48 protein-coding genes (2 of these 48 only partly in view) are annotated in these 57671 nt (G+C 32.3%); 18 read left to right on the plus strand and 30 right to left on the minus strand.

Annotation, left to right across the window (positions count from 1 at the left end; all coding sequences use genetic code 11):
• Nucleotides 1–1204, minus strand: a protein-coding gene (locus tag MUA60_RS11380) for an IS3 family transposase (protein WP_262648325.1) whose coding sequence is annotated in 2 segments (ribosomal slippage) — nt 1–527 and nt 530–1204 — 1551 coding nt in all (it extends 349 nt beyond the left edge of the window). Because the reading frame shifts where the segments join, the coding sequence is not laid out codon by codon here.
• A gap of 206 nt (nt 1205–1410) precedes the next feature.
• Between MUA60_RS11380 and MUA60_RS11385 the strand changes: the two genes are divergently transcribed.
• Nucleotides 1411–2577 carry an IS256 family transposase gene (locus MUA60_RS11385; protein ID WP_262648326.1) on the plus strand — a complete coding sequence of 389 codons (1167 nt, stop codon included), beginning with the start codon at nt 1411–1413 and terminating at the stop codon, nt 2575–2577.
• Nucleotides 2578–2878: 301 nt separating this feature from the next.
• Here MUA60_RS11385 and MUA60_RS11390 read toward each other — a convergent pair whose 3' ends face one another.
• The 7 genes from MUA60_RS11390 to opp3b form a co-directional block, all read right to left on the minus strand.
• Nucleotides 2879–4501 carry a peptide ABC transporter substrate-binding protein gene (locus MUA60_RS11390; RefSeq protein ID WP_262648327.1) on the minus strand — a complete coding sequence of 541 codons (1623 nt, stop codon included), beginning with the start codon at nt 4499–4501 and terminating at the stop codon, nt 2879–2881.
• Nucleotides 4502–4545: 44 nt separating this feature from the next.
• Nucleotides 4546–6186, minus strand: a complete 1641-nt coding sequence (locus MUA60_RS11395) for a peptide ABC transporter substrate-binding protein (RefSeq protein WP_262648328.1) — start codon at nt 6184–6186, stop codon at nt 4546–4548.
• A 402-nt stretch (nt 6187–6588) separates the two neighbouring features.
• Nucleotides 6589–8259: a peptide ABC transporter substrate-binding protein gene (locus tag MUA60_RS11400; protein WP_262648329.1), complete on the minus strand. Its 1671-nt coding sequence runs from the start codon at nt 8257–8259 to the stop codon at nt 6589–6591.
• A 186-nt stretch (nt 8260–8445) separates the two neighbouring features.
• Nucleotides 8446–9411 (minus strand): ABC transporter ATP-binding protein, encoded by a 966-nt coding sequence (locus MUA60_RS11405; RefSeq protein ID WP_243559125.1) that lies wholly within the window; start codon nt 9409–9411, stop codon nt 8446–8448.
• A complete protein-coding gene (locus tag MUA60_RS11410; RefSeq protein WP_049319851.1) occupies nt 9411–10484 on the minus strand; it encodes an ABC transporter ATP-binding protein in 1074 nt (357 codons plus the stop codon). The genes MUA60_RS11405 and MUA60_RS11410 overlap by 1 nt, the downstream gene beginning before the upstream one ends.
• A gap of 14 nt (nt 10485–10498) precedes the next feature.
• Entirely contained in the window at nt 10499–11569 is a 1071-nt protein-coding gene (opp3C, locus tag MUA60_RS11415; RefSeq protein ID WP_262648330.1) for an oligopeptide ABC transporter permease, read from the minus strand.
• Entirely contained in the window at nt 11569–12495 is a 927-nt protein-coding gene (gene opp3b / locus MUA60_RS11420) for an oligopeptide ABC transporter permease (RefSeq protein ID WP_262641554.1), read from the minus strand. The genes opp3C and opp3b overlap by 1 nt, the downstream gene beginning before the upstream one ends.
• Nucleotides 12496–12876: 381 nt before the next feature.
• On the opposite strand from opp3b, the gene MUA60_RS11425 reads away from it, so the two are divergent.
• Nucleotides 12877–13248: a DUF3899 domain-containing protein gene (locus tag MUA60_RS11425; protein WP_262648331.1), complete on the plus strand. Its 372-nt coding sequence runs from the start codon at nt 12877–12879 to the stop codon at nt 13246–13248.
• A gap of 63 nt (nt 13249–13311) precedes the next feature.
• Here the strand turns inward: MUA60_RS11425 and fabF are convergent, their stop codons facing one another.
• Both fabF and MUA60_RS11435 read right to left on the minus strand, forming a co-directional pair.
• Nucleotides 13312–14556: a beta-ketoacyl-ACP synthase II gene (gene fabF / locus MUA60_RS11430; protein ID WP_262648332.1), complete on the minus strand. Its 1245-nt coding sequence runs from the start codon at nt 14554–14556 to the stop codon at nt 13312–13314.
• A 14-nt stretch (nt 14557–14570) separates the two neighbouring features.
• The gene (locus MUA60_RS11435) at nt 14571–15512 is read right to left on the minus strand and encodes a beta-ketoacyl-ACP synthase III (protein ID WP_262648333.1); all 942 of its coding nucleotides are present in this window, start codon (nt 15510–15512) and stop codon (nt 14571–14573) included.
• 186 nt (nt 15513–15698) lie between these two features.
• Here MUA60_RS11435 and MUA60_RS11440 point away from each other — a divergent pair, with 186 nt between their 5' ends.
• On the plus strand, nt 15699–15902 hold the full coding sequence (locus MUA60_RS11440) for a YjzD family protein (protein WP_239739704.1): 204 nt from the start codon (nt 15699–15701) through the stop codon (nt 15900–15902).
• Between the two features lie 325 nt (nt 15903–16227).
• Here the strand turns inward: MUA60_RS11440 and MUA60_RS11445 are convergent, their stop codons facing one another.
• Both MUA60_RS11445 and clpB read right to left on the minus strand, forming a co-directional pair.
• Nucleotides 16228–17394: an IS256 family transposase gene (locus tag MUA60_RS11445; protein WP_262648326.1), complete on the minus strand. Its 1167-nt coding sequence runs from the start codon at nt 17392–17394 to the stop codon at nt 16228–16230.
• Between the two features lie 546 nt (nt 17395–17940).
• Nucleotides 17941–20538: an ATP-dependent chaperone ClpB gene (gene clpB, locus MUA60_RS11450; protein ID WP_262648334.1), complete on the minus strand. Its 2598-nt coding sequence runs from the start codon at nt 20536–20538 to the stop codon at nt 17941–17943.
• Nucleotides 20539–20708: 170 nt separating this feature from the next.
• Here clpB and MUA60_RS11455 point away from each other — a divergent pair, with 170 nt between their 5' ends.
• Nucleotides 20709–21401 carry a Crp/Fnr family transcriptional regulator gene (locus MUA60_RS11455; RefSeq protein WP_262648335.1) on the plus strand — a complete coding sequence of 231 codons (693 nt, stop codon included), beginning with the start codon at nt 20709–20711 and terminating at the stop codon, nt 21399–21401.
• Between the two features lie 72 nt (nt 21402–21473).
• Here MUA60_RS11455 and MUA60_RS11460 read toward each other — a convergent pair whose 3' ends face one another.
• The gene (locus tag MUA60_RS11460) at nt 21474–21782 is read right to left on the minus strand and encodes a metal-sulfur cluster assembly factor (RefSeq protein WP_037588867.1); all 309 of its coding nucleotides are present in this window, start codon (nt 21780–21782) and stop codon (nt 21474–21476) included.
• A gap of 119 nt (nt 21783–21901) precedes the next feature.
• Here MUA60_RS11460 and MUA60_RS11465 point away from each other — a divergent pair, with 119 nt between their 5' ends.
• The 3 genes from MUA60_RS11465 to MUA60_RS11475 are packed head-to-tail and all read left to right on the plus strand — an operon-like array spanning nt 21902 to nt 24910.
• A complete protein-coding gene (locus MUA60_RS11465) occupies nt 21902–22714 on the plus strand; it encodes a Cof-type HAD-IIB family hydrolase (RefSeq protein ID WP_204977249.1) in 813 nt (270 codons plus the stop codon).
• Nucleotides 22715–22726: 12 nt separating this feature from the next.
• Entirely contained in the window at nt 22727–23572 is an 846-nt protein-coding gene (locus MUA60_RS11470; RefSeq protein ID WP_262648336.1) for a DegV family protein, read from the plus strand.
• A gap of 6 nt (nt 23573–23578) precedes the next feature.
• Complete coding sequence (locus MUA60_RS11475) at nt 23579–24910, plus strand: CoA-disulfide reductase (protein ID WP_262648337.1); 1332 nt, start codon at nt 23579–23581, stop codon at nt 24908–24910.
• 299 nt (nt 24911–25209) lie between these two features.
• Here MUA60_RS11475 and MUA60_RS11480 read toward each other — a convergent pair whose 3' ends face one another.
• The 9 genes from MUA60_RS11480 to MUA60_RS11520 all read right to left on the minus strand — a co-directional run bounded on the left by MUA60_RS11480 (nt 25210) and on the right by MUA60_RS11520 (nt 38377).
• On the minus strand, nt 25210–26631 hold the full coding sequence (locus tag MUA60_RS11480; protein ID WP_262648338.1) for an alpha-amylase family protein: 1422 nt from the start codon (nt 26629–26631) through the stop codon (nt 25210–25212).
• A gap of 153 nt (nt 26632–26784) precedes the next feature.
• The gene (locus MUA60_RS11485) at nt 26785–27129 is read right to left on the minus strand and encodes a YisL family protein (protein WP_037588863.1); all 345 of its coding nucleotides are present in this window, start codon (nt 27127–27129) and stop codon (nt 26785–26787) included.
• A gap of 206 nt (nt 27130–27335) precedes the next feature.
• A complete protein-coding gene (locus MUA60_RS11490) occupies nt 27336–28241 on the minus strand; it encodes a fumarylacetoacetate hydrolase family protein (protein ID WP_262648339.1) in 906 nt (301 codons plus the stop codon).
• A 76-nt stretch (nt 28242–28317) separates the two neighbouring features.
• The gene (locus tag MUA60_RS11495; RefSeq protein WP_262648340.1) at nt 28318–29445 is read right to left on the minus strand and encodes a DUF418 domain-containing protein; all 1128 of its coding nucleotides are present in this window, start codon (nt 29443–29445) and stop codon (nt 28318–28320) included.
• Nucleotides 29445–33083 carry a helicase-exonuclease AddAB subunit AddA gene (gene addA / locus MUA60_RS11500; RefSeq protein ID WP_262648342.1) on the minus strand — a complete coding sequence of 1213 codons (3639 nt, stop codon included), beginning with the start codon at nt 33081–33083 and terminating at the stop codon, nt 29445–29447. Before addA ends, MUA60_RS11495 begins: the two co-directional genes overlap by 1 nt.
• Complete coding sequence (gene addB / locus MUA60_RS11505) at nt 33080–36550, minus strand: helicase-exonuclease AddAB subunit AddB (protein WP_262648343.1); 3471 nt, start codon at nt 36548–36550, stop codon at nt 33080–33082. Before addB ends, addA begins: the two co-directional genes overlap by 4 nt.
• A 96-nt stretch (nt 36551–36646) precedes the next feature.
• Nucleotides 36647–37213, minus strand: coding sequence for a signal peptidase I (lepB, locus tag MUA60_RS11510; RefSeq protein WP_262648344.1), 567 nt, complete (start codon nt 37211–37213; stop codon nt 36647–36649).
• 22 nt (nt 37214–37235) lie between these two features.
• Nucleotides 37236–37766 carry a signal peptidase I gene (gene lepB, locus MUA60_RS11515; protein ID WP_262648345.1) on the minus strand — a complete coding sequence of 177 codons (531 nt, stop codon included), beginning with the start codon at nt 37764–37766 and terminating at the stop codon, nt 37236–37238.
• On the minus strand, nt 37763–38377 hold the full coding sequence (locus MUA60_RS11520) for a TVP38/TMEM64 family protein (protein ID WP_262648346.1): 615 nt from the start codon (nt 38375–38377) through the stop codon (nt 37763–37765). The genes lepB (MUA60_RS11515) and MUA60_RS11520 overlap by 4 nt, the downstream gene beginning before the upstream one ends.
• A gap of 401 nt (nt 38378–38778) precedes the next feature.
• Here MUA60_RS11520 and MUA60_RS11525 point away from each other — a divergent pair, with 401 nt between their 5' ends.
• The gene (locus MUA60_RS11525) at nt 38779–39945 is read left to right on the plus strand and encodes an IS256 family transposase (protein ID WP_262648348.1); all 1167 of its coding nucleotides are present in this window, start codon (nt 38779–38781) and stop codon (nt 39943–39945) included.
• 411 nt (nt 39946–40356) lie between these two features.
• Here the strand turns inward: MUA60_RS11525 and MUA60_RS11530 are convergent, their stop codons facing one another.
• Nucleotides 40357–40860, minus strand: a complete 504-nt coding sequence (locus tag MUA60_RS11530; RefSeq protein WP_262650621.1) for a nuclease-related domain-containing protein — start codon at nt 40858–40860, stop codon at nt 40357–40359.
• 229 nt (nt 40861–41089) lie between these two features.
• Nucleotides 41090–42427 (minus strand): glucose-6-phosphate isomerase, encoded by a 1338-nt coding sequence (locus tag MUA60_RS11535; RefSeq protein WP_262648349.1) that lies wholly within the window; start codon nt 42425–42427, stop codon nt 41090–41092.
• A gap of 210 nt (nt 42428–42637) precedes the next feature.
• Here MUA60_RS11535 and MUA60_RS11540 point away from each other — a divergent pair, with 210 nt between their 5' ends.
• Nucleotides 42638–43840, plus strand: a complete 1203-nt coding sequence (locus MUA60_RS11540; protein ID WP_262648350.1) for an argininosuccinate synthase — start codon at nt 42638–42640, stop codon at nt 43838–43840.
• Nucleotides 43837–45210: an argininosuccinate lyase gene (argH, locus tag MUA60_RS11545; protein WP_262648351.1), complete on the plus strand. Its 1374-nt coding sequence runs from the start codon at nt 43837–43839 to the stop codon at nt 45208–45210. Before MUA60_RS11540 ends, argH begins: the two co-directional genes overlap by 4 nt.
• A gap of 48 nt (nt 45211–45258) precedes the next feature.
• Here the strand turns inward: argH and MUA60_RS11550 are convergent, their stop codons facing one another.
• The 6 genes from MUA60_RS11550 to MUA60_RS11575 form a co-directional block, all read right to left on the minus strand.
• Nucleotides 45259–46503 (minus strand): Glu/Leu/Phe/Val family dehydrogenase, encoded by a 1245-nt coding sequence (locus MUA60_RS11550; RefSeq protein WP_025904703.1) that lies wholly within the window; start codon nt 46501–46503, stop codon nt 45259–45261.
• A 107-nt stretch (nt 46504–46610) separates the two neighbouring features.
• On the minus strand, nt 46611–47801 hold the full coding sequence (locus MUA60_RS11555; RefSeq protein WP_243559555.1) for an ornithine--oxo-acid transaminase: 1191 nt from the start codon (nt 47799–47801) through the stop codon (nt 46611–46613).
• 70 nt (nt 47802–47871) lie between these two features.
• The gene (gene pruA, locus MUA60_RS11560) at nt 47872–49416 is read right to left on the minus strand and encodes an L-glutamate gamma-semialdehyde dehydrogenase (RefSeq protein WP_262648352.1); all 1545 of its coding nucleotides are present in this window, start codon (nt 49414–49416) and stop codon (nt 47872–47874) included.
• A 243-nt stretch (nt 49417–49659) separates the two neighbouring features.
• The gene (ygs, locus tag MUA60_RS11565; protein WP_262648353.1) at nt 49660–50040 is read right to left on the minus strand and encodes a S1 domain-containing post-transcriptional regulator Ygs; all 381 of its coding nucleotides are present in this window, start codon (nt 50038–50040) and stop codon (nt 49660–49662) included.
• 506 nt (nt 50041–50546) lie between these two features.
• Entirely contained in the window at nt 50547–50750 is a 204-nt protein-coding gene (locus MUA60_RS11570) for a hypothetical protein (RefSeq protein ID WP_025904699.1), read from the minus strand.
• A gap of 83 nt (nt 50751–50833) precedes the next feature.
• Complete coding sequence (locus MUA60_RS11575; RefSeq protein ID WP_048540134.1) at nt 50834–51427, minus strand: peptidylprolyl isomerase; 594 nt, start codon at nt 51425–51427, stop codon at nt 50834–50836.
• Between the two features lie 76 nt (nt 51428–51503).
• On the opposite strand from MUA60_RS11575, the gene kapB reads away from it, so the two are divergent.
• The 8 genes from kapB to mnhG form a co-directional block, all read left to right on the plus strand.
• On the plus strand, nt 51504–51881 hold the full coding sequence (gene kapB / locus MUA60_RS11580; RefSeq protein ID WP_262648354.1) for a sporulation phosphorelay system protein KapB: 378 nt from the start codon (nt 51504–51506) through the stop codon (nt 51879–51881).
• Between the two features lie 151 nt (nt 51882–52032).
• Nucleotides 52033–54444 (plus strand): Na+/H+ antiporter subunit A, encoded by a 2412-nt coding sequence (locus MUA60_RS11585; RefSeq protein WP_262648355.1) that lies wholly within the window; start codon nt 52033–52035, stop codon nt 54442–54444.
• Nucleotides 54425–54853, plus strand: coding sequence for a Na(+)/H(+) antiporter subunit B (locus MUA60_RS11590; protein ID WP_262648356.1), 429 nt, complete (start codon nt 54425–54427; stop codon nt 54851–54853). Before MUA60_RS11585 ends, MUA60_RS11590 begins: the two co-directional genes overlap by 20 nt.
• Nucleotides 54853–55194, plus strand: a complete 342-nt coding sequence (locus MUA60_RS11595; RefSeq protein ID WP_078357666.1) for a Na(+)/H(+) antiporter subunit C — start codon at nt 54853–54855, stop codon at nt 55192–55194. The genes MUA60_RS11590 and MUA60_RS11595 overlap by 1 nt, the downstream gene beginning before the upstream one ends.
• Nucleotides 55187–56677 carry a Na+/H+ antiporter subunit D gene (locus MUA60_RS11600; RefSeq protein ID WP_262648357.1) on the plus strand — a complete coding sequence of 497 codons (1491 nt, stop codon included), beginning with the start codon at nt 55187–55189 and terminating at the stop codon, nt 56675–56677. The genes MUA60_RS11595 and MUA60_RS11600 overlap by 8 nt, the downstream gene beginning before the upstream one ends.
• Nucleotides 56677–57159: a Na+/H+ antiporter subunit E gene (locus MUA60_RS11605; RefSeq protein ID WP_262648358.1), complete on the plus strand. Its 483-nt coding sequence runs from the start codon at nt 56677–56679 to the stop codon at nt 57157–57159. The genes MUA60_RS11600 and MUA60_RS11605 overlap by 1 nt, the downstream gene beginning before the upstream one ends.
• Nucleotides 57156–57446 carry a Na(+)/H(+) antiporter subunit F1 gene (locus MUA60_RS11610; RefSeq protein ID WP_025904691.1) on the plus strand — a complete coding sequence of 97 codons (291 nt, stop codon included), beginning with the start codon at nt 57156–57158 and terminating at the stop codon, nt 57444–57446. The genes MUA60_RS11605 and MUA60_RS11610 overlap by 4 nt, the downstream gene beginning before the upstream one ends.
• On the plus strand, nt 57424–57671 hold the 5' portion of the coding sequence (mnhG, locus tag MUA60_RS11615) for a monovalent cation/H(+) antiporter subunit G (RefSeq protein ID WP_025904690.1). It continues 94 nt past the right edge of the window; only the first 248 of its 342 coding nucleotides appear in the window; it begins with the start codon at nt 57424–57426; its stop codon lies beyond the right edge, outside the window. The genes MUA60_RS11610 and mnhG overlap by 23 nt, the downstream gene beginning before the upstream one ends.

Consider the following 57671-nt stretch of genomic DNA (forward strand, 5'->3'; position numbering starts at 1 on the left):
TTGTTTTGAGATGAGACTACATGGCTGATGACTTTCTTAGCACCTAAATCATAAATAGCGCTTAAATACACTTTAGATCCATTTTTCAATTTAAATTCTGTCACATCTGTTAACCAGACCTTATTAACTTTACTTGTTGTAAATTTTCTGTTTAGGATATTTTGAGAAGTGATTTCTGGCTTACTAAGTTTATATTGCCTTCTCTTTTTTCTAATGACAGCTTTTAATACATACTTCTTCATAATTCTATATACGCGTTTATGATTAACCTGGAATTTAGTATATAATCTCAGATAAATATAAATTCTTCGATATCCATATATGCCATCATGTTCATGATAAATCCTGAAAATCTCATCTTTTAATTCGTTATTGAATCTTTCAGATTCTGAAACCTCTCTGTTTTTCCATTTATAATAACTTGCTCTCGATATTTCAAGTGCGGCGCATATCCATTTGATTGGATACTTATCTTTTAATGCTTCGATTGTCTTGTATGCTGCTATTTGCTTGATTTTCGATTCATCAACTGCCTCTCTATCTCTTCCTGCTTTTTTAATACCCCATTCTCCATTTGGAGAAATTTATTTCTTTGTTCAAGTGCTTTTATTTTTAATTCAAGTTCTTCTTCTCTAGTTAAAGCTTCAACTGGTTTTCCTTTCCCTCTACCATCTACTAAACCAATATCACCATGTTTTTCATACTTTTTTACCCAATTATAGACTTGTGAATAGTTAACTTGGTACTTTTCAGCTGTCTTATTAAAGTCTCTATTATTTTCAATACAATATTTAGCTATTTCAATTCTCTCTTCAAATGTTGTTTTTCTAGTATTCATAGTGTCTACCTCCAGATATGGAAAATAAGATTTATTTTCCTTTCCTTCAGTATACTTTACCACCCAATTTTTTAAAGTAGCATGATGTGAAATATTGTAATAGGCTGCTAGATCTGAATACGTCTTATTAGTCTCTAGATATTCTTTAACAACTTTTTCTTTAAATTCGCGTGTATAGATTTTATTTCGATTCTTATTTATAAGTGCTGTTATACCATGTTGCTTATACACTTTATATTTAAATCGAATCACACTATCACTAATATCTAAATTTAACTTATCAATTATATTTTGAAAGGAATAACCCTTTTCATGCAAATCGAAGATTTCCTGATACAGTTTAACAGGTAGTCTAGTTTTATACATAAAAATACCCCCTATAGAGTTTTAGTTTTTTTAATGTCTACTCTATAGGGAATAATACACAGTCTTCGTGCGTTTCACCCCTATTTTGTACCTTAGCGCACGATATCTGAATATGTCCATATAATTGTGTAATAAAAAAAGAGCCACATATAGCTCACTTTGGTACAATGTAATCGACTAAGAAAAAATTGTAGAGGTGACTATATATGACTCAATTAAATGTTAACTTAGATTATGAAGAATTGGCAAGTGCTATTTTTGGAAGTGATATGAATGCGTCTATGAAAACAATAGCTATGACTGTCATAAATGCATACATGGAAATGGAAAGAGACAAGTATGTTAATGCTGGATATAAACAAAAGAATTCAGGAAGAAACGCACAACTTAATGGCTATTATGAGCGTGATTTCCTGATGCCTATTGGCAATCTGACATTAAAAGTTCCAAGAACACGTGACGGTGAATTTACAACTGAAGTATTTAATCAATATTCGCGTTCTGACCAATCGCTTATTTTAGCGATGACAGAAGCATACATTAATGGTGTTTCAACTAGAAATGTTAATAAAATTGTGGAATCCCTAACGGGAAAATCTGTGTCTAAATCAACTGTTTCAGGCGTAATAAAAAACCTAGATCCTGAAATTAAAGAATGGGCTGGTAGACCTATTGTTAGTCATCAGTATAAGTATGTATTTGTTGATGCTATGCACATTAAGGTAAGAGAGAATAATAAAATTGTTTCTAAAGGTGTTTATATCACTATGGGTATCAACGAAAATAGAAAACGCGACATTATTGGCTTTAAAATTTCTAATCAAGAGTCAGAATTAGCTTGGTCAGAGTTTTTTGAAGACTTAAGAATGCGTGGTTTAACAACACCTGAACTTATTATCTCTGATGCGCATTCTGGACTTATTAAATCTATTAAGTCACAGTTTATTGATTCATCTTGGCAACGTTGTACATTCCATTTTCTTAAAAATATTGTAGAGAGATTTCCTAAAAAGAACTCTAAAGAAGCTAGAATGTTACTTAAATCAATATTCCAAGCACCAACATATCGTCACGCTGTTCAGCTCAAAGATGAATTCATTGCACAATATGAAAGTAATCCTAAGTATGTGGAAGCTATTAAAATATTGGATGAAGGCTTCGAAGATGCCTCACAATTCTATAGATTTCCTGCTCAACATCATAAAAATCTAAGAACTACTAATTCAGTTGAAAATATTAATATGCAACTCAGAAAACGAGAAAAAATAGTTAAAACATTCCCTAATCTAGATTCAGCTTTTAGATTAATTGGCGCAGTACTTATGGATATTCAAGAAAGATTTGATAAGTCTAACAGACCATTTATCGCTTAATTAAGCTACTTATTTTTTAAAAAATAAGTAGTGATCAAACAACTATATCTGTTTAAACTTCAAAACAAATATAGTTGTTCGATTCATTAAAAAACCAAAGGTTGATTACATTCTAAAGATATTACACAAACATATGGACTTGACTCGATATCTCTCAGTCTTCGTGCGTGCTCACCCCTATTTCACCCTATAACGCACGATATCTCTCAGTCTTCGTGCGTGCTCACCCACTAATTTTATCTCCAATATAAAAAGCAGTAGAAACTCATATTTAAGTGAATTTCTACTGCTTCTTTAATGTCTATTTTTCAATATAAGCTTCTTTTAATGTAGAAACGCCTCCGAATTGGTGGTTTACTATATTTTTAACGTTAGGTTTTTGAAGTTGTGCTACTCCGACTTGATAAAGTGGTACAATACCTGCTTCATTTAATAACATACCTTCAGCTCTTTGTAATTCTGAAAGTCGTTTATCAGGGTCACTTGCTAATGATGAGTCTGCTGCTTTAATAATACTGTCATATTCTTTATTAGACCAGCCAGTATTATTATGAGAACCGTCTGTTACATAAAGTTCTAAGAATGTCATTGGATCTGGATAATCTGGAATCCAGTTTTCTAGTGACATTTCATATTTACCTTTTGATACGAGATCAAGTTTTTGTTTAAATGGTTGTTGTTTAATTTTAATCGTAACACCATCTAAATTCTTCTCTAATTGTTCTTTAAAGTATTCAGCATCTCGTTTAGCTGTATCTTTATCATAAGTCATCAGCTCAATTGTAAATTTGTCTTTACCTAATGCTTTTTTAGCTTTTTCATAATGTTCTTTTGCTTCTTTAACATTATATTGGTTCGTATTTTTCACACCGTCTTGATACTCTTTACCTTTACTATCTTTAACAAAATCTTTTGGTACAAAGTTATCTGTTGGAATAGAACCGTTATTTAAGTTATTTTTCACGTATGCTTCTTTATCAATTGCTTTAGCAAATGCTAATCTAAAGTCTTCATTCTTGAATTCAGGTACTGTATCTTCATTTAATTTGAAGTAATACGTTACAGTATCTAATTCTGTATGAAATGCTTTGTCATCTTTATATTTCTTAACTTGTTCTGCTGGTAAATCTACAATATCTAATTTATTCGTTTCATATAAATTTACAGCTGTTGAAGCTTCTTTAACGACTTTATAATTTACTTTGTTTAATTTAACTTTATCTTTATCCCAGTAATCATCATTTTTTTCTAACGTAACTTTATCGTCTGTTTTCCATTCAGTCATTTTAAATGGTCCATTATATAAAGTTGTTTTAACAGTTGTACCATACTTGTCACCTTGTTTTTTAACGAATTTTTCATTTTGTGGCATAAATGTACCGAATGACAATAATTCTTTATAGTATGGTAATGATTTCGTTAGTTCAAATTCTAATGTGTGATCATCTACTGCTTTAACACCAAGTTCTTCAGGCTTTTTATCTCCTGAATTAATTTCTTCTGCATTTTTAATATCGTATAAGATATATGCATATTCAGATGCAGTATCTGGATCTACAACTTTTCTCCAAGCAAAGACAAAATCATGTGCCGTTACCGGATCGCCATTTGACCATTTTGCATTATCTCTTAATTTAATCGTCCACTTCTTACCATCGTTCGTAATTTTCGGATCACCTTTTGCTACTGCTGGTATTGCTTTATCATCTTTATCTAATGTGTAGAGACCTTCCATTGTTTGGAAGAACATATCAAATGATAAACCATCTGTTGCCATAGCTGAATCCATCGTGGGGATATCACCATTGATTTGTAAATCTAATGTTTCATCACTCTTACCTTTACTACCGCCACCCGATGAACATGCACTCAATACGAGTACAGCTGCTAACATCATTGTTAATACTTTAAATATTTTCGACATGTAACTCATCCCCTAAGTTTATATTTAGTTAAACTACCGATTTGTTACTTTTGAACATAAGCGTGTTTTAAATCTGTATCTCCACCAAACTTATGTCTTTCAATATCTTTCACATAACTTTGCGTTAATCTTGCATTACCTTGTTGATAAATAGGCACAATAACCGCTTCATCTAACAATAACGATTCAGCATCTTGCATAACTTCAACACGCTCTTGTTCTTTATCTAACAATTTATCTCCCACATCGTTAATTTTGCTATCATATTCTTTGTTTTTCCAACCTGTTTCATTCATTACATTATCGCTTGTAAATAATTCTAAGAATGTCATAGCATCTGGGTAATCAGGACCCCATCTACCGAATGAAATTTGATAATCCATGTTTGATTCTAGTTTTAATTTTTGCTTATAAGGCTGTTGTTTTACTTTAATTGTTACACCTGGTAAGTTTTGCTCAATTTGCTCTTTAAAGTATTCAGCATCTTTTTTAGCGTTATCTTGGTCATAAGTTAATAATTCAAAAGTAAATTCATCTTTACCAAGTTCTTTCTTAGCAGCTTCTAAATGTTTCTTAGCTTCTGCTTTATTGAATTTATTATCTGTTTTAACACCTTTAGTATAGTCTTCTCCTTTAGTATCCTTTACAAATTCTGTAGGTACTAATGAGTTTGCTGCTTTAGAACCATTGTTTAAATTACTCTTAACATATTGCTCTCTATCAATTGATTGTGCGATTGCCATTCTTAAATCTTTATTTTTGAATTCAGGTACATCTTTTTGATTCATTCTCATAAAGTAAACTCTTGATTCAAGTTCTGTGTTATAAGCTTTATCTTTTTCATATTTCTTAACATTTTCAGCTGGGATAAGCGCTTCATCTACATCCCCTGCGTTATACATATTTAGAGCTGTTTGAGGCTCTTTAACAACTTTAAAATTCACACTATCTAGTTTCACATTACCTTTATCCCAATATTCTTTGTTCTTAGTTAAAGTATAATTATCTTCTGTTTTCCAGTCAGATAACGTAAATGGTCCATTGTATAGTGTATCTTCAGCCGTTGTACCGTATTTATCGCCTTTTTCTTTTACGAATTTTTCATTTTGCGGTAAAAATGAACCGAATGACAATAATTCTTGGTAATAAGGTAATTCACGATTAAGTTTAATTTCTAATGTCTTATCATCAATCGCTTTAACACCTAATTCTTCAGGTTTCTTGTCACCTTTGTTAATATCTTCGGCATTTTCAATATCAAACATAATAAATGCATATTCAGAAGCAGTCTTTGGATCAACTAATTTACGCCAAGCATATACGAAGTCATGCGCAGTAACTTCATCTCCGTTCGACCACTTTGCATCTCTTAATTCAATCGTCCAAGTCAAACCGTCTTTAGACTTTTTAGGATCACCCTTTGCAATGCCCGGAATCGCTTTGTCATTTTTGTCTAACTTATACAACCCTTCCATCGTATTATTTAAAGCATCAAAAGACACAGCATCTGTTGCTAAAGATGAATCCATTGATGGAATATCCGAAATAGAAATTAATCGTAACTTTTTGCCATCCCCTGCAGAACCGTCACTTTTATCCTTTCCGTTTCCACCACTACATGCCGATAAAAGTAAAATTATCGACAGAAAAACTAAAAAACTCCACCTTGCATGTTTGTTTTTCATAAACATTTCCCCTTATTCAATTTTTGAAAATTCAGTCATTTCTGAACTTTCTTCAATTATAATGTTAATTTGTTTATGTCGCAACCTAAGTAATCAAGAAATACAATTTTTAGGATTTAGTATAGATTTCGTAAGAATAATTATTAAATATTATAAAATAAACCCTACAAATTTTGAATTTGTAAGGTTTATTCTCAGATTTAGATTTGGATTGTTTAATATTACTACCTTTTTCATCTTTATTATTACTACACGCTGACATAATAAGCATCAATGAGACAACTATCATAAATATGACTTTGTATTTTTTCATTTTTAATGCGCCTCCTCATTATTGTGTCAAACATCGCGAATATATAAAGAAAAGCAATCAATGTTTCCATTGATTGCTTTCATTCACTTTTATTTAGCTCCAGCGATTTCTACTTCTTTAAGTGAGTAGTCACCACCGAATTTATGTGGTTGCCAGTTTTTAACGTATGGTTGACGTAAACGTGCAACACCTTGTTGGTAAAGTGGCCCAATTGAAGCTGAGTCTAAGAATTTAGTTTCAGCATCTTGTAATAATTTAGTACGTTTAGCACTATTTTCCTCTTTTAACATTTCATCAGAATTAGCTTCTTCTAATGCTTTATCATACTCATCATTTGAATATCCAGTTTGGTTATGTGGACTATTTGACTTAAATAAATCTAAGAATGTAGTTGAGTCTGGATAGTCAGGACCCCAACCAGCAAATGAAATGTCATAATCGCCTTTAGATTCTAATGCTAATTTTTGTTTGAACGGTTGTTGTTTAATTTTTAAAGTTACACCTGGTAAGTTTTTCTCAACTTGTTCTTTAACGAACTCAGCTGCTTTTTTAGATTCATCAGCATCATAAGTTAATAACTCTATGTTGAATTTATCTTTACCAGTTGCTTTTTTAGCTTTTTCTAATAATTTCTTAGCTTCTTCTTTGTCATAGCCTAATGGAGATTTAACGCCATCGATGTAGTCTTTACCATCTTTGTCTTTAACGAAATCTTTAACCATTAATTTATCTGAAGGAACAGAACCATTGTTTAATAATGATTTAACATATTTGTCTTTATCAATAGATTTTGCGAATGCTTTTCTTAAATCTTCATTTGCTAAATCTTTATTCTTAGTTTTGTTAATTCTAAAGAAATAGTTAGAAGAGTTTAATTGAGTAGAGAAGTCTTCTCTATCTTTGTATTTTGTAACGTTTGAAGCATCTAATCCAACAGAATCTAATTTACCAGTTTGGTACATGTTAATAGCTGTTTGTACTTCTTTTACAACTTTATAGTTAACTTCTTTAAGTTTAACTTTGTCTTTATCCCAATATTCTTTGTTTGGTACAAGCTTCCAGTTATCTTCAGTTTTCCATTCTTTCATCATGAATGGACCGTTTGATAATGTAGCATCAGCAGTAGTCCCGAATTTCTTACCTTGCTTCTCAACGAATTTTTCGTTTTGAGGCATGAATGAACCGAAAGCAAATAGACTTTGCATCCAAGGAACGTCTTTAACTAATTTAACTTCTAAAGTATGATCATCAATTGCTTTAACGCCTAATTCTTCAGGTTTTTTCTTACCTGCAGTGATGTCTTTAGCATTCTCGATGTTTTCAAACATGTATGCATATTCAGCTGCTGTGTCTGGATCTACAGTTCTTTGCCAAGCATAAACGAAGTCATGCGCTGTAACTGGGTCACCATTTGACCATTTTGCATTGTCTCTTAATTTGATAGTCCAAGTTTTACCGTCTGCAGATTTTTCAGGATCTGCTTTTGCAACACCTGGTGCAGGATTATCATCTTTATCTAATACATATAATCCTTCTAAAGTTTGGTTAAACGTAAAGAATGATACTTGGTCTGTTGCTAAAGATGAATCCATAGTTGGAATATCTGATGATGAAGATAAGTTTAAGACGTTTTCAGATTTTTCGCTCTTAACGCCGCCTTTACCACCTTCGTCACTTTTAGAACCGCCACCACTACATGCTGCTAACGTTAAAACAGCTGCAACGAGTATTGACAATAATACCGAAATCTTCTTCCTCATATAGCTTTTCCCCCTTGTTTTCTTTCTCCTGAGTAATCAGAAGAGTTATTATAATTATATTTTAAAAATGTATGAAAAACAATAGTAATCCACACAATTTTCAAACAATTTAAAATAATACAAAATAAAACCTTCAAAAACTTTATAAATGCAAATAATGAATATAATATTATTTTTAATATAAAGTTAAGCTTCTGTTAAATCAAAGTCTTTATTATAGTTGGCCTTCTTCTCAGCAAATTCTTTTTCAGAACAATATACAAAGTGATCCGGACCTACTTCTCTTAATTCTAGTTTGTCGTCGTCTTTATAGTTATGTACATCTGGATTATATGAAGATCTTGTTCTTGTTCGTTCAGAATCAGGATCTGGTAATGGAATGGCTGATAACAATGATTTAGTATATTCATGTTGAGGATGCTTATAAATTTGGTCAGATGGTCCAAGTTCAACCAATTTACCAAAGTACATTACACCGATTCTATCTGAAATATATTTAACCATTGATAAATCATGCGCAATGAATAAGAACGTAATGCCTTTTTCATCTTGTAGCTTTTGCATTAAGTTAACAACTTGTGCTTGAATCGAAACATCAAGTGCAGAGATTGGTTCATCTGCAATAATGAATTCTGGTTCAACAGCTAACGCACGCGCAATTCCTAACCTTTGTCTTTGTCCACCAGAGAACTCATGTGGATATCTATTAGCATGCTCTTTATTTAAACCAACTGTTTCAAGTAATTCGTAAACACGTTTTTTTCTTTCTTCTTTACTTGAAACGAGTTTGTGAACATCTAAACCTTCAGCAATAATATCCATAACTTTAAGACGTGGATTTAACGATGCATATGGATCTTGGAAAATCATTTGCATACGACGATTAAATCGTAATAAGTCTTTACGCTTTTTGATATTTTGTATATCAACGTTATCAAAGATGACTTTCCCGTCAGTTGCATCATATAATTTAATAAGTGTGCGTCCCGTTGTCGATTTACCACAACCAGACTCACCAACTAAACCTAATGTTTCACCTTTAAATATTTGAAATGAGATATCATCTACCGCTCTTACCTCATTTTTCTTACCTACGTTGAAATATTGCTTTAAATTTTGAACATCAATCAGTACTTCTTTTTTATCAGCCATTAGAACGTCACCCTTTCTACACGTTTTGGCTTGTCAAATTGATCTGGTGTTGCTTTTTGTTTTAATTTAACAGCTTCTGGTAATTCTACTTTAGGTGCTCTTTCATCTAACAACCATGACTTCACAAAGTGTGTAGGTGAAATTTGGAACCAAGGTGGCTCTTCCTTAAAGTCAATATCTAAGGCATATTCACTTCGTCTAGCAAAAGCATCTCCAACAGGTGGCTTGATTAAATCTGGTGGTGTACCAGGGATGGCCAAAAGCTCTGTATCATGAGATGTTTCTAAACTTGGCATAGATGATAGTAAGCCCCATGTGTATGGATGTTTAGGATTATAGAAAATTTCATCAACAGAACCTGTTTCTACAATTTGTCCACCATACATAACTGCTACTCTATCTGCCACGTTCGCTACTACACCTAAGTCATGTGTAATAAAGATAATAGAAGTATCTATTTTGTGTTGTAATTCTTTCATCAATTCTAAGATTTGTGCTTGAATCGTTACGTCTAATGCTGTTGTAGGTTCATCCGCAATCAAGATTTTAGGGTCACAAGCTAATGCTGTCGCAATAACAATCCTTTGTCTTTGACCACCAGAAAATTGGTGAGGATAGTTATTAAATCTTTCTTTTGCTTTTGGTAAACCTACTAAATTTAAAATATCTAATGCGCGCTTTTTCGCATCTTGTTTAGATAATTTTTGATGCTTAATAAGCGGTTCCATGACTTGCTTCCCAATTTTCATTGTTGGATTGAGTGAAGTCATAGGATCTTGGAATATCATACCAATCTCTTTACCACGAATCTTCTGCATTTCTTTTTCGCTTAATTTTGCAATATCTTTCCCGTCAAACAAGATAGAACCGTCTTTAATTCGACCTACTTTTTTCGGCAATAAGCGTGTTAAAGCTTTAGTCGTAACAGATTTACCTGAACCTGATTCACCAACTATTGCAAGTGTTTCCCCTTTATCTAAATAAAAGTCTACACCTCTTACTGCTTGTACTTCCCCCGCGTCAATGTCGAAGGAAACATGTAAGTTATTTACTTCTAATATTCTCTTAGCCATAATTAATTTCCTCCTTATTTACGCATTTTAGGGTCAAACGCATCTCTTAAACCATCACTGAATAAGTAGAAGAATAAGATTAATAAACTTAATACTGTTGCTGGTACGAATAACTCATGTGGGTAAATCAGCAACATTTTTCTACCTGTATCAACTAATGAACCTAGTGATGCTTGTGGTGCAGGAATACCTAATCCAATGAAGCTTAAGAATGCTTCGAAGAAAATTGCACTTGGAACTGTAAACATTGACGTTACAATAATTGGGCCAAGTGTATTCGGTAAAATATGTTTAAAGATTAATTTAAAGTTAGAAACCCCTAATGTTCTTGATGCCATTACGAATTCTTGTTCTTTAATTTTCAAGAATTGTCCACGTACAATACGACTCATACCGAGCCAACCTGTTACGGACATGGCTAAAATAATTGTCCATATAGATGGATCAAATAGTAATACGAATAAAATTACGACAATTAAGTTTGGAATAGAAGAAAGTATTTCTACAATACGTTGTAAAATGTCATCTATTCTTCCCCCAAAGTAACCTGATACAGCACCGTAAATGACACCTATAAAGATATCTAGAGCTGCCGCTACAACACCGATGAATAAGGATACTTGTGTACCTCTCCAAGTACGTGTCCATAAGTCACGACCAAGTTCATCTGTACCGAACCAGTAATTTTCTTGAACGTTTTGACTTTCATATAAGTCAAATCCATCTTTATCTGTACCATCAAATGGTAAGAACGGAACTTTATCTAATACTGGAATTTTCGGTGGTAAGTTCGCATGTGTAACGTTTTGATCACTAAATTTATGATCGTTCATTAATGGACCTACTAAAGAAATTACTGTCAGTAAGATAAGGAATATTAAACCAATAATCGCTAGTCTATTCCCTACAAGTTGCTTCCAAGCATCTTGCCAGAATGTACGACTTTTTCTTTCGAATTTTTCTTCTACTACTTTATCTCTTCCATGTAATACGAAGCTTTCTGCTGACATACCTTGTGTTGAGTGTGTAACAGAGGCGTTATCATAACCGCTATTATTTAACTTGTTATCATCATTATTAGCCATTATTTTTTACCTCCTTCAACACGGATTCTTGGATCTACTAACCCATATAGTACATCAACTAAAAAGATTGAAATAATAAATAAGAAACTAAATAGCAATGTTAAAGCCATAATGACTGGATAGTCATTTGTTTGTATTGATCGAACGAATTGGTCACCTAGACCAGGAACGCCGAATATGTTTTCAATTGTCAAAGTACCTGTTAAGATACCTGCTAACATTGGCACAATAATCGTAATGATAGGAATTAACCCATTACGTACTGCATGTCCAAAGATAACACGTGCACTTGACATCCCCTTAGCTCTTGCTAATTCTATGTAATCAGAACTTAGGACCTCAATCATTTCAGAACGAATATAACGAGCAATTGTTGCTGTTACACCTGCTGCTAACGCAATTGATGGTAATACAGCAGCCATAAATCCATTCCAACCTGCTACAGGGAATATTTGCCATTCAACAGCAAATACATATTGTAGTAGTACAGCTAGAACGAATGATGGAACTGAAATAAATATTACCGATAGGAAGGTGGCCCCATAGTCTACTATTGTGTTTTGCCTGATTGCAGCAACTATACCTAATAATAAACCAGTAATAGTTCCTAAAATCATAGCATATGTACCCATTTCTACAGATGGTCCTAGCCTAGGTTTAATTAAGCTCCAAACCTCTCTGTTATCGTATTGGAATGAAATACCAAAATCACCTTTTGCGACACTTTTTAAATAGTTCGCGTATTGTACTGGTACAGGATCATTCAAACCATACTTTTCATTTATAATAACCTTCTGCTCTTCTGATAATTTCTCATCGTTGTACGGTGAACCCGGTAACAATTTCATTAAGAAAAATGTTATCGTCATAATTAAAAACAATGATATGAACATATAAATAATACGTTTCAAAGTATATCTAACCATTGTTTTGCCTCCAATCCCCTTATCAAATTCATATTTCTTTTAATATTCAGAAATATTTATTTACATTATACAGAATTTATACAATGTAAATCAACACGAATATTCAGAATTTTGAATATGAAACTAATCAAAAAAGCCAATTAATTTATTACGATAAAGCGACAACGCGATATCGATATACACTTTATTAGCATAAATATACAACAATTGTTTACTTATTACCTATTTTTTCTAATTTTCAGTCATTTACTATGTAGTAGCATACAATAATTATACATAAGTAAAATTACACTTATTTTTTTATTAAGTTCCACAAAACATAAATATTTTTTTCTAATCTGTTATAATACACTTAAATCTAATGATAAGAGGTAGGTAATAATGAAATTTTGGGGTATTTTTACTATAGGTTATATTAGCCTTTTCGCTGTCCTTTGTCTTATCTTTTTAAAAGACCTAGATCAAGCAGCTAATATATACTTTTACATCATGACAATTGCTTTTGCGGCAAGTTGGATTGTTGCGATGAAACAAGATGGCGTTGGAGAAGTTTCTAGACAAGCAGTTCGCAAGTTTAATTTTCATATGAAGTCTAAAGCGTCACAAGATTATTTAAAAGACGATGAAATCATGAATCCAAATATGAAAGAAATACATTTAAAAGAAAGAACAATACATAACTGGGTATTACCTTTTGTCGTATTAAGTACATTATTTTTTATTATCTCAATCTTTCTAGGGTTTATCGTTTAATATTTTTCATAAATAAAAAGCAGAAACACCAACTTTTCATTGGTATTTCTGCTTTTTTATGATCTATTTTTGATATTTTTTGAAGACTAATACTGCATTATGTCCACCAAAGCCTAAGCTGTTACTCATAGCGTACTCAATATCTAATTTAGCCGCTTCATTAGGCGTATAGTCTAAATCGATTTCTGGATCTGGTGTGTTGGCATTAATTGTCGGAGCGACAATACTATTTTCAATTGATAAAGCCGTTAAGATTGATTCAACTGCACCAGTTGCACCAAGTAAATGACCCATCATAGATTTAGTTGAACTTACTTTTAAGTTCTTAGCTGCATCACCGAAAGTAGATTTAATAGCTAATACTTCATATAAATCACCAATTGGCGTACTTGTTCCGTGTGCATTTAAATATTGGATATCTTCTGGTTTAATACCTGCATCTTTAATAGCTGCTTGCATTGCACGAGCTCCGCCTTCTCCATTTGGAGATGGTGCTGTTATATGGAATGCATCCCCAGTTGATCCATAACCTACAACCTCAGCATAAATATGTGCACCACGTGCTTCAGCTGATTCTAATGATTCTAATACGACTACACCAGCACCTTCACCCATGATGAAGCCATCTCTTCCTTCTTGGAAAGGACGACACGCTGTATTTTTGTCAGGATTTGTAGATAATGCTTTATTCGCACTGAAACCTGCAATAGCCATTTCTGTTATAGGTGCCTCTGTACCACCAGCTAACATAACATCAGCATCACCACGTTGGATGATTTTAAATGCATCACCTATAGAGTTTGTACCTGTTGCACAAGCAGTAACTGTACAACCATTTGGGCCTTTAGCGCCTAAATCTATAGATACTTGACCAGTTGCCATATCTGGAATCATCATTGGTACGAAGAAAGGACTTACACGTTTTGGACCACGTTTTAAAAGCATATTGTGTGAGTATTCGAATGTTTCCATACCACCAATACCTGAACCAATCCAAACACCTACACGATGACTATTTTCATCTGTAATTTCATATTTAGAATCTTTTAACGCTTCACGCGCAGCAACAATTGCGTATTGCGTGAATCTGTCCATTTTACGAGCATCTTTTTTAGGAATATGATTTTCAATATTGAAATCTTTCAATTCACCCGCTAATTTAGCTGGAAATTCAGAAACATCAATCCTTGTTACTTCGTCTATGCCGTTTTTACCGTTAATTGCATTTTCCCAAGTAGTAGGCACATCATTTCCTAAAGGGTTTAATGTACCTAAACCAGTCATTACAACACGTTTTTTCTCTGTCATTATCCAATTACCTCCTATTTACCCCAGCGTAACGTTATGGCACCCCAAGTCAGGCCGCCACCAAATCCAACTAGGACTATTGTATCGTTATCTTTTATTTTACCTTGTTCTAATTCATATGCAATACTTAAGGGTATTGATGCTGCAGATGTATTCCCGTATCTATCTACAGTTACACTCATCTTCTCTTTAGTAATACCTAATCTTTCACGAGCAGATTCCATAATTCTGATATTAGCTTGATGTGGTACAAACATATCGATGTCATCTGATTGTAGACCTGCTTTTTCTACTGCTTTAGTTGAAGCTTCACCCATAATTCTAACTGCAAACTTAAAGACTTCTCGTCCATTCATTTGGATTGTATTAGCATCCATATCTTGATACAGGTGTGGTCCACCATTACCATCTGAACCAAGCTCAACACTTAGAATACCTTTACTTTCTGATACTTCGCCAATGATTGCTGCGCCAGCACCATCACCAAATAATATAGCTGTACTTCTGTCATTCATATCTGTAATTTTCGTTAGTTTATCAGCACCAACTACTAATACATTTTTATAAAGACCAGATTGTACAAATTGTTGTGCAGTTACTATACCATAAATAAAACCAGTACATGCAGCAAGTTGATCCATAGATGGAACTTTATTTAAACCTAATCGTTTCTGTAACGTAGTTGCTACAGTTGGAAATGGTTTATCCCCTGTTGAAGTTGCTACGATGATCATTTCGATTTCTTCTTTATCCATACCAGAATCTTCAATCGCTCTTACCGCAGCTTCGTACGCTAAATCACTTGTATCTTCAGTATCATCAGCAAAACGTCTTTCTTTAATACCTGTCATTTTTGTAATCCATTCATCTGATGTATCTAAATAACTTTCAAAATGTTCATTTTTTACCACGCGTTTAGGCGCATATGCACCAAAACCTTTTATACCAATATCCATTATATTGACACCTTCTTATAATCTGTTGTTATTATCAGGTACTAATTTAACATACTTATACCATTATACACAAGCACAGACTCACTTTTAAAAATATTTAAATCGTTTTCATCATATAAGGTATACAATTTATAAAAAGTTAATTATAATGAATGATATGACATTAACAGTTACGGAGGATAAAAAATGCAATACATCTTAACTTTTATATGGGCATTCTTATTATCACAAATGATAAACTTTGTTTTACATAGTTTAGGCGGTTCAGATGAAGCGCTAAATTTTGTTAGTCCAACTATTTATGCAATCATTTTTACAGTTATTATTATTCTTTTAGATGCATTAGTTGGTAAATCTTCTTCGGACAAACAAAGTACACAACATTCATAAAAAAATCCCGTCAATTATATGGCGGGATTTTTCTTTGTGATTAACTTTATTATTTCTGGCTTATATTCATGGTTTGTACGGGGGCGTTGTGAACACTTCTTACCAAACTTGTTCATAACGGGGGCGTTGTGAACACTTCTTGCCAAACTTGTTCATAACGGGGCGTTGTGAACACTTCTCAGTCAAGTCCATATGTTTGTGTAATATCTTTAGAATGTAATCAACCTTTGGTTTTTTAATGAATCAAACAACTATATTTGTTTTGAAGTTTAAACAGATATAGTTGTTTGATCACTACTTATTTTTTAAAAAATAAGTAGCTTAATTAAGCGATAAATGGTCTGTTAGACTTATCAAATCTTTCTTGAATATCCATAAGTACTGCGCCAATTAATCTAAAAGCTGAATCTAGATTAGGGAATGTTTTAACTATTTTTTCTCGTTTTCTGAGTTGCATATTAATATTTTCAACTGAATTAGTAGTTCTTAGATTTTTATGATGTTGAGCAGGAAATCTATAGAATTGTGAGGCATCTTCGAAGCCTTCATCCAATATTTTAATAGCTTCCACATACTTAGGATTACTTTCATATTGTGCAATGAATTCATCTTTGAGCTGAACAGCGTGACGATATGTTGGTGCTTGGAATATTGATTTAAGTAACATTCTAGCTTCTTTAGAGTTCTTTTTAGGAAATCTCTCTACAATATTTTTAAGAAAATGGAATGTACAACGTTGCCAAGATGAATCAATAAACTGTGACTTAATAGATTTAATAAGTCCAGAATGCGCATCAGAGATAATAAGTTCAGGTGTTGTTAAACCACGCATTCTTAAGTCTTCAAAAAACTCTGACCAAGCTAATTCTGACTCTTGATTAGAAATTTTAAAGCCAATAATGTCGCGTTTTCTATTTTCGTTGATACCCATAGTGATATAAACACCTTTAGAAACAATTTTATTATTCTCTCTTACCTTAATGTGCATAGCATCAACAAATACATACTTATACTGATGACTAACAATAGGTCTACCAGCCCATTCTTTAATTTCAGGATCTAGGTTTTTTATTACGCCTGAAACAGTTGATTTAGACACAGATTTTCCCGTTAGGGATTCCACAATTTTATTAACATTTCTAGTTGAAACACCATTAATGTATGCTTCTGTCATCGCTAAAATAAGCGATTGGTCAGAACGCGAATATTGATTAAATACTTCAGTTGTAAATTCACCGTCACGTGTTCTTGGAACTTTTAATGTCAGATTGCCAATAGGCATCAGGAAATCACGCTCATAATAGCCATTAAGTTGTGCGTTTCTTCCTGAATTCTTTTGTTTATATCCAGCATTAACATACTTGTCTCTTTCCATTTCCATGTATGCATTTATGACAGTCATAGCTATTGTTTTCATAGACGCATTCATATCACTTCCAAAAATAGCACTTGCCAATTCTTCATAATCTAAGTTAACATTTAATTGAGTCATATATAGTCACCTCTACAATTTTTTCTTAGTCGATTACATTGTACCAAAGTGAGCTATATGTGGCTCTTTTTTTATTACACAATTATATGGACATATTCCACTTCTCGCCAAACTTGTTCATAACAGGGGCGTTAATTACAAAACTCGGCCGAAGTGTTACTATGGACATCCTTATTTACAAAACTTGGACGAAGTGTTACTAAGGACCCCCCTTAATTACAAAACTCAGCCAAAGTGTTACTATGGACATCCTTATTTACAAAACTCGGTCGAATTGTTACTAAGGATACCCATAATTACAAAACTCGGCCGAAGTGTTACTATGGACCGCTATAATTACAAAACTCATCTGAAGTGTTACTAACTCACTCAGTATTTGCACTTCTAACCAAACCTGCTAATAACAACCCCAGTATTTGCACCTCTAACCGAAACTGCTAATAACGACCCCAGTATTTGCACGTCTCACCTAACTTGCTAATTACTTCCTTGCTACCTTATACACAACACCAAAAAATCCCGCCAATTACATGACGGGATACTTTATTATGCATTTACTTCAAATTTAACTTCACCATCTACTAAGTGTACGTTTACTATTGTACCTTCTTTTAATTCTTGACCGATCATTAATCTTGCTAATGGTGTTTCAATTTGTCTTTGTACAAATCGTTTCAATGGTCTTGCACCAAATTGTGGTTCATATGCTTCTTCAGCTATCCACTCTTTCACATCTTGGTCTACACTCACTTTGATGTGCTGGTCTACTAATCGAATGTTTAAGTTTGTAATAATATGATCTACGATATGACTCATATCTTTAATAGATAATGGTTTGAATAATACGATATCGTCCATTCTGTTTAATATTTCTGGTTTAAAGTAAGCATGCAAGCTGTCGTCTACTTGTTTTTTAGTTGATTCTTCAATTTCACCATTTTCAGTAACACCATCTAATAAATATTGTGATCCAATGTTACTTGTCATAATGATAATTGTATTTTTAAAATCAACACTGCGACCTTTTGCATCTGTTAATCTACCTTCATCTAATAATTGAAGTAATACATTAAACACATCATTATGTGCTTTTTCAATTTCATCTAATAAAATAACTGAATATGGTTGTCTTCTAACCGCTTCTGTTAATTGGCCACCTTCTTCATAACCTACATAACCTGGAGGTGCACCAATCAAACGTGCTACAGAGTGTTTTTCCATATATTCACTCATATCAATTCTGATCATATGTTTTTCAGAATCAAATAATGTTGCTGCTAATGTCTTAGCTAATTCAGTTTTACCAACACCAGTAGGTCCTAAGAATAAGAAACTACCAATTGGTCTATTAGGATCTTTAATACCTGCTCGTGCTCTTACAACAGCATCTGACACTAAATCTACTGCTTCATCTTGACCTACAACTCTTTCATGTAGAATGTCTGAAAGTTTAAGTAATTTTTCTCTTTCAGTTTCAACAAGTCTTGATACTGGGATACCTGTCCATTGACTGACGATATAACCAATTTCTTCATCTGTTACAACTTCTCTAATAAGTCGGTCATGATCAGATCCTGTTTCTTCAGCAAATGCTTCTTCTAATTCTTTTAATTCTGCTTCTATTTGTGGAATCTTGCCGTGTTTAAGTTCTGCTGCTTTAGCTAAATCATATTGATTTTCTGCATTTTCAAGTGCTTGTTTACATTCATCTAATTCTGCTCTTTTATCTTGTAATGATTTGATTTGTTCTTTCTCTTGTTCAACTTTACTTTGTAATTGTTGTTGTTTTTCTTTTTCATCGGCTAATTCTTTTTGTAATTCTTCCAAACGAATTTGACTGCTTTGATCAGATTCTGATTTAAGTGCATTTTCTTCAATTTCTAACTGCATGACACGTCTATTTACAGCATCTAACTCAGTTGGATTAGAACCCATTTCTGTACGTATTGTTGCACAAGCTTGGTCTACTAAATCTATCGCTTTGTCTGGTAAGAATCTATCTGTAATATATCTATCTGATAATTCAGTTGCTGCCACTAATGCTCTATCTTGAATACGAACACCATGGTGTACTTCATATCTTTCTTTCAAACCTCTTAAAATTGAAATAGTATCTTCTAAGTCAGGTTCTTTAACGTTTACTTTTTGGAAACGTCTTTCTAATGCTGAGTCTTTTTCAATGTATTGACGATATTCATTTAAAGTTGTTGCACCGATACAGTGTAACTCACCTCTTGCTAACATTGGTTTAAGCATGTTACCTGCATCCATTGCACCGTCTGTTTTACCTGCGCCAACTAACATATGAATTTCATCAATGAATAATAAAATTCTTCCTTCAGATTCTTTAACTTCTTTTAAGACTGCTTTTAATCTTTCTTCAAATTCACCGCGGAATTTGGCACCAGCTACTAGTGCTGATAAATCTAATTCAAAAATTATTTTATCTAATAGTGATTCAGGAACATCTCTTTTAACAATTCGTTGAGCAAGTCCTTCTACAATGGCTGTTTTACCAACACCAGGCTCACCTATTAATACTGGGTTATTTTTAATTTTTCTACTTAATATACGAATCGTATTACGAATTTCCTCATCTCTACCGATTACAGGATCCATTTTCCCTTTTCGAACTTCTTCGACTAAATCTCTACCGTATTTAGATAATGCTTCATATTGTACTTCAGGATTTTGTGATGTCACACGATTCCCTCCTCTTATTTTATTAATAATTTCATTAACGACTTCTTTTTTATTGCCTACAATATCGATTGTTGTTTGGTCAACCTCGATAGCTGCTTTTAAGATATGCTCCATAGACATATAGTCATCTTGCATTTCTTCTTTAATTTTAGCTGCTTTATTAAATAATTCATTAAGCTTTGGCGAAATATATTGTCCATATTGGACGTTATCACCTTTAACTACAGAATATTGTTTTAACTTTTGTTCATATTTATCTTTTAAAATTTCTGTATCAATATTTGCTCTTTCAAGCGTTCTTTTATAAATACTTTCATCTTCATTTAATGCTGCTAGTAATACAGCTTCTATTTCAATATTTTGTAGTTGATATGATTGTGATAATTGTTGTGCTTGTTCAATTGCACTTTGTACGGAATATGTCATCTGATTAATATCCAAATGTATCACCTCTTTAAATTTTCAACGGTCAATAGTTTGACTATCTTTGACCTTAATTTGATTATATACCTTTTGACCTTCTTTGACAAATATAAAGCACCAAAATTACAAAGCTTTTTTATGACATTTTATGGTAAACTATAAGTGAAATCATAAGGGGAAGTGATCTTTTGCAAACTACATATACAGAAGCAACTTCAATTATTGAGTATATTATTCAACATGGTCAACGACACCATTTTAATGCCCACCATTATATATACCATACTGGAGACTTATGTAATCATATTTATGTAATTGTAGAGGGAAAAGTCATTACACATCGCGTAATGGAAGACGGGAAAGAATTTAATACTAAACTATTAGGCAGACATAGTATTTTCGGTTCGACAACATTATTTTGTGGCAGAAAGACACATAGCCTTTCAGCAAGAGTAAAAGAAGCAGCTGTCGTATTTAGTATTCCTAAAGTACAATTCGAAGAAGCCATTTTAAATGATGAAGTGCTTAAATATGAGTGGTTACTGTGGGTACAAAATGAAAACGAAAAAAATGAATATCAAATTAGAGATGTCTATACACTAGGGAAAACAGGTGCATTCTATTCAATATTGATTAAATTAGCAAATACTTATGGCATACAAGATGATAATAGCATTTTGATCAATGTAGATTTAACCAATCATGAATTAGCCAATTTTTGTAATGTAACAAGAGAAAGTGTTAACCGTATGTTGAGTAATTTAAAGAAAGAGAAAATCATCTCCATCAATCATAAAAAAATCACCATACACGACTTAGATTATTTAAAGAAAGCCATCAATTGCGAAAATTGTCCTTTATCCATATGTAGGATAGAATAAGACAATTATAAACAACAAAAGCAGTAGAGCTGCATGTTCTAAACATGATGCTCTACTGCTTTTTGATTACTTTTAGCTTACACCTAATGCAATTTTAGCGTAACGTGACATTTTGTCTTTGCCCCATGGTGGATTCCAGACAATGTTAACTTCTGTTTCTTTAATTTCAGGTAATTCTGCTAATGCAGTTTTAACCTGATCTATAATTTGTGGCCCCATTGGACAACCCATAGAAGTTAAAGTCATTTCTACTGTGCATAATCCTTCGTCGTCTAAGTCAACATTATATACAAGACCTAAGTTAACTATGTCTATTCCTAGTTCTGGGTCAATTACATTCTCAAGTGCACCGATAATACTATCTTTCATTGCTTCTTCCATATTTTCACCTCATTCTAAAAGTTACTATATATAATATATCAAATTTAAAGCATGGGTTAAAGAAAATGATATGATATTATTGTATGTATCATAAAGAAAAATGGTAAGGAGTTATCGATATGGAAAAACATTTAATTTGTTTAGATTTAGATGGCACATTATTAAATGATGAAAAGCGCATCTCACCTTTTACTAAAAAAGTATTACAGTATTTAAAAAAATCCGGTCATGAAATTATGATTTCAACTGGTAGACCATATCGAGCAAGTGTGGATTATTACAATGCAATGAATATGAATACCCCGATTATTAATTTTAATGGTGCTTATATTCATCATCCAACAGATAATAGGTTCCCAACGAAACATGAGCAATTTGATACGCGTATCGCATACAAAATTTATAAAGATATTAGTCAACTTGATATTAAAAATATTATTGCTGAAGTTAAAGACCAAGTGTATATCAACAACTATGATCAATCACTATTTGAAGGTTTTAGCATGGGCAATCCTGAAATAAAATATGGAGAACTTGATCAATTACTACCTGAATCTCCTACGAGTTTATTAATTCAAGCAGAAGAAAGTGAGATTCCACGTATTAAAAGACATTTAAATAAACACTATGCTGAATTTATAGAACATCGTCGTTGGGGTGCTCCTTTTCCTGTTATTGAAATTGTTAAAAAGGGTATTAACAAAGGTAAAGCGGTAAAATATGTCGCTGAATATTTAGATATAGATTTTGATAATATTATTGCTTTTGGTGATGAAGATAATGATTTTGAAATGATTCAATTTGCCAATTATGGTATCGCAATGGGAAATGCTATTCCAGAACTTAAAGAAATTGCAACAGAAGTTACAGACACTAATAATAATGATGGTATCGGAAAATACTTAAACAAACATTTTGAATTAAATATGTAAGGGGATTTTTACATGAAAATGATCGTGGATAGTGGTTCAGATTTAACGTTATCACAAATTGAAGAAAAAGGATTTTACTTCTTACCTTTCGGAATTGTCATTGATGATCAAAATAAAGTTGATCAATACGAAATCTCAAACGAAGAAGTATTAGCAGCAATTAAAAACAATAAACATCCAAAGACGAATCAAGCTACTATGGAACAAATGACAAAAGTATTTACTGAAGTTGCAGAAAAGAAAGAACAAGCCATTTACCTAGCTTTTAGTAGTGCTTTAAGTGGGACATATCAAACGGCTTGCTTAGTTAAAGAACAAGTGAAAGAAACATACCCAGACCTTGATTTAACGATATATGACACATTAAGTGCATCAATGGGATGCGGTAAATTGATTCTCGATGTACAAGATAAAATTGAACAGTCATATACATTTGAAGAGCTTGACGCTTATATTAAAGAGCGAATTGATAAAATTAGACACTTATTTACAGTTAAAGATTTAAACTATTTAGCTAGTGGTGGCAGACTTTCTAAAGGACAAGCATTCTTAGGTAATTTATTAAATATTAAGCCACTCCTTCATGTTGAAGAAGGTAAACTTGTTCCGATTGAGAAATATCGTGGTTCTAAAAAATTATGGCATGCCATTATAGATAAGATGAAAAAAGAAAATAGTGATTACTCTGATGACATTATTTATATGACACATGCTGATGATATTGAAGAAGCAGAAAAAATTAAAGCACTGATACAATCAAATCTTTCACCTAAAGATGTTGTCATTTCAAATATCGGACCAGTTATATGTTCACACACTGGTAGTGGCACAGTCGCTATATTCTATTATAAGGAGTGATGGTAAGTGGCTAAAATTATCGTAATCGGTGCAGTTGCTGGAGGCGCAACAGTTGCATCGCAAATTCGACGACTTGATCCGGATAGTGATATTACAGTTTATGAAAAAGATAGAGATATGAGCTTCGCAAACTGTGGCCTTCCCTATTATTTAGGAGAAGTCGTAGAAGATAGAGATATGATGTTATCAGCAACACCTGAACAATTTAAAGACAAAAAGCATATTAAAGTCAAAACTTATCACGAAGCGATTGAATTAAATGATGCTAAAAAAACAATCACGATTAAAAACCATGAAACTGGTGAAATTTTTGAAGATGCATATGACAAACTTATTTTAAGTCCGGGTTGTCGTGCAAGACATTTAGGTTTTCAATCTGATCGCGTATTTACATTAAGAAACTTAGTAGATACTGACAAAATAGAAGACTTCATTCAAAAAGAAAATGTCCAGTCTGCATTAATTGTCGGTGCTGGTTATGTGAGTTTAGAAATTCTGGAGAATTTATATAATAGAAATATCCAGACAACTTTGATACATCGTAGCGACCACATTAATAAGAGTATGGATAAAGATTTAAATAAAGTTATATTTGATGAGTTAGAAAAACGACATATTCCTTATAGATTAAATGAAGAAATTGCAGATATTTCAGGACGTGAAGTAACTTTTAAATCTGGGAAAACAGAGTCATATGATATAGTCATTACTGGTGTCGGAATTGAACCGAATAGTGATTGGTTAAAATCATCTTCACTTAAATTAAATGAAAAAGGCTATATCCCAGTAAATGAATATTTCGAAACAAATTTAGATGATGTATATGCATTAGGTGATGTGATCGAAACATTCTATAGACATACAAAGAAACCAACTAGTATCACTTTAGCTTGGGGTGCCCATAGAGCTGCATCATTAATCGCTGAAAACATTACATCAAATTCATCAAGTTCTAAAACTACTTTCAAAGGTTTACTTGGTACAAATATTGTAAAAATGTTTGATTATGCATTAGGTAGTGTTGGCGTTTCAGAAAGCGAACTCTCAAATTATGATTATGAAGTAGTTGAACAAACCCAAAAACAACATGCTGGCTATTATCCAAGTGCCGAACCACTTACATTACGTGTTTATTTTGATAAAGCATCACGCAAAATATTACGTGCATGTGCAGTCGGTAAAGATGGTGCTGATAAAAGGATTGATATCATAGCTACAGCAATAATAGGAGATTTAACTGTAGACGAACTACGTGATATCGAGATCGCTTATGCACCACCATTCTCTAGTCCAAAAGATATTGTTAATATGATTGGTTATAAAGCACAATCAAAATAAAGTATGTGAATTATAATAGAGCGACCCGATAATTCCGTTTTCGGGTCGCTATTTTATTTTATCGGCCTGATAATCTCGTTTTCGGGTCGATAAATTTTTTTATCGGCCTGCAAATCTCATTTTCGGGTCGATAAATTTTTTTATCGGTCCATATTTCTCATTTCTGGACCGGTAAATTTTTTTATCGGTCCATATTTCTCGTTTCTGGACCGGTAATTTATTTTATCGGTCCAGAAACACACCCCTTACTACCTCTAACAATGAAAAAAGCTGGGACACGGATGTCCCAGCTTTACATATTATTGATTATTCTTTTGTCGTTTGCTTCTTCTTGATACTAAGAAGATAAATAATCCAAATAATAGGATTACTAGTACTGCTGCAACTAAATAACTATTATTCAGTCCTCTTTCATTAATAATTGCGTATAGTTCACTTTCTTCTCTATCCGTAATTAAGTCATATCGATTATCTTTACCTTTAATATTATCTCCTAATATAAGGCCAGATAACATTTTATTTTTTTCAATAATCTTATCATCTAATGTGACTTTTTTAGACTTACTGCTATCGTTAATATTCAAGATATAATCAATCGTATTTGTGTCATAATAAAACAAGTTTGTGCCTTTGTCATGCGGCAATACTTTCACTTTACCTTCATACAATTCTTGATATTGTTTAAAGGTATCAGCAATTTTTTCTAAATATTTTATTACTTCTTTATCCGTTCTAAAGTTCTGTAGCTGATTGATTGTTTCGATTTTCGAACCGTTTACCGCTATTTCTGTACCATAGTTCATCATAACTGGACCTTTATATCCCCACATATATGTCATTAATTGTTTAATACGTGTTCCAGGGAATTTGTTCTCATCTGCAGCATGTTTTGTTAAACGTTCTGTAAACCAAGTATCTGCAATGAGTACTTCACCTTTTTGATTATAAGCAGGAATTTCGGTATTTTCAGTTTTAAATGCATTTTGAATAGCGGTACGTGTATCATTTGTCGATAAATGTTTAAAGTTCTTAGCATTTATGCCGTCTTTATTAATGATACCGTAAGTATCCAATCCCTCAGGTAGAAACGCCTCAGCATCTATACCATCTTGAACGATATTCATCGAAACACCATCGATATGATATTTATCAACAAAATTTTTAACTTTGGCTTTATAAATACCTTGATTCTCACTATTCTTCAAATCAATGAATTGTTCATTTTTAAAGTATGATTTTTGAATTTGATTTAAATCACGATTTGTAGATTGCTTAAAATCATCTGTATACGTAACTGGCATATCAACGATGATTTTCATATCTTTATTATGCACTTTTTCAATTAATGATTTGAATGCTTTTTCTCCACCCAGTACTTTGTCAATATCATCATAGTTTTTCACTTTATATCCTAAAAAATCTTTCTGATCATGTGAAAAGACAGGTGAAATATGTATCGTATTAAATCCCATATCATGAATATAATCTAGCTTTGATTCAATCCCTTGGAAATCCCCTCCAAATGGTAAATCATTCGATTGATTATTATTTTTAATCATCTTATTGTTGTCGTTATTTCCATTCATAAAACGATCAACCACTAAACTATAAATTCTAGGGTATTTAACATCCTCGTATTCTTTCTCTTTCGCAAAAACATAGCTACTAAAAAGTGGTGCGATTAATATAATCGATATGATTATTTTTGTCCATTTATTCATTTATTCAACCCTCTTTATTACCCAATTAACTCTATTATACTAAAACGTTTACTTAACTGATAGAACTACATGAAATTGTCATAAATAAATTCAATAAAAAAATCCATTCATGTCTTGTATATACAAAATCATGAATGGATCTTAAAGTGGCTATTAACCAAAGTGTAATACGCCCATTGGTAAATAACTACCTAATAAAATTGTTAATACCATTACAACAATTGTTGCAATGAATAAGCCTTGGCTGTTTTTATTCTTTTTCTTCTTAGCAATTGTCACTTCAATTAAACCAAGAACTGCAAGTCCAAGAATAAATTTAATACCATAAAGCATACCGTTAATTCCCATAGCTTGCATGAAAATAACAAAACCAGAAATTAAAGTAAATACCATGAATAATCTTAAGACCATATGCACTGGTTTATTTGTAACTTTCATGTAGACAACGAAGAATAAGATAATCGTAACTAACCAGCTAAAAATATGGAAGTGTATCATATTTAGTTCCCCCCAAATATTCATATTTCTTTTCCAATAGCATTATAACATAGGAACAATTAGAATAAGCCCATTTTTGCAAAAGCAAATATTAAAGTTAACGCATAATTCACAATTTATTCAAATGTTCGTCCTACTAAAAAGAATACCCCCTATTCCAAGTTTCTATCACTCGGTTTAGAAGGTACTCTTATATATTACTTTAATTATTTTTCACTAATGAATGTTGTTAAAGTTCCGATACCATCAATTGTAACTTTAATTTCATCACCTGGTTGTAAAAATTGTGGTGGGTTCATGCCTGCACCTACTCCAGCCAGTGTACCTGTAGCAATGATATCCCCTGGATGTAATGCTACATATTTAGAAATTTCAGCAATTAATTCATCGATTTTTAAGATCATTTCATTTGTATTACCATCTTGACGAATTTCATTGTTCACTTTAGTGACAATATTAACGTCTTCAGGTAATGGTAACTCATCTTTAGTTACGATATATGGACCCATTGGGCATGCACCTGTTAATGATTTAGAAAGGAATGCTTGATCGTGTTCCTTTTGAGCATTTCTATCTGTAATGTCATTGATGATTGTATAACCATATACATAATCTAAAGCTAATCCTCGTGGGATTTTCTCTCCATGCTTACCGATTACAACGCCTAATTCACCTTCATAATCTAACTTGTCTGTTACATCTTTATGATTCGGAATTTCTGCGTTATCACCAGTTAAAGATGATGCTGCTTTAGTGAATACATATAATCTATTAACTTTATTATTTAATTCTTCAGCGTGTTTTTTGTAATTACGTCCGAAAGCAATTACATTATTTGTAGGTGTTACAGGTGGTAAAAACTCGATATCCTCGAAGCTATATTTGTAATCGTCTTTCTCAGCAAATTCTTCTACTTTAACGATTGCTTTACGAACTGCTTCTTGGAAATCAACATTTATATTTAATTGTAAACCTTCTAATAATGTCTTAGGATTAAAACCTTCTTCTCCAAAGTCCGCAAATACTTTGCGTAAATCCCAAACCGCTTCTTCACGTTTTACTTTCACACCGTATGAAGTGATATCTTTATGTTTAAAAGTTAAAAATTTCATTCACTCTGTCAACTCCTTCTTATTCTTAATTTCGATTATACCGAATTTTTAGATAAATCGCATGCTTTTCAATCGATTATTTTAAATATGTTACTTTTCTCCATAATTTTTCCAATGGTCCTTGTTTAAATTTCATTAAATACAGATAACTCACGATAAGTTGCACGAAATAAATAACGATACCTATGATATAAATAGTTAAGACAGGTAACTTACCATAGAAATTAAACCCAACACCATAGAATATGATAATACAAATTACACTTTGCATAATATAAGTCGTTAAGCTTAGTTTTCCAATTGATTGTAATGGCGTTAAAATTTTTCGAGCTGTTTGCTCTTCACATAAGATCACAAAGAACATAATATAGCTCAATGCAACAATGGGACCACCAATCATCTGACTCATTAATTGTGATGTTACAGAACCTTCTAACACGATTTGAATCATTTTAATCGCTAAACCTAAAATTAGTACAACAACGCCTATCACCATATATAGATTTTTATGTTGTTTAATTTTGTTAAACCAATTAATTTGATGAGCATAAATACCGAATAGCATAATCGGTAAAATAGAAAATGGTCCTACTAGAATGGCGTTAGCAATATTCATACCAAAATATTTCAAATTAAAGCCAATAATCGATACATAATCAGCACTTGATAATATATTATTAACTCTTTCTAATTCTTGTAATCCTACGAAGCTTTCTATTTGTGTGACATCTTTTAATAAAATCATTGGCAGTAAATATAACAGTACAAATATGCCGATTCCTATTGATAGTGCAACTAATGTAAATTGTGGTTTCAAGCGCACAAATATGATTGCAATTAAACCTAACAATGCATATGTTGATAAAATATCACCATAAAAAATAAACACGCCATGAATGATACCTAGCAATAATAAAAATAATAATCTTCTCGTAATCATTGGATAATAGTTTAATCCCTTATCCAAACTATTTTGATACATGATAGACAAACCATAACCAAATAGAAATGCAAATATTGGATAAAATGAAGCGATTATAAATAATGAACTGATTTTAAACCATGCACCATCTTGATGTTGAAAAAACTCAAACGGATTGATGATTTGATATGGATATGCAAAGGTTAAAATATTCATAAGTAATATACCTAGTAAACTAAACCCTCTTAATGCATCAATACTAAATATTCTTTGTTTTGCCATTAATGATTCTCCTTGATGTGTTTCGTTCCATATTGAAAGAAGTATAAATAACCTTCAACTGGTTTCTTCAATATTGTTTCCAATGTATTTTGATAATAACGCATTTGAACGTCATATTTTTGTTTCATCGCTTCTGCTACTTCTTCTTTTGTTTTACCTCTACGAACGATAAATGCATCTGTTTTATAATCTATAAATGATACTTTATCTCCTTCAATAAAAATACAATCTATCATCCCTTGAATAATCGGTTTATTATCTTTTTCAGAAACATCGAAAGATAAACCTTGATCGATATCATCTTGACCAACTACAAAAGGTACCTCTCTCATGACTTTGTCTGCATTGACTAACCTTTTATATAAATCGGACTTTGTAAACACTTCTATTAATGATAAATCTAAATCTTCCATAGCGTCATCAGGTAGTATTTCTTTATCCATCAACTCGTGTACAAGATTTTGTAAATCTTCTACAGTTAATCCTCCTTGCTTTAGAGGAAGGTGTTGCATGACTGCATGCATCAAAGTACCAATTTCGGCACTTTGTCTTTTTTGTTTAGTCATAAACTTAGGTCTGTCATAAGATTTAGTACCGAGCTGATATTGTCTCACAATTTGATAATCCGTACCCGCTTCTTCAGTTTCTCGTTGACGTTTAATTTCAGAAACAGATTGTTTTGCTGCAATATTTAACAGTTGTTCATCCGGATATTTGTACACCATCTGATTATAGGTTTCATCCTTTTTCTCAGAAGGTTTATATTTCATAAGTGTATCTAATGTTGGCTTTTCATATGAGGTATCTTGTTCTTCATCTTGTTCTTCCTCACGTATGATATTGATATTAAAAGATTCACTTCGTTCAGACTTAAATGGCATTGAGTGTGATAGACCATTATCTTTCGATTTAGCAAGAACTGAAGAGATAAGATCAAATGGTGATTTCGCCTTCACTCTATATTCAGATTCAATCATTTCATCTTGATCTGCACTTACGAGACCAATTTTTTCGAGTGCTTTATCACCTTTAACACGACCAATAAGATATAATCCTTCTTTAGCTCTCGTTAATGCGACATATATCAATCTCATTTCTTCAGAAATCATTTCTGTTTCATTGATATTTTTAAATATAATAGATGCTAATGTTGGGAATGAGACTTCTTTTTCAATATTGAAATATGTTAAAGCTAATCCATATCGATTATTTAAGATAACATGCTCTCTCAATTCAGTACGGTTAAATTCACGTGTAATACCTGAATAAATAACAAATGGAAATTCCAGACCTTTACTACTATGAATCGTCATCATACGTACAACATCATCATTCGGCCCTATAACACTTTCTTGTCCGAAATCTTGGCCACGATCAATTAATTCATCGATAAATCTAATAAATTGGAAGATACCTCTTAAACTAGATGCTTCAAATTGTATTGCTTTATTTAATAAGCCGTATAAGTTCTGTCTTCTTTGAACACCACCAGTAAGGCCACTAAAGTAAGAAATTAAGTAATAGTCATTATATAATTTATCCAACAGTTGCCATACTGGAACAGACTTACTATATGCTTGATACATTTTCAATTGCGTTAAAAATTGATTAAGCTTTTCTACTAGCGCTGTATCTGCTTCTGGATTTGACATATATTTATAAATAGAATCTATATAGTAAATTTCTTGAGGCGCCTTATTTCTAATTTCAGCAAGCTCATCTTCTTTAAACTGAAAAGCTATCGAACGCATAACTCCGACTAAATATTTATCTTGCAGTGGGTTATCTATCACACGTAAAAATGAAAGCATCAATCTAATTTCATTTTGTTCGAAGTAGCCTTTTTTCGATTCTACATAAAACGGAATATTCGCTTCTTTAAATTGTTGTTGCATGTGCATCGCATTACTATAACTTCTCTCAAGAATCACGATATCTTTAAAAGTTGCTGGTCGATAACTTTGCGTTTTTCGATCAAATACGCGCTTGTTATCTAATATATATTGCACTTTATCTACAATAGCCTTTGCTTCAATAAGATTATTATCTTCTACTTCAAATGAATCTTGGACGATAATATCCATTTCTAGTGGCGTATGTTGTGAATCATAATCTGCACCGTAATACAATTTAGATTCATCGTTATATTCAATTTCACCTACAACTTCATCCATCATATGTGAAAAGATAAAATTCGTATTATCGAGTACTTCTTTTCTAGATCTAAAGTTCTTAGATAAATCGATCACTTCACCTGATGCCATTTCCGGATCATTAAATCGTTTATATTTTTCTATAAATAATTCTGGCTCAGCTTGTCTAAATTTATAGATGGATTGTTTCACATCACCAACCATAAATAAGTTACCATTATGCTCTTCTCCACGTTTAATACAACTGATGATAGCCTCTTGTACTCTATTAGTATCTTGATATTCATCTACTAAAATTTCATCAAAGTAATCTCGATATTGCAATGCAATTTCTGAAGGATTACCATCATCATCTGTCAAAATTTCTAAAGCTAAATGTTCATAATCAGAGAAATCAATAATTCTTTTTTGTTGTTTAAGTGATTGGAAATATTGAATGACATCTTTCGTGATATCCGCAATCACTTTCACTCTTGGTCCTATATCTTTCATATCTTGAATTAAATCTTCTCTACTTCTGCTGAGATAACCTTCAGTCAGTTCTTTTAAGTGGTCAATATAAGCTGTATGATAGTCTTTACCTAGTACCAGTAATTGCTCTGACCCTTCATTTTCAGACTTAATTTTCGCACTATTTGTCGGTAATTTCTTTGCTGCCATATCTATATGTATTTGATCAAGTGGCTTACTACCTTCAAATACGCGCTCTAACCATATGCGTTCACCTTCTAAATACTTCACATGTTTATCGACTTCATTTAAATGCTGGTAGCAATCTATTGACTGATACAAAGCATTTTTAGCACTATCTAATTTACGATAAATAAGTTGGTCAAACATTTTAAAATAATTATGATTTTCATCAATTTGATCATATGGTTGATCCAATTCATTTAACCACGCGAAAGGATCTGCATGTGCAATACTAAATCGATACAAACGGTTCAATAATGCTCTTAAAGGCTCGTCAGAACGGTCATTTGATAAATGCTCAACGATCTCTAAAAATGTCTGTTCATTCTTTTCATAATAGCTTTCTAACACATCATCTATCGCCTGTTCTAATAAGACAATACTCTCAACTTCATTTGCAGTTCTAAAGTTTGGGTCAATATCAATCGTGTCATAATGTGATTTAATTAATGTTAAACAAAAGCTATGAAGTGTAGAAATTTGAGCTTGATGAATTTTAATTCTTTGTGACTTTAAATGTTCATCTTCAGGATATTTAATGCTTTCTTTTTGAATTGCAGCATTGACCCTTGCTTTCATTTCTCTCGCACTTGCGTTAGTAAAGGTTACAACAAGCAGCCTATTGACGTCTTGTTTGTTACGCATAATTTTTTGAATTATACGTTCAACTAGCACAGCTGTCTTACCGCTTCCCGCTGCTGCTGCAACAAGTATATCTTTACCTTCACTATATATCGCTTTCCATTGATCATCCGTCCACTGTGCATCTATCGGCTTTTCAGGCAATGTCATTCTTCCGCCTCCTCTCTCAACATGTCGATGATTTCATCTTTCGTTAATGTATGTTCGATTTCTCTATATTGCTCTGTATCAGTTATAGGGTCAATGTGACAAACTGATTTAAATTCACAAAATTGACATGGTAACCGCTTTTGATAGCGCATAGGCGAAACTTCTGTATGCCCATCCATAATTTGTGTAGCTGTTTCAACAAAGTTTTCTCTATTTTTATTCATTAATTTGAAAAATAGTTCTTCATCTAAAGCTTTACTATAACTATTTAACTCACCATTTTTCTTTTTCGTGACAGGGATCATGTCAGATTTTAATTGGTCTATCAATTTATCATCAAGCGCATCGACTACTTCAGGATTTCTATTCACATAGCCGTCCATTTTGAATTTTTCAATAGTTTGTTGATAAATATCATCTACTTCTGGAATTTCTCCCCAACTTGTTGCTTTAATTTCAGGTTCATGCACATGGAAATACAATAACGCACCTGGTGATACGTTATCTTGTAGATTTAACAAAGCTTTATTTTGCAGTACGACATCTAAATACGTAAACATTTGCATTTGCATGCCATACATTACTTTAGTTAAATCTAAGCTTGTCACTGATGACTTATAGTCAATAATAGACACATAATCTTTATCTTTACCTTTATATACGTCCAATCTATCAATTTGACCTCTAATATTAATTGGAATTTTTCGTTTCGTTGCTAAAGGTGTCATTTTTAATTGATGTTTAGATGTTGCACCAAAGTTTAATTCAAATTGATAAGCTTTGAATTTTGAATGACTTGTTTGATACTTCATTGCTTCTAATGTAGATTTTAAAATGTTTTGAATGCGTAATTTTAAATATCTATAATGTGCAGTACGATGTAGGACATCAAATTGAATTTTAGGCAAACTTTCATCGATAGCTTCGTTTATAAGTTTTGTCATGGCTTTCGCTGATAACTTACTAAAGTCTCCATTTACTTCATCTGAAATATATTTCAATGTTTGATGGAATATATTACCGATATCGACACTTTGAATTTGATATTTTGTACGTTCGTTTAATTTTAAACCGTGTGACACGTAATGTTTAAATGGACATTGATTATATGTTTCAAACCTTGATACACTGGCATTTATTTTCTGACCATATAGTGATTCAGATACGTCTGTATTCAATTGGACTGTATCATTTTTATACGTTAAAGCTGATGTTAAAAATTGAACAGTTTGGTCTAAATGATGAATATCTAATGAAGCATGATATGCATCTAACCATATATCATTAACAATCTCATCATTCATCCAATCATTTAAATGTTCAAATATATGCATTTGACTTTGATGTTCATGTTCTAATAATTGGATAGGATTGTGCTCTATATTTGCTTTTAGTGATTGAACTTCAAGATTGGTAAATAGCGATTGTATTGTATTGATAAATGGACTCTTTTCTCTAATTTCTCCGCCATCGGACATTAAACTATATGTGAATACAACTTCTTTCTTAGCGCGTGTCATCGCAATATAACATACAAACGCTTCGTCCATCTGTAAAATATCACTCGTCGGGCTTAATTCTAAACCACTCGATGCTGCTAATTCTTTCTTCTCATCGTCTGTTAATAACAACATTTGATTAGATACTTTCGGTAATACACCATCATTCATACCAAGCAAGAATACAATTTCTTTATTATCCACTTTGGCTAAATCAATATTACCGACTGTTACTTCATCTAGTGTTTGTGGAATCATTGAGAATTCTAATTCATCCAATCCTCTATCCAATATTTCAATGTATTCATTTAAAGAAAGCTTTACATCGCCTAACACTTCTACAATGTCATCAAATATACGAATTGTGCCTTCCCATACTTGGTCAATTTCTTCCGCTTCTTCAAATTGATGCTTTATTTCTAATTCATCGCGCATCGTCATTAAGTGGGTAGGTAAATCAAATTGTTCGATAACGCCGTATAATCGACTCGTAAAGTCTTCCACTGTTTGACTATCAGCTAAAGCTTCGTTCAACTTTTCAATTCGATTCACAACATAATCTTTCAAGTCGATGACACTTTGCACCGTTTTCCTATCTTCTTCTATAAATGTATCTTCTTCTTTTCTTAATGATTTTTTGCCGAGCTTTTCAAAAGATTCAACTGTGAAAAATTCTGGATTCGTCCATCTCTTACCAGATATCCCTCTTTCAAATGCATAGTTTTCTAATATATCAATTAAATATGGCGCATTTGGGATATGGCTTGTTAAGATGCCTGTCTTCAACATGCGCATGACAGGTTCAAATCTCCATCCAGTTTGAATGACTTCCAACATAGACCGTAAACATTCAATGAACGGATGATATGCCATTTTCTTTTTCGCGTCATGATTATATGCAATATTAAAATGCGGTAATACCGTTTCAATCAACTGCTCATAACCTGGATCACGATAAAGTATCGCGATGTCTTTGTATGATAAATGCTCTTCTCTCGAACGTCTTAATATTTCTCTTGCAACGTATTGCACTTCATCTCTCATATTGGATGTTTCTATAATTTTTAAATCTTCACTATCAATGGTATTCGGTAGTAATGCATCAAATTGACTTTCCAAATGCTTTAATACTTTTTGATTATTGAATCGTTCCGTTGTCTTAAAGTGCGTATAGTTAATCTTAATTTGTAATGCATCCGCAATGTCTTCAACATGATTGAGAGATTCAGATGTTTTTCTAAATAAGCTAAATGGATCTTTGTCTCCATCTGTCGTTAAACCAATTGTTACCGACTTACTATATTTAACTAAGGCTTCAATAACGCGATATTCAAGTGTTGAAAAGTTATGAAAACCATCTATATAAATATCTGCTTGTTTGATGTAGTCTGAGTTTGGTATTTTCTCAATTAATTTATACAAGACATCTTCTGCTTGTACATAGCGACCGTTTAATTGCTCTTCTAACGCTTTATAGATTGTTTCGATATCACTAAGTTTATCTTTCATTCTTTTAGGAATGGCTTCGTTATGTTCAATATAATGTGATAAATCATCAGGACTTACATTATATTTCTTGAAGTCTTTAATCTCATTCATCATTTTATGACTAAATCCATAATGTTGAATGGTAGACTGATATAAATTTAATTGTTTTTTATGCGTATGTAATAAGTGATATGTAAGCATTTCTAACGCTTCATCTGAAATTTGTTGTTCAACAAGACCGCCTTCATCACTTAAAACTCTCCAACTTAATCTTTCAAATCCGAATACTGAAGTACGTATACTTCCTTTTAAATTAGGATTTTTAACAAATGCTTGTTCATATTGGAAGGTATTTTGAGTTGGGGTCAAAAATATAATTGGGTCTCCTAATGGATCTTCAATCATAGCTTCAGTCATTTGGTTAAGCATTTGATTCGTTTTCCCGGTCCCACTTCGTCCAATCCATACATTTAGTTGCATTTATTTCTACCTCCCTTACGTTCTCTTATTCATTTATTGTAACATAAAAAGAACACCTCACTTAATTTCAAAGTAAGGTGTTACAGAACTTTTATATTAATTTGTAGATGGGTCAAAATTATAATGGAATTGATTAATTGGCCAGAATCTTAATGCAACTTCACCAACAATAACATCTTTATCAATCAAACCAAATGAACGACCATCTTTACTGACTTCACGGTTATCACCTAAGACTAAATATTCATCTTTAGGTATTTTATTAGCACCATTTGAATTCACTAAATCTTTGACTTCAAAGTTCTCTGTCAATAAATCACGAGACTTATTCGCTTTGTTTGCTTTCAAGTATTCTTCAGGTACTTTTTTACCATTTACATATAATTGGTCTTTTTCATATTTTACTGTGTCTCCAGGTTTACCGATAACACGTTTTACATAATCATCATTTGCGTTTGCGTGGAATACAATAACATCACCGTTATCAATATCTCCTACCTTATAACCAATTTTATTGACGATTACTTTTTCACTATTTTTTAAAGTTGGGTACATGGAATCTCCAGAAACTGTATATGTTACAAATAAGAATTTCTGTATTAGTAACACACATACAACTGCTACTGCAATCGCCACAACCCATTCAAATATCTCTTTTTTCAAAAGTGCCACCTCATTATTATTATTATTTATCAAACTTCACATCTATTTGATTAAATGGATAATATCTTAAATTCACAGTACCAACGATATCATCTTCATGTACAAATCCAATTTCTCTTGAGTCTCTGCTATTGCTACGATTGTCACCTAGTACTAGATATTCACCGTTAGGAATAACATCACTTTTAGAGCCTTGAATCGTTCTTGTACTGAAGTCATCAGTTTTTATATCATCATTTAAAAAACGCTCATTTACATGAGTACCATTAATATACAGTTTGTTGTTTTTCATTTCAACTGTGTCGCCTGGTAACCCGATAACTCTTTTAATATAGTCAGCACTTTTATTCGCATGAAATACGATAACATCACCATTATTAATTTGTCCAAAATTTTTAACAAGTTTATTAACAATTACTTTATCATTATCATGAAAAGTTGGTTTCATTGAGTCTCCGTCTACAATATAACCGATGAATAAAAATGTTCTTACAACAAATAATAATACTAACGCAATAATAATTGCAATTATCCATTCGAATATTTTTTTCATTTTTGACTCCTATTTTTTAAGCGTTTATCAAAATATTTTTCTAAGCCTTTTTCAACTAGCCAGAGTACAAATATAATCACGACTACTATTATACTCTTTTTAGGACTTGCAAAAAAGGAATTTATATCGGCACCAATGAAACTTAACGTAAATATCATAATGGCTTTTGATAAAATTAACGCGATTAAATAGACTTGTTTACTAATATTCGAAAACGCACTAACCATATTAACTAAAGCACCCGGTGTAAATGGAAAGCATAACAAAATAAACAGTGGTCCAAAGCCATGTTCATCAATCCACTGAATAAATCTTTCAACTCTAGGCTGTTCAACAATCCTTTTCATAAAAGGCTTTTTAGAAATTAATCTAAAGATTAAGAAGACGATATAACTTCCCGAAACAGTACCAGCCCATGTAATGATAAAACCTAGCAATAATCCATAAGCATTTACATTAGCAATAACAAATAGAATAATCGGCAAAAACGGTAAGAATGCCTCAATAAAAGGTAATAAAAATGCTATGAATATCCCGAACGATCTAAAAGTTTCAATTAATTCAGTAATGTTCTCTTCACTGAACCAATTCATTAAATCTTGTATTAACATGTAACGCAACTTCCTTCTTAAATTTAGATTAATTATACCGATAAATGTGTAAATAGAAAAGTAAATTGACATCATACAAAAGTCTTATCTTTGGGAACGAGAAGGAATTTATAGGTTGGTAGGAGATAATGATTACTCAGTAGGAGGAATTTAGTTTATGGAGAAAATGAGATTATTGGTATGGAGAATCACTAGTTATGGACCGGTAATTATTTTTATCGGTCCGTATTTCTCATTTCTGGACCGGTAATTTTTTTATCGGTCCATATTTCCCGTTTCTGGACCGGTAATTTATTTTATCGGGAATATGTCCATATAATTGTGTAATAAAAAAAGAACCACATATAGCTCACTTTGGTACAATGTAATCGACTAAGAAAAAATTGTAGAGGTGACTATATATGACTCAATTAAATGTTAACTTAGATTATGAAGAATTGGCAAGTGCTATTTTTGGAAGTGATATGAATGCGTCTATGAAAACAATAGCTATGACTGTCATAAATGCATACATGGAAATGGAAAGAGACAAGTATGTTAATGCTGGATATAAACAAAAGAATTCAGGAAGAAACGCACAACTTAATGGCTATTATGAGCGTGATTTCCTAATGCCTATTGGCAATCTGACATTAAAAGTTCCAAGAACACGTGACGGTGAATTTACAACTGAAGTATTTAATCAATATTCGCGTTCTGACCAATCGCTTATTTTAGCGATGACAGAAGCATACATTAATGGTGTTTCAACTAGAAATGTTAATAAAATTGTGGAATCCCTAACGGGAAAATCTGTGTCTAAATCAACTGTTTCAGGCGTAATAAAAAACCTAGATCCTGAAATTAAAGAATGGGCTGGTAGACCTATTGTTAGTCATCAGTATAAGTATGTATTTGTTGATGCTATGCACATTAAGGTAAGAGAGAATAATAAAATTGTTTCTAAAGGTGTTTATATCGCTATGGGTATCAACGAAAATAGAAAACGCGACATTATTGGCTTTAAAATTTCTAATCAAGAGTCAGAATTAGCTTGGTCAGAGTTTTTTGAAGACTTAAGAATGCGTGGTTTAACAACACCTGAACTTATTATCTCTGATGCGCATTCTGGACTTATTAAATCTATTAAGTCACAGTTTATTGATTCATCTTGGCAACGTTGTACATTCCATTTTCTTAAAAATATTGTAGAGAGATTTCCTAAAAAGAACTCTAAAGAAGCTAGAATGTTACTTAAATCAATATTCCAAGCACCAACATATCGTCACGCTGTTCAGCTCAAAGATGAATTCATTGCACAATATGAAAGTAATCCTAAGTATGTGGAAGCTATTAAAATATTGGATGAAGGCTTCGAAGATGCCTCACAATTCTATAGATTTCCTGCTCAACATCATAAAAATCTAAGAACTACTAATTCAGTTGAAAATATTAATATGCAACTCAGAAAACGAGAAAAAATAGTTAAAACATTCCCTAATCTAGATTCAGCTTTTAGATTAATTGGCGCAGTACTTATGGATATTCAAGAAAGATTTGATAAGTCTAACAGACCATTTATCGCTTAATTAAGCTACTTATTTTTTAAAAAATAAGTAGTGATCAAACAACTATATCTGTTTAAACTTCAAAACAAATATAGTTGTTCGATTCATTAAAAAACCAAAGGTTGATTACATTCTAAAGATATTACACAAACATATGGACTTGACTTTTATCGGTCCATATTTAGTACTTTTTCTATTACCGCTTCTAATAAAGTACTTATATAGGATTCTCTTTATGGAACTTCTGTAGACCCCTGTCCACATTTCTGCTTCTTTTACTGAAAATGGTGTGCCTTTTAATAAATATAATTCTTCTAATGATTGAATAATAATATTCGCTCTATTCAATTCTTTCTTACAATGATGACATTTCAAATATTTTCGCTTATTAAATAATTCATCTACTCGAATCAACTTTCGACAGTTTGTACATCATACGCCTCTTTTTAAATCTTTATAGTCTATATTCAAATTTGGTATTTGATTTGTATATAAAAATGGTTCGTGTAGGCTTTGTAGTTTGTGATATATCCATTTATTTTCTTCATATTTAAAGTTTTGTGATACCATATCTTTTATTTTATGTATCTCACTTTTTAAAATAATGTTCATTCGAGATCGTAAATCACCATGTAATGTGAATGTTGGATGTATAAAAACAACATAGCTTTCTACTTTGCGTTTTAATTTATATTTCTCAACGATTCTTTTTAACCCTTCTTGAGCGACTTCATATTGATTAATAAGATCTTTAGATACAAAACCTGTACTTCTAAATAGTTTGTGATTTTCAAAATAATAGTCACCTGTATAATTTTTAATTTCAAATTGAATAATGGCATCGTCAGTTATGACTACAAAATCAAATTGAATATGGTTATAATTTTTAATCTGCAAATCATATAGCCACCATTCTGCCCCATAACTTTCAAGTATTTGAGCGAATGCTTTTTCACCTTCGTACCCTTGTTTTGTGACTTATTATTGTTCATCTACATTTTCAGGTAACACATCTATCCTATTTTGCAATGCATCAATATAAGCTAAAAATAAATTTTTACGTATTTTCATAAAATACCACTCATTTCTTCAAAAAATTCAAATCCAAAATAAAAAAAGTCCTCCAAATTAAATTTGGGGACTTTTTCTAAAAATACGTTTCATATTATAGTCTATCTTCTAATTCTTTTTTCAAGTCTTCGAATCCTGGTTTACCAAGTAATGCGAACATATTTTGTTTATATGCTTCAACACCTGGTTGGTTAAATGGATTCACACCTAACATATAACCACTCATAGCACATGCTAATTCGAAGAAGTATACAACATAACCGAATGTATATGCATCTAATTGAGGAACTTTAACAACTAAGTTTGGTACGCCACCATCTGTATGTGCTAATAATGTTCCTTGGAATGCTTTCGTATTAACGAAGTCAACTGTTTCAGCTGCTAAGAAGTTTAAACCGTCTAAATCGTCTTTGTCTTCTTCAATTGTAATATCATGTTTAGGATTTTCAACTTTTACAACTGTTTCAAATAAGAAACGACGTCCTTCTTGTACATATTGACCAAGTGAATGTAAGTCAGAAGTAAAGTTAGCACTTGATGGATAAATACCTTTGAAGTCTTTACCTTCAGATTCACCGAATAACTGTTTCCACCATTCACTGAAGTATTGTAAAGCTGGTTCGTAGTTGATTAACATCTCTGTTGAATATCCTTTTGCATATAAGATATTACGAATTGCTGCATATTGATATGCAATATTGTCATCAAGTTCTGAAGATGATAAATCTTCACGTGCAGCTGCAGCACCTTTCATCATATCTTGAATATCAATACCACTTGCTGCGATTGGTAATAATCCAACTGCTGTTAATACTGAATATCTACCACCGACATCATCTGGTACGACAAATGTTTCATATCCTTCACCAGTTGCTAAATCTTTTAAAGCACCTTTTTCTTTATCAGTTGTAGCAAAGATACGTTTTTTAGATTCTTCTTTACCGTATTTTTCTTCTAAAATTTTCTTGAATATTCTAAATGCTACTGCAGGTTCAGTCGTTGTACCTGATTTAGAAATAACGTTAATAGAGAAATCTTTACCATCTATATACTCAATTAAATCATGTACATAAGATGAAGATAAATGGTGTCCTACAAATATAATTTGAGGATTTTCACCTTTTTCATAATTAGCAAATGTAGAATTTAACATTTCAACTGCTGCACGAGCACCTAAATATGAACCACCAATACCAATAACAAGTAATACTTCAGATTGTTCTTTGATACGTTTAGATGCAGCTAGAATTCTATCGAACTCTTCTTTGTCATAATCTTCAGGAAGGTCAACCCATCCTAAAAAGTCGCTACCTGCTCCAGTCTTTTCATGTATAACATGATGTATACTTTTTACTAGATCACGTGATTGTTCTAACTCATGTTCACCAAAAAATGTTAAAGCTTTTTTATAATCAAATTGAATATGTGACATAATATCCTCCTATGTAATCTATATTTAATTTCAACAACGTCTTTATTTTACTCTAGTTTTCATAGGCTTTCAATCGAAATGCAACGATATACTTTTAAGTGCATAAATATTTAAAATAACTATTGAACATTCATTCTTAATATGATATTGTATGTTTATCGATTAAATATACAATATATTAAATATTAATACAAAAGCGAGGTTTTTTTAATGACTAATAAAGTTGTATTGGCATACTCAGGTGGATTAGATACGAGTGTTGCAGTGAAATGGCTAATTGAAAAAGGATATACAGTAATTGCATGTTGCCTAGATGTTGGTGAAGGTAAAGATTTAGAACTAATAAAACAAAAAGCATATGATATGGGTGCAGAAAAATCATATGTAATAGACGCAACTAAAGAATTCAGTGAAGATTTTGTTGGATATGCAATTAAAGGGAATACAATGTATGAAGGAAGTTATCCACTTGTTTCTGCATTAAGTAGACCACTTATCTCTAAGAAATTAGTTGAAATCGCGCAAGAAGAAGATGCGATTGCAATAGCACATGGCTGCACTGGTAAAGGGAATGACCAAGTACGTTTTGAAGTAGCTATTAAAGCATTAGCACCTCATATTGAAGTATTAGCGCCAGTACGTGAATGGTCTTGGAGTCGTGAGGAAGAAATTGATTATGCTAAAAAACATAACATTCCAATTCCTATCAATTTAGATTCTCCATATTCAATTGACCAAAATTTATGGGGTCGTAGTAATGAGTGTGGTATTCTTGAAGATCCATTTGCGACACCACCAGAAGATGCATATGATTTAACGAAACCAATCGAAGAAACACCTGATACACCAGAAGAACTTGAAATTGTATTTGAAAAAGGTTTACCTATTTCAATCAATAATAAATCATATCCGTTAGATGAATTAATCTTACAACTTAATGAAATTGCTGGTTTACACGGTATCGGCAGAATCGATCACGTAGAAAACCGTTTAGTTGGTATTAAATCACGTGAAGTCTATGAAACACCAGGTGCAAAGGTTATAATGGAGGCACATAAAGCATTAGAAACGATTACTTTAACTAAAGACGTTGCACACTTTAAACCGATAATCGAAAAACAATTAGCTGAACAAATCTATAATGGATTATGGTTCTCTCCATTAACAGATAGCTTAAAACAATTTATCGATTCTACACAAACTCAAGTAACAGGTACAGTACGTGTTAAACTATTTAAAGGAAATGTAATCGTTAATGGACGTAAATCTCCATTTAGTTTATACAATGAAGCACTTGCTACGTATACTAAAGAAGACGCATTTAACCAAGAAGCAGCTGTAGGATTCATTGAAATCTTCGGTTTACCTACTAAGGTTAAAGCATTATTAGAAACAGAGGGTGTTTTAAAATGACAAAAAAAGCATGGGGTGGAAGATTCGAGTCTAACCCTGAATCGTGGGTAGATGCATTTAATGCATCTATCCATTTTGATAAAAATTTAATTAATCAAGATATTCAAGGTAGTATTGCACATGCAACAATGTTAGCGGAGCAAAATATCATCATGACAGAAGAAGCAAACCAAATTATTCAAGGTTTAAAAGATATCCAAGCCGACTATTATAACGGTAATCTTGAGCTTTCTGAATCACTAGAAGATATTCATTTAAATATTGAACATGCTTTAATACAGAAGATTGGTCAAGTTGGCGGTAAATTGCATACTGGTAGAAGTAGAAACGACCAAGTTGCAACGGATATGCACCTTTATACAAAACAACATGTTCAAGAGATTCTCACACTTATAGAATCACTTCAAAAATCAATTCTTGTTATTGCTGATGAACATGTGCATACTATCATGCCCGGTTACACGCACTTACAAAGAGCGCAACCTATATCTTTCGCACATCATGTCATGACTTATTTCTGGATGTTAGAGCGTGATAAATCGAGATTTAATGATAGTTTAAAAAGAATCGACATCAGTCCACTAGGTGCTGCAGCTTTAAGTGGTACAACGCACCCTATTGATAGACATCGTACACAAGAACTTTTAAACTTTGCCAGTTTATATGAAAATAGTCTTGATGCAGTTAGTGACCGTGATTATATCGTAGAAACATTGCATAATATTTCATTAACGATGGTTCACCTTTCAAGATTTGCTGAAGAAATTATTTTCTGGTCTACTGATGAAGCTAAATTTATTACGTTATCAGATAGTTTTTCTACTGGATCATCGATTATGCCACAGAAGAAAAATCCTGATATGGCAGAATTGATTAGAGGAAAGGTTGGCAGAACAACGGGTCATTTAATGAGTATGCTCGTTACTTTAAAAGGGTTGCCACTAGCATATAATAAAGATATGCAAGAAGATAAAGAAGGTCTGTTCGATGCCATTCATACGATTAAAGGCTCATTGCGTATTTTCGAAGGTATGATTTCTACTATGCAAGTGAATAAAGAGCGTTTAAATGAAACAGTGCATAAAGATTTTTCTAATGCTACTGAGCTAGCTGATTATTTAGTAGAACAAAATATACCTTTTAGAGAAGCACATGAGATCGTAGGTAAAATCGTCTTATGGTGTATTCAAAATGGTAAATATTTATTAGACGTGCCATTAGAACAATATCAATCTTATAACGAACGTATACAAGAAAATGTATATGATTACTTGAAACCTGAAAACTGTTTAAACCGTAGAAAAAATTATGGTTCAACAGGTCAAGAGTCCGTACAACATCAAATTAATGTCGCTAAAGAACTCATATAATCAAAAAAACACACCATTCAAAATGGTGTGTTTTTTATTGGTCAAGGCTTATGCCCAACCTCTATATCTAGCCGCTTCAGCTGTACGTTTAATACCTACAATATAAGCTGCTAATCTCATATCTATTTTTCTGTTTTCTGATAAGTTATAAATTGTATCAAAAGCTTTAACTAATTTTTCACGTAGTTTTTCGTTAACTTCTTCTTCAGTCCAGTAATAACCTTGGTTATTTTGTACCCACTCGAAGTAAGATACTGTTACGCCACCAGCACTTGCTAGTACGTCTGGTACAAGAAGAACGCCACGCTCGCTTAATATTTTAGTTGCTGCCATTGTAGTTGGACCATTAGCTGCTTCTACTACAATTTCAGCTTTAATATCATTAGCATTTTCTTCTGTAATTTGATTTGAAATCGCTGCTGGAACAAGGATATCACAATCAATTTCAAATAATTCTTTATTAGAAATTGTGTCATCAAATAGATTTGTAACTGTTCCGAAGCTATCACGACGATCTAATAAATAATCGATATCTAGACCTTCAGGATCATGAAGTGCACCGTAAGCATCAGAAATACCTACAATTTTAGCGCCTTGATCATATAAGAATTTCGCTAAAAAGCTTCCTGCGTTACCAAACCCTTGAATAACAACTCTTGAACCTTCGATTGTTTTTCCACGTCTCTTAGCTGCTTCTTCAATTGCAATAACAACACCTAATGCAGTAGAACGATCTCTACCTTGAGAACCACCTAAAACAATAGGTTTACCAGTAATAAATCCTGGAGAATTGAATTCATCCATTTGACTATATTCATCCATCATCCAAGCCATAATTTGTGAGTTTGTAAATACGTCTGGTGCTGGAATGTCTTTTGTAGGACCTACTATTTGAGAAATAGCACGAACATATCCACGAGATAATCTTTCTACTTCATGAATACTCATTTGTCTTGGGTCACAGACAATACCACCTTTACCACCACCATATGGTAAATCTACAATTCCACATTTTAACGTCATCCACATAGATAATGCTGTTACTTCTTCGACATCAACATCTGGGTGGAAACGAACCCCACCTTTAGTTGGTCCAACTGCATCATTATGTTGTGCACGATAACCAGTAAATGTCTTAACAGAACCGTCATCCATTCTAACAGGTATACGCACTGTTAATAATCTCATTGGTTCTTTAATTAAATCGTACATTCCCTCGTCAAAACCTAATTTATTAAGGGCTTCACCAATAATTTCTTGTGTCGATGAAACTAAATTTAAATTTTCGCTCATGATCCTCTTCGCCTCTTTTTTAAATACTTTTAATCTCTAAATAATTGTAACATAATTGATTATTTTTAAAAGGTCTTAAACGTTTTTTGTAAACGTTATCAGATTTTTTATTTAAAAACAGACTTAACTTGATCAAGTGCCCAATCTAAATCTTCTTTTTCGATAATAAGTGGTGGTGCAAAACGAATAACTGTATCGTGTGTTTCTTTACATAACAGACCTAATTCTTTTAATTTCTCACAATATGGTCTTGCATTTTCAGTTAATTCGATACCGATGAATAAACCTTTACCCCTTACTTCTTTGATTGATGGATGATCAATTTTTTGTAATTCTTCTTTGAAATAAGTTCCTAATTCTAAAGAACGTTCAGATAATTTTTCATCAATTAATACGTCTAATGCTGCAACAGATACCGCACATGCTAGAGGGTTACCACCAAAAGTAGAACCATGTGAACCTGGGTTAAATACTTCTAGTATTTCTTTATTACCAACGATACATGAAATTGGGAATACGCCTCCACCTAACGCTTTACCTAAGATATACATATCTGGTTGAACATTATCCCAATCTGTTGCGAATAATTTACCTGTTCTACCAAGACCTGCTTGAATTTCATCTGCAATGAATAATACATTGTTTTCATCACAAACTTCTCTAATTTGCTTTAAATAACCGTCTTCAGGTACATTAATACCCGCTTCACCTTGAATAGGTTCAATTAATACAGCTGCTGTATTTGGTGTAATAGCAGATTTAATTTGTTCGATATCACCGAAATCAACAAGTTTGAATCCACCTAATAATGGACCGTAACCTCTTTGATATTCTTTTTCTGAAGAAAGTGAAACTGCAGCCATTGTACGACCATGGAAGTTACCATTCATCGCAATGATTTCTGCTTTGTTATCTTCTACGCCTTTCACATCATAAGCCCAACGTCTTGCAGCTTTAATAGCCGTTTCAACAGCTTCTGCACCTGTGTTCATTGGTAATACCATTTCTTTATTTGCAAGTTTACAAATTTTTTCATACCAAGGACCTAATTGGTCACTGTGGAATGCACGTGAAGTAAGTGTTACACGATCTGCTTGATCTTTTAATGCTTGGATAATTTTCGGATGACGATGACCTTGGTTAACTGCAGAATAAGCAGATAACATATCTAAATAGCGATTGCCCTCTGGATCTTTAACCCAAATACCTTCCGCTTCTGAAATTACAATTGGTAATGGCAAATAGTTCGGCGCACCAAATGTATTTGTTTGTTCAATGATTTCTTGTGACTTTGTCATATTAAATCTCCTCCCATTAAAACAGTAGAGCATGTAAACGCCCTACTGTATTTTTATTATTTCAATAATATTATAACATTTCTGAAGTAGTACGTCCTTGTAAGTGAAGTACTAAGTAATCTGGTCCACCTGCTTTAGAATCTGTACCTGACATTTTAAAGCCACCAAATGGTTGGTAACCTACAATTGCACCTGTACATCCTCTATTGAAGTATAAGTTACCTACCATAAAGTCTCTACGTGCTTGTTCTAATTTAGAGCGGTTATTTGTAATAACGCCACCTGTTAAACCGTATTCTGTATCATTTGCAAATTCAATTGCTTGATCAAAATCTTTTGCTTTGCTGAAACCAACAACTGGTCCAAAGATTTCTTCTTGCATTACTCTGTCGTCATGTTTTAAATCAGCAATAACAGTTGGGTTAACGAAATGTCCTTTTTCTTCGTCAGTTGTACCACCTGCTACAATACGGCCTTCTTTTTTACCAATTTCGATATATTTTTTAATTTTGTTTAATGAGTTTTCGTCAATTACTGGACCCATATAATTAGCTTGGTCAGTTGAATCACCGACAGTTAATTTTTCTGTACGTTCAACTACTTTGTCTAATAATTCATCATAAATATCTTCAACTGCAATGACACGTGAACATGCTGAACATTTTTGACCTGAGAATCCAAATGCTGATTGTACAATTGAATCAGCTGCTAAATCTAAGTCGCCTTCTGAATCAACAATAATTGTATCTTTACCACCCATTTCAGCAATAACGCGTTTAAGGTGTGTTTGGCCTTTTTGAACTTTTGCAGCTCTTTCGTAAATAGAAACACCTACATCACGAGAACCAGTGAATGAAATAAGACTTGTATCTTTATGATCAATTAAATAATCACCGATTTCACTTGATGAACCTGGAATGTAGTTTACCACCCCTTTTGGTAAGCCTGCTTCTTCTAAAACTTCCATAAATTTATAAGCGATAACTGGTGTTTTAGATGATGGTTTTAATAACACAGTGTTTCCTGTTACGACTGGTGCTACAGTTGTACCAGCCATAATTGCAAATGCGAAGTTCCATGGTGAAATAACAACACTTACACCAACTGGTAAATAATTATATTTATTATATTCTCCTGGACGACTTTCTACTTTTTTACCGTCTTTTAATTCAAGCATTTGACGTGCATAGTATTCCATAAAGTCGATTGCTTCAGCAGTATCTGCATCTGCTTCTTTCCATGGTTTACCACCTTCTTTAGAAAGTAAAGCTGAGAATTCGTGTTTACGACGTCTCGTAATTGCTGCTGCTCTGAATAAAACGTCAGCACGGACACTTGGATCAGTATCTCTCCATGTTTTAAAGGCTTCTTTAGCAGCTTCCATTGCTTTTTCAGCATGTTCTTTGCTTGCTTTAGAAACTAATCCTACTGTTTCTTCAATATTTGAAGGGTTATATGAATGTGTTTTATCTTCTGTAAAAATACGTTCTCCTCCAACAATAATTGGATACTCTTTTCCTAAATATCCTTCAACTGTTTTAAGACCTTCTAAATAAGCAGCCTTATTCTCCTCTTTCGTAAAATCAGTAAATGGTTCGTGTTTGTATGGAATCATTAAAGTAAACCTCCCTATGTTTATACGGGGTATCAAGAAACCCCTTACATTCCTATAATGACACACTTTTATAGATTACTTCAAGCTATTTTTTTCTGAATTTTTACAATAAAAATAAGTTGTAAATTTACTTCAAATAAATATTCAAAAAGCCGTTTAAATGTTCATTAAATGAAGTGATTTTTCGCATAAAAAAGCCGGATTATCATGTAAGATATCCGGCTTTTAAAGACGATAGATCATTTATTCGTCTTCAAAATGTTTATTTGATTGTTTAATCCACTTAGGCAACCTTTCTTCTAAAGGTTGAAACCCGTATTTTTCTGTCTCTCTAATTTCATCAAGAACTGAGCGTTTTTCTTTCTTACGTTCTTGTCTTTTGAAATATTCATTATCTTTAAGTGATAAATTCAACTTGCCATCCGCTTCAACTTTAATTATTTTAGCTTTTACTATCTGCCCAACACTTAGAAATTGATTGAGATTGTGCACGTAATCATTCATCACTTCAGAAATATGAATGAGACCTTCCACATGATCAGGGGTTTCAACAAAGGCGCCATATGGCTGAATGCCAGTCACTTTTACCTTTACAAACCGACCAACTTTATAATGTTTTCTCACTTTTAGAAAACCCCTTGTACTTGAAGTTATTAACTATTTCATCATAGCATAGTTATTTTTATTAAACCATTAATTTGATATATAATTCTGAAAATATTATGCATAAATATAAATCATCTATAAATTCATGAATTTATAATTAGATTAAAAAATAAGTATTCTATGGAGACACTAGATTAAAGATTCTTTGCTTGTTGTAGGATTTGTATGGGGATTTTGTGAGATATGTTGGGCGCTAACGATCTTGTTTTGATTTCTTGAGCGTTAGAATTTCTAACGATCTTGTTTTCTTTTCTTGAGCGTTAGCGCCTCGTTTTATTTCATTTTTTTGATTTTTTTCTGCGCTAACGATCTTGTTTCTATTTCTTGAACGTTAGAATTTCTAACGATTTTGTTTTCGTTTCTTGATCGTTAGCGCCCCCCTCAACTCAATATATAAAAAGAGACTTTGACATACATATGCCTCAGTCTCTTCCTATATATAGTATTCGTTTGGAATGCTTTATTTACTTCTTATTATTCTTTTTCTCCTCTTGCTCTAAATGATCCATTACTTGTTTTTCAAATGATTTCATTTTTTCTTCGTCTTTTTTAGATTTTTTACGGAACATCATAAATACGATATACGCCAAAATCATAAATAATATCAACGTAGCAACAGCAGGAATATATTCTAATTTATTATCTGGAAAATAAAGAAATTCCATCATAAGCCGACCACTCCCTTAGCAACTAAATTATACCAAAGATTGAGTCGAATGCATTGATTTTTTTATGACAATTGAATGTCGATTTATTTTATAATTTCAATTGTTTCAATTACTACGTCTTCAACTGGTTTATCGTTAGCGCCAACTTTAACATTTGCGATTTCTTCAAGAACTGATTCACCTTCAACGATTTGACCAAATACTGAGTGTTTTTGGTCTAACCAAGGTGTACCACCTTTTTCTGCATAGCGATCAACGATTTCTTCTGGCCAACCACCATCTTTAAGTTGAGATAACATATTTGCTGGTACTTCTTTCATTTGTACAATGAAAAATTGAGAACCGTTTGTATTAGGTCCAGCATTAGCCATAGATAATGCACCGTATAAGTTAAATGCTTGTAATGAGAATTCATCTTCAAAAGCACTTCCGTAAATACTTTCTCCACCCATACCTGTACCAGTTGGGTCTCCACCTTGAACCATGAAGTCATTGATAACTCTATGGAAAATGATGCCATCATAGTATTTTTTCTCGGCTAAACCGATGAAGTTTTCAACAGTTTTAGGTGCTAATTCAGGAAATAATTTGAATGTCATGTTTCCTTTAGTTGTTTTAATTTCTACAACTCTTTCACCTTCTAATATTTCATTTGTTAATTGAGGGTAGTTTGTCATTTAATATTCTCCATTCATGTTAAAATAATTACAATAGTGATATCATAACATAATTTTTTAGAAAGGGGATATCAACATGTATTATCAATTTCCACACAAAACAGGTCAATATGTCGTAGAAATAGTTGAAGAAAAAGGAGATCAGTTTCTCGTTAAAGTATTAGCTGTTCTCAAACATCCTAGACAAGGAGATTTACATAGTCCAAATGAAGTTGAAAATGTTTTCTTCCATGAAAGAAAAGCTTTAAGTCAATTCGAAAAAAGATATACAACTGAACAATTTTTAAAAGAGTATCAGCACGATGTTCCGAACTATACCGATTCATTAAAATCATCATTAGCTGAACTTGAAGAAAAAATGATTAAAAGAAATAATGCATATAGTGAACAAGCTTTGAAGTGTATTGAACAATTAAAATTAGATTATTCACGTCAATACAAGGCAAATTTTTAACAAAACTAAAAATATTTTAATAAATTTATAACGTGTTTCTTCATATTTAAAAAAGCCTAAAAATTCTGAATGATTGACTTGATAGTATTTTCAAGCATTAACTTTATTGTGTATAATAATATTTATAAGATTTTTGGAAGGAGGTTATTAAATGAGTTTGATGCATATTATGATTTTGTTACCTTTCATTTTTGCAATCATAATACCAATTTTATACAGATTTTATAAAGGTATACATCTAGGATGGTTTGTACTACCTATTCCGATTATTATATTTAGTTATTTTATGTCATACATAAATGTTCCAGATTCGGAAAAGCCATTCATTGTAATATGGGATTTCATGCCTAGATTAGGTATGAACTTCTCCGTTCATTTAGACGGACTAAGTTTATTATTCGCATCATTAATTACAGGAATTGGTGCGCTCGTTGTATTATATTCCATTACATATTTAAGTAAAAATGAATCACTCGGTAATTTTTATTGTTATTTACTTATGTTTATGGGGGCTATGTTAGGTGTTGTATTATCAGATAATCTATTAATGCTTTACCTATTCTGGGAATTAACATCTATTTCAAGTTTCTTACTTATTGCTTATTGGCGTCATAAACAATCGTCAATATATGGCGCGCAAAAGTCATTATTAATTACAGTGTTCGGTGGCTTAATGTTACTAGGTGGATTTATTTGTATCGCAATTGCAGGTAATTCATGGAGTATTACCTCTTTAGTACAAAATGCCGCTGAAATTCAAAGTTCACCTTACTTTATTTTTGCAATGATTTTAATTTTAATTGGTGCTATGACTAAATCTGCACAATTTCCGTTTCACATTTGGTTACCAGATGCAATGGAAGCACCTACACCAGTCAGCGCCTATTTACATTCAGCAACAATGGTTAAGGCAGGTATATATTTAGTTGCTCGTACAACACCAATTTTTGCAGCAAGTGCTGGATTTGTTTGGGCGGTAACTGCTATCGGATTAATCACATTGTTCTGGGCATCATTTAACGCTGTTAAACAACAAGATTTAAAAGGTATTTTAGCATTCTCAACAGTTTCACAGCTCGGTATGATCATGTCCATGCTTGGAATCGGAGCTGTCAGTTATCATTATTCTGGTGAAGAAAGTCAGTTATTCTTAGCTAGTATTATCGCTGCAGTATTCCATTTAATTAACCACGCAACATTTAAAGGTGCGTTATTCATGATTACGGGAACAATCGATCATGAAGTTGGTACACGAGACATTAAGAAATTAGGCGGTTTAATGACCATCATGCCAATTTCTTGTACGTTCACAATTATTACTGCTTTAAGTATGGCAGGTGTTCCACCATTTAATGGTTTCTTATCTAAAGAAATGTTCTTAACAGCAATGTTTGATAGTCATCAAGCTGATGTATTTGGTTTATCAACACTTGGATACATACTACCTATCGTTGCGATTGTTGGTAGTATCTTTACGTTTGTATATTCATTTAAATATGTACATGAAATATTCTTTGGAGATTACAAACCTGAAGCATTACCTAAGAAACCACACGAAGCGCCATTAATTATGTTATTGCCGACAGGTATTTTGACATTCTTAGTTGTGTTATTTGGTTTATTCCCAAATATATTAAGCAACAGTATTATTGCACCAGCAGTAAGAGCAATTGCACCATTTGCTGATGCGCCAGATGTACATATATCTCATTGGCACGGTATAACACCTGCTTTAATAGGTACGTTAATCGTATTTATAATTGGTTTTATATTATTTAAATCAGTAGAAAAATGGTTCAATATTTACAGTATTCAACCTGAATACTTAACGTTTAATTATTATTACGACAGAGGTATTCAATTAAGTTCTTATATTTCAAACAAAATCACGCAAAGCTATATGACTGGATTTATCAGATCATACTTAATGTATATTTTCGCATTCTTTATCATTATGACTGCACTTACGTTATTTACACATCCTGTAAGTGTTGCATTCGATAATATAAGCGAAATCAGACCATATGAAGTGATTTTAATGGGCTTAATTTTAGTGAGTACATTCTGTATCGTAATAGCTAAATCAAGACTATTTAGCATCATTATGTTAGCTGCAGTTGGTTATTCAGTTGCTTTATTCTTTGTATTCTTTGGTGCACCAGACTTAGCACTGACACAATTATCAATTGAAACAATTTCAACTGCCCTATTCTTACTATGTTTCTACCATTTACCTAAAATGAGTAGACATGATGAAAATAGAAACTTTAAAATTGGTAACTTAATTATTTCGATTTGTGTCGGTATTGGTGTTATCACAATCGGATTAATTTCATATGGAAATAGACATTTTGATTCTATTTCTCAATATTATATAGATAATGTATATGATCTAGCCGCTGGGAAAAACATGGTAAATGTTATTCTTGTAGACTTCCGTGGATTTGATACATTATTCGAATCAGCTGTTTTAGGTATTGCTGGATTAGGTATTTTCACATTAGTTAAATTAAGAGACAAAGGTAAAGATGGAGGTGAAGAGCATGAAGAAACAATCGAATGATGTATTCTTTCAGTTTAATGCCATTATCATTTTCCTAATTATTATGATGTATGCTGTTTCTATCTTCTTTGGTGGACACTATACACCAGGTGGCGGTTTCGTAGGTGGATTATTACTTTCATCTGCTGTCATTATTATCGGTATATCATTTGATACGAAAACTTTAAAGAAAATGTTCCCATTTGATTTTAAATTAGTAACAGCAACTGGTTTGTTCTTCTGTGTTCTAACACCAATTTTAAGTTGGACATATAACAAAACATTTTTCACACATAAATTTGGAGAATTCCATCTTCCTATCTTTGGTGAAGTTCATTGGCATACAGCAATGCTATTTGATTTAGGTGTATTACTAGCTGTTGTGGGTACTGCCATTACTATCATATTAACGATTGGAGAGAATGAATAATGGAAATATTAATGATTTTCGTTTCAGGTATTATTATATCCGTATCAGTGTACCTAGTTCTCTCTAAAAGTTTAATTAGGATAATTATTGGTACTACATTACTATCCCATGGCGTACATTTAATGTTACTGACTATGGGTGGATTGAAAAAAGGTGCCTTACCAATTGAAGAAGAAGGTATTAAGAACTATGTTGACCCATTACCACAAGCATTGATCTTAACTGCCATCGTAATAGCTTTCGCTGTTACAGCATTCTTCTTAGTATTAGCTTTTAGAAGTTATAAAGAATTAGGAACTGATAATTTAGAAGAGATGAAGGAGGTACCGAAAGATGAGTAATTTGATTATTGTACCTCTTGTCATTACATTTTTAACTGCGGTTACGTTAATTTTTGTCGGTCCTAGACCTTATGTTAAACGTAAAGTAGTATTAACAGGTTTCTCGTTAGCATTTTTAGTGAGTTTATACAACCTCTACCACATCTATATGAATGGAACACAAACTTTAAATTTAGGTAGCTGGCCAGTTCCATACAGTATTGTTATATACGTGGATATGTTAAGTGCATTACTCGTAACTGTAAGTTTATTGATTACGCTTATCGTACTCATATACTCACATCAATCAATCGGACTCCATCGTGAAAGATATTTTTATTACTTTGGAGTTTCAATGATGGTGACAGGTGTTAACGGCGCATTTATGACTGGTGACTTATTTAACTTATTCGTATTTTTCGAAGTATTTTTAATGTCATCATATTTATTACTTGTTATTGGTGGTACTAAAATCCAACTACAAGAAAGTATTAAATATATACTCGTTAATGTGTTAACATCTGCATTCTTTGTATTAGGTGTCGGTATGCTTTACTCAATTACTGGTACATTAAATATGGGAAATCTACATGTTAAATTCGCTGAACTTTCAGGAACAGATTTAAATATCGTTGTGATTACGTTTATTATGTTCCTATTCGTATTTGCGACTAAAGCAGGTATGTTTCCACTGTATTTCTGGTTACCTGGCGCTTATTATGCACCACCGATTCCAATTATCGCGCTATTTGGTGCTTTATTGACTAAAGTCGGTGCATATGCAATTATGCGTACATTTAGCTTATTCTATTCAACAAATAGTGAATTTATTACGCAAACATTAATTGTTCTAGCAATTTTAACAATCATCATGGGTTGTATTGGTGCCATCGCTTATTACGATGTTAAAAAGATTATCATTTATAATATAATGATCGCGATTGGTGTTATCCTAATTGGTGCTGCTATGATGGATAAAAATGGCATGATAGGAAGTATATACTACTTGTTACATGACATGATTATCAAAGCTGCTTTATTCTTATTAATTGGTGTCATTATTAAAATAACTGGTACACCTGATTTAAAAAGGTTCAGTGGATTAATCAATCACTATCCAGTTCTTGGTTGGATTTACTTTATAGCTGCCCTTTCGTTAGCAGGTATCCCACCATTAAGTGGATTCTATGGTAAATATATCATCGTAATGTCTACATTTGAAAATGGTTATTACATAAGTGGTATTATCGTTCTTTTATCAAGTTTATGTGTACTTTATTCTGTAATGCGCATTTTCTTAATGGCATTTTGGGGCGAAGAAAAAGGTTATGTTTATAATCCTAAACTACCAATCAATAAATTAATGATTGCATCAGTAGCCATTACAATTCTAGCCATTCTATTTGGACTTGGTGCAGACTACTTATATCCTTTAGTAGAAAAAGCTGCATTACCATTCTATAACCCAGAGACTTATGTTAATGCGTTAGGAGGCGATTATTAATGGCGATACAAGTACTCATAAATGTTCTTTTAGCTGCATTATGGATGATGCTTTCAGATACTTATACATTTGGTGCATTTGTATTTGGATATCTATTTGGTATATTGTTCGTCTTAGTAGCCTTACCACTTCTACCAGGCAAACATTTATACTTACGTCCTGTTTGGAAATCACTTATTTTAGCAGTTATATTCATGAAAGAATTAATTTTAGCGAATATAGATGTTATTCGAATAGTCATACAAAAAGAAATCCATAATAAGCCTGCATTTTTCGCTTATCCTACAGATTTAAATAAAGATTGGGAAATCAGTTTATTATCACAATTAATCACTTTAACACCAGGTACAATCGTCGTAGCTATATCAGATGACAAAAAAACACTCTATATTCATTCAATTGATTTTTCAGATATAGATTCTGAAGTGAGTGCGATTAAAGATTCATTTGAAAAAGCTATCAAGGAGGTGAGCATACGATGACAAATATATTCGTTATAATTGCGATTATCATCGTTGCACTCTCTATGATTGGTATGCTGATTCGTGTCATTATTGGCCCTACTCTTGCTGATAGAGTCATTGCGCTCGATGCATTGGGTATTACATTAATGGCCATAATAGCTTTATTCTCAGTATTAACTAATACTAGATACTTATTCGTTATACTTTTATTAATAGGTATATTAGCATTCTTAGGTACTGCAGCATTTGCGAAATTTATGGATAAAGGAGAGATCATTGAAAATGATAGAAACGATTCTTATTAGTATCTCAATTTTTATGATGGTCATAGGTGCTTGCTTTAGCTTTTTCGCAGCGTTAGGTATTCTAAGATTACCAGATGTCTTTTCTCGCGCTCACGCCTCAGGAAAAGCTTCTACGTTAGGTGTTATGCTTATCTTGTTAGGTGTATTGATATACTTTATTGCTAAAGAAGGACATTTCAATGTTCAACTTCTACTAGGCATTATCTTTATATTCATAACAGGACC

The organism is Mammaliicoccus sciuri, assembly GCF_025561425.1.
In the GTDB taxonomy this organism is placed as follows: domain Bacteria; phylum Bacillota; class Bacilli; order Staphylococcales; family Staphylococcaceae; genus Mammaliicoccus; species Mammaliicoccus sciuri_A.

Bases quoted from the DNA above. Each gene is read 5' to 3' on its own strand.
- MUA60_RS11385 (WP_262648326.1), top strand. From the start codon at position 1,411: ATGACTCAATTAAATGTTAACTTAGATTATGAAGAATTGGCAAGTGCT.
- MUA60_RS11390 (WP_262648327.1), bottom strand. From the start codon at position 4,501: ATGTCGAAAATATTTAAAGTATTAACAATGATGTTAGCAGCTGTACTC.
- MUA60_RS11395 (WP_262648328.1), bottom strand. From the start codon at position 6,186: ATGAAAAACAAACATGCAAGGTGGAGTTTTTTAGTTTTTCTGTCGATA.
- MUA60_RS11400 (WP_262648329.1), bottom strand. From the start codon at position 8,259: ATGAGGAAGAAGATTTCGGTATTATTGTCAATACTCGTTGCAGCTGTT.
- MUA60_RS11405 (WP_243559125.1), bottom strand. From the start codon at position 9,411: ATGGCTGATAAAAAAGAAGTACTGATTGATGTTCAAAATTTAAAGCAA.
- MUA60_RS11410 (WP_049319851.1), bottom strand. From the start codon at position 10,484: ATGGCTAAGAGAATATTAGAAGTAAATAACTTACATGTTTCCTTCGAC.
- opp3C (WP_262648330.1), bottom strand. From the start codon at position 11,569: ATGGCTAATAATGATGATAACAAGTTAAATAATAGCGGTTATGATAAC.
- opp3b (WP_262641554.1), bottom strand. From the start codon at position 12,495: ATGGTTAGATATACTTTGAAACGTATTATTTATATGTTCATATCATTG.
- MUA60_RS11425 (WP_262648331.1), top strand. From the start codon at position 12,877: ATGAAATTTTGGGGTATTTTTACTATAGGTTATATTAGCCTTTTCGCT.
- fabF (WP_262648332.1), bottom strand. From the start codon at position 14,556: ATGACAGAGAAAAAACGTGTTGTAATGACTGGTTTAGGTACATTAAAC.
- MUA60_RS11435 (WP_262648333.1), bottom strand. From the start codon at position 15,512: ATGGATATTGGTATAAAAGGTTTTGGTGCATATGCGCCTAAACGCGTG.
- MUA60_RS11440 (WP_239739704.1), top strand. From the start codon at position 15,699: ATGCAATACATCTTAACTTTTATATGGGCATTCTTATTATCACAAATG.
- MUA60_RS11445 (WP_262648326.1), bottom strand. From the start codon at position 17,394: ATGACTCAATTAAATGTTAACTTAGATTATGAAGAATTGGCAAGTGCT.
- MUA60_RS11460 (WP_037588867.1), bottom strand. From the start codon at position 21,782: ATGGAAGAAGCAATGAAAGATAGTATTATCGGTGCACTTGAGAATGTA.
- MUA60_RS11465 (WP_204977249.1), top strand. From the start codon at position 21,902: ATGGAAAAACATTTAATTTGTTTAGATTTAGATGGCACATTATTAAAT.
- MUA60_RS11470 (WP_262648336.1), top strand. From the start codon at position 22,727: ATGAAAATGATCGTGGATAGTGGTTCAGATTTAACGTTATCACAAATT.
- MUA60_RS11480 (WP_262648338.1), bottom strand. From the start codon at position 26,631: ATGAATAAATGGACAAAAATAATCATATCGATTATATTAATCGCACCA.
- MUA60_RS11485 (WP_037588863.1), bottom strand. From the start codon at position 27,129: ATGATACACTTCCATATTTTTAGCTGGTTAGTTACGATTATCTTATTC.
- MUA60_RS11490 (WP_262648339.1), bottom strand. From the start codon at position 28,241: ATGAAATTTTTAACTTTTAAACATAAAGATATCACTTCATACGGTGTG.
- MUA60_RS11495 (WP_262648340.1), bottom strand. From the start codon at position 29,445: ATGGCAAAACAAAGAATATTTAGTATTGATGCATTAAGAGGGTTTAGT.
- addA (WP_262648342.1), bottom strand. From the start codon at position 33,083: ATGACATTGCCTGAAAAGCCGATAGATGCACAGTGGACGGATGATCAA.
- addB (WP_262648343.1), bottom strand. From the start codon at position 36,550: ATGCAACTAAATGTATGGATTGGACGAAGTGGGACCGGGAAAACGAAT.
- lepB (WP_262648345.1), bottom strand. From the start codon at position 37,766: ATGAAAAAAATATTCGAATGGATAATTGCAATTATTATTGCGTTAGTA.
- MUA60_RS11520 (WP_262648346.1), bottom strand. From the start codon at position 38,377: ATGTTAATACAAGATTTAATGAATTGGTTCAGTGAAGAGAACATTACT.
- MUA60_RS11525 (WP_262648348.1), top strand. From the start codon at position 38,779: ATGACTCAATTAAATGTTAACTTAGATTATGAAGAATTGGCAAGTGCT.
- MUA60_RS11535 (WP_262648349.1), bottom strand. From the start codon at position 42,427: ATGTCACATATTCAATTTGATTATAAAAAAGCTTTAACATTTTTTGGT.
- MUA60_RS11540 (WP_262648350.1), top strand. From the start codon at position 42,638: ATGACTAATAAAGTTGTATTGGCATACTCAGGTGGATTAGATACGAGT.
- argH (WP_262648351.1), top strand. From the start codon at position 43,837: ATGACAAAAAAAGCATGGGGTGGAAGATTCGAGTCTAACCCTGAATCG.
- MUA60_RS11550 (WP_025904703.1), bottom strand. From the start codon at position 46,503: ATGAGCGAAAATTTAAATTTAGTTTCATCGACACAAGAAATTATTGGT.
- MUA60_RS11555 (WP_243559555.1), bottom strand. From the start codon at position 47,801: ATGACAAAGTCACAAGAAATCATTGAACAAACAAATACATTTGGTGCG.
- pruA (WP_262648352.1), bottom strand. From the start codon at position 49,416: ATGATTCCATACAAACACGAACCATTTACTGATTTTACGAAAGAGGAG.
- MUA60_RS11570 (WP_025904699.1), bottom strand. From the start codon at position 50,750: ATGATGGAATTTCTTTATTTTCCAGATAATAAATTAGAATATATTCCT.
- MUA60_RS11575 (WP_048540134.1), bottom strand. From the start codon at position 51,427: ATGACAAACTACCCTCAATTAACAAATGAAATATTAGAAGGTGAAAGA.
- kapB (WP_262648354.1), top strand. From the start codon at position 51,504: ATGTATTATCAATTTCCACACAAAACAGGTCAATATGTCGTAGAAATA.
- MUA60_RS11585 (WP_262648355.1), top strand. From the start codon at position 52,033: ATGAGTTTGATGCATATTATGATTTTGTTACCTTTCATTTTTGCAATC.
- MUA60_RS11590 (WP_262648356.1), top strand. From the start codon at position 54,425: ATGAAGAAACAATCGAATGATGTATTCTTTCAGTTTAATGCCATTATC.
- MUA60_RS11595 (WP_078357666.1), top strand. From the start codon at position 54,853: ATGGAAATATTAATGATTTTCGTTTCAGGTATTATTATATCCGTATCA.
- MUA60_RS11600 (WP_262648357.1), top strand. From the start codon at position 55,187: ATGAGTAATTTGATTATTGTACCTCTTGTCATTACATTTTTAACTGCG.
- MUA60_RS11605 (WP_262648358.1), top strand. From the start codon at position 56,677: ATGGCGATACAAGTACTCATAAATGTTCTTTTAGCTGCATTATGGATG.
- MUA60_RS11610 (WP_025904691.1), top strand. From the start codon at position 57,156: ATGACAAATATATTCGTTATAATTGCGATTATCATCGTTGCACTCTCT.